The 43,031-nt window shown below is 46.6% G+C and carries 31 protein-coding genes and 2 pseudogenes; 18 read left to right on the forward strand and 15 right to left on the reverse strand.

The features are described 5' to 3' along the window. Positions 1-101 precede the first annotated feature (101 nt). Both J7E26_RS17140 and J7E26_RS17145 read right to left on the reverse strand, forming a co-directional pair. The gene (locus J7E26_RS17140) at positions 102-386 is read right to left on the reverse strand and encodes an antimicrobial peptide LCI (RefSeq protein WP_061528088.1); all 285 of its coding nucleotides are present in this window, start codon (positions 384-386) and stop codon (positions 102-104) included. A 146-nt stretch (positions 387-532) separates the two neighbouring features. Then, positions 533-1,321, reverse strand: coding sequence for a sugar phosphate isomerase/epimerase family protein (locus J7E26_RS17145; protein WP_214800612.1), 789 nt, complete (start codon positions 1,319-1,321; stop codon positions 533-535). Positions 1,322-1,697: 376 nt separating this feature from the next. On the opposite strand from J7E26_RS17145, the gene J7E26_RS17150 reads away from it, so the two are divergent. The 9 genes and pseudogenes from J7E26_RS17150 (at position 1,698) to putR (ending at position 11,565) form a co-directional block, all read left to right on the forward strand. Next, complete coding sequence (locus J7E26_RS17150; protein ID WP_214800613.1) at positions 1,698-3,008, forward strand: MFS transporter; 1,311 nt, start codon at positions 1,698-1,700, stop codon at positions 3,006-3,008. A gap of 124 nt (positions 3,009-3,132) precedes the next feature. Further along, entirely contained in the window at positions 3,133-3,693 is a 561-nt protein-coding gene (locus J7E26_RS17155; protein WP_214800614.1) for a shikimate kinase, read from the forward strand. A 211-nt stretch (positions 3,694-3,904) separates the two neighbouring features. After that, positions 3,905-4,054 (forward strand): annotated as a pseudogene (locus J7E26_RS18395) (LysR family transcriptional regulator); the annotation flags it as partial. 102 nt (positions 4,055-4,156) lie between these two features. Continuing rightward, the gene (gene cah / locus J7E26_RS17165; RefSeq protein ID WP_214814428.1) at positions 4,157-5,113 is read left to right on the forward strand and encodes an acetylxylan esterase; all 957 of its coding nucleotides are present in this window, start codon (positions 4,157-4,159) and stop codon (positions 5,111-5,113) included. Positions 5,114-5,182: 69 nt separating this feature from the next. Further along, the gene (locus J7E26_RS17170) at positions 5,183-5,953 is read left to right on the forward strand and encodes a nucleotidyltransferase domain-containing protein (protein ID WP_214814430.1); all 771 of its coding nucleotides are present in this window, start codon (positions 5,183-5,185) and stop codon (positions 5,951-5,953) included. 199 nt (positions 5,954-6,152) lie between these two features. After that, on the forward strand, positions 6,153-7,064 hold the full coding sequence (locus tag J7E26_RS17175; protein WP_214800641.1) for a proline dehydrogenase family protein: 912 nt from the start codon (positions 6,153-6,155) through the stop codon (positions 7,062-7,064). A gap of 16 nt (positions 7,065-7,080) precedes the next feature. Then, on the forward strand, positions 7,081-8,628 hold the full coding sequence (gene pruA, locus J7E26_RS17180) for an L-glutamate gamma-semialdehyde dehydrogenase (RefSeq protein WP_214814432.1): 1,548 nt from the start codon (positions 7,081-7,083) through the stop codon (positions 8,626-8,628). Positions 8,629-8,719: 91 nt separating this feature from the next. Continuing rightward, positions 8,720-10,174: a sodium/proline symporter PutP gene (gene putP / locus J7E26_RS17185; protein ID WP_214800642.1), complete on the forward strand. Its 1,455-nt coding sequence runs from the start codon at positions 8,720-8,722 to the stop codon at positions 10,172-10,174. Between the two features lie 155 nt (positions 10,175-10,329). Continuing rightward, on the forward strand, positions 10,330-11,565 hold the full coding sequence (gene putR / locus J7E26_RS17190; protein ID WP_214800619.1) for a proline utilization transcriptional regulator PutR: 1,236 nt from the start codon (positions 10,330-10,332) through the stop codon (positions 11,563-11,565). A gap of 35 nt (positions 11,566-11,600) precedes the next feature. On the opposite strand, the gene J7E26_RS17195 is transcribed toward putR, so the two are convergent. The 3 genes and pseudogenes from J7E26_RS17195 to J7E26_RS18400 form a co-directional block, all read right to left on the reverse strand. Next, positions 11,601-12,458 (reverse strand): TIGR03943 family putative permease subunit, encoded by an 858-nt coding sequence (locus tag J7E26_RS17195; protein ID WP_214800620.1) that lies wholly within the window; start codon positions 12,456-12,458, stop codon positions 11,601-11,603. 4 nt (positions 12,459-12,462) lie between these two features. After that, positions 12,463-13,344 (reverse strand): permease, encoded by an 882-nt coding sequence (locus J7E26_RS17200; protein ID WP_214800621.1) that lies wholly within the window; start codon positions 13,342-13,344, stop codon positions 12,463-12,465. Positions 13,345-13,406: 62 nt separating this feature from the next. Next, positions 13,407-13,604: pseudogene (locus J7E26_RS18400) on the reverse strand (alpha/beta fold hydrolase); the annotation flags it as partial. A 162-nt stretch (positions 13,605-13,766) separates the two neighbouring features. Here J7E26_RS18400 and ffoR point away from each other — a divergent pair. Continuing rightward, on the forward strand, positions 13,767-14,777 hold the full coding sequence (ffoR, locus tag J7E26_RS17205) for an NAD(P)/FAD-dependent oxidoreductase (RefSeq protein ID WP_214800622.1): 1,011 nt from the start codon (positions 13,767-13,769) through the stop codon (positions 14,775-14,777). Between the two features lie 30 nt (positions 14,778-14,807). Here the strand turns inward: ffoR and cobA are convergent, their stop codons facing one another. The 5 genes from cobA to nirB form a co-directional block, all read right to left on the reverse strand. Continuing rightward, positions 14,808-16,253: a uroporphyrinogen-III C-methyltransferase gene (gene cobA, locus J7E26_RS17210; RefSeq protein WP_214800623.1), complete on the reverse strand. Its 1,446-nt coding sequence runs from the start codon at positions 16,251-16,253 to the stop codon at positions 14,808-14,810. A 66-nt stretch (positions 16,254-16,319) separates the two neighbouring features. Next, positions 16,320-16,640 (reverse strand): nitrite reductase small subunit NirD, encoded by a 321-nt coding sequence (gene nirD / locus J7E26_RS17215; protein WP_214800624.1) that lies wholly within the window; start codon positions 16,638-16,640, stop codon positions 16,320-16,322. A gap of 31 nt (positions 16,641-16,671) precedes the next feature. Then, positions 16,672-19,089 (reverse strand): nitrite reductase large subunit NirB, encoded by a 2,418-nt coding sequence (gene nasD / locus J7E26_RS17220; RefSeq protein WP_214800625.1) that lies wholly within the window; start codon positions 19,087-19,089, stop codon positions 16,672-16,674. A gap of 119 nt (positions 19,090-19,208) precedes the next feature. Continuing rightward, positions 19,209-21,341: an assimilatory nitrate reductase catalytic subunit NasC gene (nasC, locus tag J7E26_RS17225; RefSeq protein WP_214800626.1), complete on the reverse strand. Its 2,133-nt coding sequence runs from the start codon at positions 21,339-21,341 to the stop codon at positions 19,209-19,211. A 6-nt stretch (positions 21,342-21,347) separates the two neighbouring features. Continuing rightward, positions 21,348-23,660 carry a nitrite reductase large subunit NirB gene (gene nirB / locus J7E26_RS17230; RefSeq protein WP_214800627.1) on the reverse strand — a complete coding sequence of 771 codons (2,313 nt, stop codon included), beginning with the start codon at positions 23,658-23,660 and terminating at the stop codon, positions 21,348-21,350. 182 nt (positions 23,661-23,842) lie between these two features. On the opposite strand from nirB, the gene J7E26_RS17235 reads away from it, so the two are divergent. From J7E26_RS17235 to J7E26_RS17260, 6 genes are all read left to right on the forward strand, one after another. Continuing rightward, positions 23,843-25,042 (forward strand): MFS transporter, encoded by a 1,200-nt coding sequence (locus tag J7E26_RS17235; protein WP_214800628.1) that lies wholly within the window; start codon positions 23,843-23,845, stop codon positions 25,040-25,042. Positions 25,043-25,228: 186 nt separating this feature from the next. Beyond that, positions 25,229-26,431, forward strand: coding sequence for a GTP-binding protein (locus tag J7E26_RS17240; protein ID WP_214800629.1), 1,203 nt, complete (start codon positions 25,229-25,231; stop codon positions 26,429-26,431). Positions 26,432-26,493: 62 nt separating this feature from the next. Further along, a complete protein-coding gene (locus J7E26_RS17245) occupies positions 26,494-27,630 on the forward strand; it encodes a zinc-dependent alcohol dehydrogenase (protein ID WP_214814434.1) in 1,137 nt (378 codons plus the stop codon). 12 nt (positions 27,631-27,642) lie between these two features. After that, entirely contained in the window at positions 27,643-28,077 is a 435-nt protein-coding gene (locus tag J7E26_RS17250) for an RDD family protein (protein WP_214800631.1), read from the forward strand. A gap of 75 nt (positions 28,078-28,152) precedes the next feature. Then, positions 28,153-28,473 (forward strand): YckD family protein, encoded by a 321-nt coding sequence (locus tag J7E26_RS17255; RefSeq protein WP_214800632.1) that lies wholly within the window; start codon positions 28,153-28,155, stop codon positions 28,471-28,473. A 140-nt stretch (positions 28,474-28,613) separates the two neighbouring features. Then, the gene (locus tag J7E26_RS17260; RefSeq protein WP_214800633.1) at positions 28,614-30,050 is read left to right on the forward strand and encodes a glycoside hydrolase family 1 protein; all 1,437 of its coding nucleotides are present in this window, start codon (positions 28,614-28,616) and stop codon (positions 30,048-30,050) included. Between the two features lie 39 nt (positions 30,051-30,089). Here J7E26_RS17260 and J7E26_RS17265 read toward each other — a convergent pair whose 3' ends face one another. The 5 genes from J7E26_RS17265 to hxlA form a co-directional block, all read right to left on the reverse strand. Further along, a complete protein-coding gene (locus tag J7E26_RS17265) occupies positions 30,090-30,488 on the reverse strand; it encodes a competence protein ComJ (protein WP_214800634.1) in 399 nt (132 codons plus the stop codon). Between the two features lie 19 nt (positions 30,489-30,507). Then, on the reverse strand, positions 30,508-30,945 hold the full coding sequence (locus tag J7E26_RS17270) for a NucA/NucB deoxyribonuclease domain-containing protein (RefSeq protein ID WP_214800635.1): 438 nt from the start codon (positions 30,943-30,945) through the stop codon (positions 30,508-30,510). A gap of 207 nt (positions 30,946-31,152) precedes the next feature. Further along, a complete protein-coding gene (locus J7E26_RS17275) occupies positions 31,153-32,847 on the reverse strand; it encodes a methyl-accepting chemotaxis protein (protein ID WP_214800636.1) in 1,695 nt (564 codons plus the stop codon). A gap of 119 nt (positions 32,848-32,966) precedes the next feature. Beyond that, positions 32,967-33,524, reverse strand: coding sequence for a 6-phospho-3-hexuloisomerase (gene hxlB, locus J7E26_RS17280; protein WP_214800637.1), 558 nt, complete (start codon positions 33,522-33,524; stop codon positions 32,967-32,969). Continuing rightward, on the reverse strand, positions 33,524-34,156 hold the full coding sequence (gene hxlA, locus J7E26_RS17285; protein ID WP_214800638.1) for a 3-hexulose-6-phosphate synthase: 633 nt from the start codon (positions 34,154-34,156) through the stop codon (positions 33,524-33,526). Before hxlA ends, hxlB begins: the two co-directional genes overlap by 1 nt. 231 nt (positions 34,157-34,387) lie before the next feature. Between hxlA and hxlR the strand changes: the two genes are divergently transcribed. Further along, positions 34,388-34,750: a transcriptional activator HxlR gene (hxlR, locus tag J7E26_RS17290; RefSeq protein WP_214800639.1), complete on the forward strand. Its 363-nt coding sequence runs from the start codon at positions 34,388-34,390 to the stop codon at positions 34,748-34,750. 589 nt (positions 34,751-35,339) lie between these two features. Further along, positions 35,340-43,031 (forward strand): amino acid adenylation domain-containing protein (gene srfAA, locus J7E26_RS17295; RefSeq protein ID WP_214800640.1); only part of this gene is annotated, 7,692 nt, incomplete at its 3' end.

The raw sequence follows: 43,031 nt of genomic DNA on the forward strand, positions 1-43,031 counted from the left end.
TTCTAGGGGGTCAGTCCCTTTGAAAGGGAGGTTTTTGATTTTCCTCTGCAAGACCCGGGCGAGCTTTTCCGGGCAGCCTGTAGGAGTTTAATTTCTTTTAATTACTTATCTACACTTTCATAGATCCCTACCCAGTAGCCTTTACTGCTATCATAATATTTGCTTTTAAAAATCCATGTTGTTCCATCTAACACGAAAGAGGCAGCGAAATTGCCATTAGGGCTTTGAACAAGTTTAATGGCGTTAATGCTGACATCGTCTTTGGATGAGATTGTACTTTTTTCAACAGAAGCTGATTCTGTTGGCGATGCGGCAAAGGCAGGAGCAGCAGACAAAAGTAAACCAAGAGACAAGGCAGAACCGGTTAGTACTTTTTTCAATTTCATTTCGAACACTCCTTTTTCCAATTAATTTGTTACACTTCTAATATTTAGATTATAATCCATTAAATCCCTTTATTTTAGAAAAAGTTTTTTATTAAAAGTGTGTTTTCTTAACATAGGCCATTCCTTCCGAAAGGGATGCTTTTTGTTTACCTGTCAAAATAGTGCTCAAGCTCTTGGAGTGATTCCTTAATATGCGCCGCAGCCTGATCGCCGAAGTATTCAAGCGACACAAACCTTTCATATTGCCTGTTCCTTAATTCTTTCAAGAAATGTTCCTGATCTAAATCCCCCTGGCAGACAGGTGTCGGCTTGCTTACATACCAGTTGTCAAAATTCCAGTGATAGCTTTTTAAATGAACATGGCTGACGGTATGAAACAGCTTTTCTAAAGCCGTCATTTGGTCAATGTGATTGACGTGGAGATTGGAGCCGTCAAAAATGGTGCGGAGCCGCGGATGCCCGACATCCTTTAAAAAGGCTAGTGCTGTCTCCGGCGTATCTGCGTACGTATCGTAATGAATCTCAAGCCCGATATTGATCTCATAATCATCCGCCAGCCGGGCAGCCTTCTGAAATTGCTCGACGGCGCTCTGCCATTTTTCCGGTGACGTCCGGTGCGAAGGAAGGCTGCCCGCAAATACTCTGATCAGGGGGCTGTGCAGCTGTCTCGCGGCGCTTAATGCTCTTTGGACGTCCTGTTCAGTCTGCCGTTCATCCGAAGAGACGAAGTCAGTGTACAAGCTGACGGCCGGCACCTCTAATCCTTTGTCCTGCAGCTGCTCGTGAAGCCTGTCGAGGGGTCCGATATGCTGTACATATTGCTCAGCATGCCCGTACCACAATTCAATACCGTCAAATGAATGCTCTCTTGCGAAGGAGATGACATCAAGAATATGCTGTTTTTTAAACCCTGTCGTGCAAAAGCTCAGTTTCATCGGTGATCCTCCCGTTAACTCAATGTAGTGTGTTAACTATTTCCCTAGTGAAATTATGGATAAACAGACGTAAACGCATGTCCGCCAGACGAAATCATTCAGGGTTACACTCGATAAGCATGGGTGTTCCGGTCAGCCGATATAGGAAGGATCCCTTCTCCCAGTCGAGGCGGCCATAATAAAATGTATAGTCGATTTTCTTGTGTGTCCTAAGGATGAAGTGGCTTCGTTTGGCTGCGGCATTGAGGCGTGTATAATTTATGAAAATTGATAAAAACACAGACAAAGTTGTTTAACGCTTTTTTGCGTCAAAGTATTAAATAATCGCCTGAAGTGTTGTACAATTAATTTCATTCGAGTAAGGGGGTAGAAACTATTGAAAAATGAAACGGAACTTACCGACTTCAGCCCTGTCCGGAATAAACCGACTCGTGCTCGTTACGTGATACTGGTTCTATTGTTTTTTATCACTGCGATTAATTATATAGACCGTGCCAGTGTTTCCATCGTCGCCCCGTCGATTCAGACTTCGCTGAATATAAGTCCTGCACTGCTGGGCGTCGTGTTCTCCGCCTTTAGCTGGACTTATACGGGGATGCAGATTCCCGGCGGTTTGCTTTTGGATAAATTCGGTTCGAAGCGGACGTACGGATTTTCTTTATTGATCTGGTCTGTTTTTACGGGAATTCAAGCCTTTGCGACAAGCTTCGGATTTTTATTCGGCTGCCGTCTGATCATCGGTTTAGCAGAATCACCGGCATTTCCTTCCAACAATCGGATTGTCACGACGTGGTTTCCAAGGCGGGAACGCGCCTTTGCGACAGGGGTGTATACGGCCGGGGAATATGTTGGCCTGGCGTTTGCCACGCCGGTTTTATTCTGGATTTTAACGGCATTTGACTGGCGCGCCGTGTTTATTACGGCGGGGCTGCTCGGGCTTGTCTTCTCGGTTTTCTGGTTTAAGATGTATCAGGAGCCGAACCGATATCGAAAGGTCAATCAGGAAGAGCTTGATTATATTAAAGAAGGCGGCGGGCTGACAGAGGTGTCTAAGTCATCCGGCAAGATTACGCGGGCTGATTTCATTCAGCTTCTCAAGTACCGTAAGCTTATCGGCCTGTATATCGGCCAATTCGCCGTGGCTTCCACGCTGTTCTTCTTTTTGACTTGGTTCCCGACTTACTTGGCGGAGGCGAAACACATGGCCTTCTTAAAAATCGGTATTGCCGCATCCGTTCCGTATATCGCCGCCTTTTTCGGCGTGTTATTCGGAGGGTTCTGGTCTGACGGAATGATCAAACGCGGGATTTCAGTAAATGTCGCCCGGAAAACGCCTGTCATCCTCGGTCTTTTGCTGACGAGTTCCATCGTGTTCGCGAATTTTACGGATTCCGCTCCGCTCGTTTTGACGATATTATCCATTGCTTCTTTTGCACAGGGGATGTCCAATATTTCGTGGACGATGCTGAGTGAGGTGGCGCCAAGCGAAACAATCGGGCTGGCAGGAGGCGTATTTAACTTTTTCGCCAATATGGCTGGTATTATCACGCCGCTCATTGTCGGTTTTATTGTCGCTGCGACAAGCTCATATAACGGAGCGATTCTTTTTGTCGGCGCCGTGGCCTTTATCGGGGCATTTTCTTATATTTTCATTGTCGGAAAGGTTGAACGCATTACACTGCGATAGAAAGAAAAACTCATCCCTTTTGGAAAAGGATGAGTTTTCTTCATTGCATTATCTATATATTTCAATATTGAATTATCATATAATAAACATAACTTTTTCATTCCTTAGGAGGATTTCGCCGAAGATGAACGCAAAACGTGCCATTCCCGTAAGAGAAAGAAATATCGTATTAATCGGATTCATGGGTGTCGGAAAAACAACAATCGGCCAATTGGTCGCTAAAAAATTATATAGAGACTTTATTGATATTGATTTGCAGATTGAAAAGGATCATAAAATGACGATTCCCGAAATGTTTGAGAAAAAGGGCGAAGCTTTTTTCCGCCAAACAGAGAAGGAATACATTTTGGATATTTGCCACAATACGAAGTTCAAAATCGTTTCACTTGGCGGGGGCTCCTTTAAACAGGAGGAAATCAGGCAGTGCTGCCTGGAAAACTGTGTTGTGCTCCACCTTGATTTATCATGGGAGAACTGGAAACAGCGGGCTGCCCTGCTGATTGAAAGCCGTCCCGTCCTGCATAACCGCTCCATGGATGAAATGGAACAGCTCTTTAACGAACGCCAAAGCATCTACGATAAACATAATTCAAAAGTGGCAACTGATAATCTTGAACCCGAAGAAATTGCCGATTACATTGTTGAAACATTAAAAATCGGCTGGGACCTGTATCAGCCGATGTAAAAAGAGCCGTAGCGCTGTGAGCGCACGGCATTTTTTTATTGTTTTATCCCTTGACCAAAATGATACAGGCTGCCTGTCAGAGGAGAGGATGATGCTGAACGTGCCGCGGGATTGATCCGATGCTTCAAGAAGTTGAGTGCGTACCAGCTTTTCCTCCTCCTTCGGTGTCCCGCCTCGTGAAATCAATCGGCAAATCCACTTCTTCATAGCCGATCTGAATGTGATGTATCTCTCGCTTCAATCTGCATCGTCGCGAACGCTCGTCTTTACATTTCTCAAAGACCGTTATGTCAGCATGACGGCGCAGGCCTTTATGGACGGGGGAAGGAAGGCGATTAAACTAACGTTTGATAAAAAATGATTTCGGAAATAAATTTATAAAAATTTTTAGAAAACCGGAGATGATCCGTGCTAATATAGAGTCAGGAAATTAAATCTTACAAAACAAAGGAGTTTACTTGGGATGCAATTATACGATATGCCGCTCGACCAACTGCAAACCTATAAACCAAATAAAACGGCTCCTGATGACTTTACGGATTTTTGGGCATCATCATTAGAAGAGCTTGCAAAGATAGAGGCGAATCCTGAATTAACGCCTGCAAACTATCCTGCCGACGGCGTCAAGGTGTACCGCCTGACATATCAAAGCTTCGGCAGCGCGGTGATCGAAGGCTGGTATGCCGTTCCCGACCGCAAAGGGCCGCATCCGGCAATCGTTAAATATCACGGCTACAATGCCAGCTATGACGGAGACATTCATGATATCGCCAATTGGGCGCTTCACGGATATGCCGCATTCGGCATGCTCGTCCGCGGCCAGCACAGCAGCGAAGACACAAGCATCTCACCGCACGGGCACGTACCCGGCTGGATGACGAAAGGGATTTTAAATAAAGACACATACTATTACCGCGGTGTTTACTTAGATGCCGTCCGCGCCCTTGAAGTCATCAGCAGCTTTGAAGAAGTGGATGAAACGAGAATCGGAGTAACCGGAGGAAGCCAGGGAGGCGGACTTTCAATAGCGGCAGCAGCATTATCAGACATTCCGAAGGCGCTGGCTGCGGACTATCCTTACTTAAGCAATTTTGAGCGGGCGATTGATGTGGCTCTTGACCAGCCGTATCTTGAAATTAATTCCTTTTTCAGAAAAAACGGCAGCCCTGATACAGAGAAAGCCGCAATGAATACCCTTTCCTATTTTGACATCATCAATCTCGCAGACCGGGTGAAGGCGCCCGTTCTCATGTCCATCGGCCTGATTGACCGCGTCACGCCGCCGTCGACGGTATTTGCCGCATACAATCATTTAGAAACGGAAAAAGAGCTGAAGGTATACCGCTACTTCGGCCATGAATACATTCCTTCCTTCCACACGGAAAAGCTCGCATTTTTCAAAGCGCATTTGAAAGGCTGACAGCCGGTTAAAGCCCAAGTTTTATTTGGGCTTTTTTTAAGGAATGATCACGGAAAGGGACGGATACAGATGAAACAAAGGATCATTGAAGAATTAAAACGCATTGAAACACAATACGGAGTCAAAGTGCTGTACGCCGTGGAATCAGGCAGCCGCGCGTGGGGATTTTCATCAAGGGACAGCGACTACGATGTCCGGTTTCTCTATGTGCCGAAAAAAGAATGGTATTTCTCCATTGAGACGCAGAGGGATGTCATCGAAGAGCCGATCCATGATCTGCTTGACATCAGCGGCTGGGAGCTGAGAAAAGCGCTGCGGCTGTTTAAAAAATCAAACCCGCCTCTATTGGAATGGCTCTCCTCAGATATCGTCTATTACGAAGCCTATTCGGCTGCCGATCAGCTGCGGAAGCTGAAAAACAGGGCGTTTTCGCCTGAAGCAAGCGTCTATCATTATCTCAATATGGCGAAACGGAATGTAAAGAATGAATTGCAGGGCAGTGAAGTGAAGATTAAAAAGTACTTTTATGTTCTCCGCCCGATTCTCGCCTGCCGATGGATTGAAAAATTCGGCTCCGTTCCGCCAATGGCGTTTTCTGTTTTGGCAGATGCGCTGCTGACAGACGAAAAGCTGATATCAGAAATCAATACGCTGCTGATACGGAAAAAAAGCGGTGATGAACTGGCGGCAGAACAAAGAAATACCGTCATTCATGCGTTTATTGACGAGGAGATTGAGCGTCTCAGCCAATACGCCAAAACGGTAAAAACCGCGAAAACGGATATAACGCAGGAACTGAATCAACTGCTTATGCAAGCCGTTGAAGAGGCTTGGAGGTGAAAACGGGAATTGACGAATGCTGTCATTCCCGCCCGCCTTTTTTCGGCATCTTTCGCTTGCTTTCTAAGAAGCTGATTGTGGGAAAACCACAAAAATAATCAGAATCTTTGTATTTTGAGAATATTGTGATCAGCGGCTTTGTCCATTTACAATATACTCATACAAATACTTCTTAGATTGCGGGGTGTTAAGGTTGGAAGTGATTACAAGAGATTTTTTCTTATTTTTATCTAAGAGCAACTTTCTCAATAAGATGGCGAGAAACTGGGGAAGCCGTGTGGCAGCCGGCAAAATCATCGGAGGAATGGATTTCCGCAGTTCGGTCCCGACGATTCGACATTTGAACAGCAAAGGGCTGTCTGTTACTGTCGATCACTTAGGGGAATTTGTCAACAGCAGTGATGTTGCGAGAGAACGCACCGAGGAGTGCATGCAAACAATCGCGTTAATTGCTCACGAGCAGCTGAATTCCCAAGTGTCACTGAAAATGACATCTTTAGGTCTTGATATAGATCTCGATCTCGTCTATGAAAATATGACGAAAATCCTTCAGACGGCAGAACAATATAAAGTCATGGTGACGATCGACATGGAGGATGAAACGAGATGCCAGAAAACACTGGAAATCTTTAAAGATTTCCGGAGCCGGTATGAATACGTAAGCACCGTGGTGCAGGCCTATTTATACAGAACGGAGAAGGATCTTGATGATCTCGATCCGCTGAATCCGTTTCTGCGCCTTGTCAAAGGGGCTTATAAAGAATCGGAGAAGGTTGCCTACCCTGAAAAAAGCGATGTAGACGAAAATTATAAAAAACTCATCCGCAAACAGCTTTTAAAGGGCCACTATACGGCCATTGCAACGCATGACGACAAGATGCTTGATTTTACAAAGCAGCTGGCCAAAGAGCACGGCATTCCAAACGATCGGTTTGAGTTTCAAATGCTGTACGGCATGCGCTCGCAAACCCAGCTCAGCCTGGTCGAGGAAGGTTACAACATGAGAGTTTACCTGCCTTACGGAGATGATTGGTACGGTTACTTTATGAGACGACTCGCAGAACGCCCCTCAAACATCGCATTCGCCTTTAAAGGCATGACAAAGAAGTAAAAAGGGAGAGATGACAATGACTACACCTTACAAACACGAACCATTCACTAATTTCCAAGATCAATCCAACGTTGAAGAATTCAAGAAAGCGCTTGCAACGGTAAGTGAATATTTAGGAAAAGATTATCCGCTCGTGATCAACGGAGAAAAAGTCGAGACGGAAGCAAAAATCGTATCCATTAACCCTGCAAACAAAGAAGAAGTCGTCGGCAGAGTGTCCAAAGCGTCTCAGGAGCATGCGGAGCAGGCGATCGAAGCTGCGGCAAAAGCGTTTGAGGAATGGAGATATACTTCTCCTGAAGAAAGAGCGGCCGTTCTATTCCGCGCTGCCGCAAAAGTCCGCCGCAGAAAACACGAATTCTCCGCCCTTCTTGTGAAAGAGGCCGGAAAGCCTTGGAATGAAGCTGATGCTGATACGGCGGAAGCCATCGACTTTATGGAATACTACGCCCGCCAAATGGTTGAACTGGCAAAAGGCAAGCCGGTCAACAGCCGCGAAGGCGAGAAAAACCAATACGTTTACACACCGACCGGCGTAACGGTTGTCATTCCGCCGTGGAACTTCCTATTTGCGATTATGGCGGGAACGACAGTGGCACCGATCGTAACAGGGAATACGGTCGTTCTCAAGCCTGCGAGTGCGACGCCTGTCATCGCCGCAAAATTCGTAGAAGTGCTCGAAGAATCCGGCCTTCCGAAAGGCGTTGTGAACTTTGTGCCGGGAAGCGGAGCCGAAGTGGGCGACTATCTCGTCGACCATCCGAAAACAAGCCTCATCACGTTTACGGGATCACGTGAAGTCGGAACAAGAATCTTCGAACGCGCGGCGAAAGTACAGCCTGGACAGCAGCATTTAAAGCGCGTCATCGCTGAAATGGGCGGTAAAGACACTGTTGTCGTTGACGAGGATGCGGATATTGAATTGGCTGCACAATCAATCTTCACATCAGCATTCGGATTTGCGGGCCAAAAATGTTCTGCGGGTTCACGTGCAGTTGTCCATGAAAAAGTGTATGATCAAGTCTTAGAGCGCGTGATTGAAATCACGGAATCAAAGGTAACAGCAAGCCCTGACAGAGCTGATGTGTATATGGGACCTGTTATTGATCAAGGCTCTTATGATAAAATTATGAGCTATATTGAAATCGGTAAAGAGGAAGGCCGTTTAGTGAGCGGCGGAACCGGCGATGATTCAAAAGGCTACTTCATCAAGCCGACAATCTTCGCTGACCTTGATCCGAAAGCGAGATTAATGCAGGAAGAAATCTTCGGGCCTGTCGTCGCTTTCTCGAAAGTCTCTGATTTTGACGAGGCGTTAGAGGTAGCCAACAATACCGAATACGGTCTGACAGGAGCGGTGATCACAAACAACCGTAAGCATATTGAACGTGCGAAACAGGAGTTCCATGTGGGCAACCTGTACTTCAACCGCAACTGTACGGGAGCGATTGTCGGCTACCATCCGTTTGGCGGCTTCAAAATGTCCGGCACGGACTCAAAAGCAGGAGGACCGGATTACTTGGCCCTTCATATGCAGGCGAAAACAATCAGCGAAATGTTTTAAGCGGGACTGAATGGGCATCCTCCTCGCGGGGGTGTCCATTTTATCCATAAACACCAAAAACGGAGGAGGAAATGCCATAGCAAACACACAGTTGATCATTTCGATTTGTATCTATATGGCGGGCATGCTGTTTATCGGGTATTACGCCTATAAACGGACGTCGAATCTGACGGATTACATGCTCGGAGGACGTTCTTTAGGACCTGCCGTCACAGCGCTCAGCGCGGGAGCGGCGGATATGAGCGGATGGCTCTTAATGGGGCTGCCGGGAGCTATGTTCACCACGGGTTTAAGCGGCGCCTGGATTGTAATCGGGCTTGTGCTCGGCGCTTGGGCGAATTGGCTATACGTGGCTCCGCGGTTAAGGACGTATACCGAAAAAGCGGGAAATTCCATTACAATTCCGGGATTCCTTGAGAATCGTTTCGGGGATCATACGAAGCTTCTCAGACTGTTTTCGGGTCTTGTGATTCTCATCTTTTTCACATTTTATGTGTCATCCGGCATGGTATCCGGAGGCGTCCTATTTAACAGCATTTTAGGGATGCAATACCATACGGGATTATGGGTGGTAACGGGCGTGGTTGTCGCGTACACCTTGTTTGGAGGCTTTCTGGCGGTAAGCTGGACGGACTTTGTCCAAGGCATTATTATGTTTGCGGCACTTATTCTCGTACCTATTGTGACAATTTTTCACACGGGCGGTCCGGCAGAAACCGCGACTGACATCCGTTCAGTTAATCCGGAGCTGTTTAATATGTTCAAAGGAACAAGCGTATTAGGCATTATTTCTTTATTTGCGTGGGGACTTGGCTACTTTGGGCAGCCGCATATCATTGTGCGATTTATGGCGATCACGTCTGTTAAAGAAATCAAACGTGCCAGACGAATCGGAATGGGATGGATGATTCTGTCTGCAATCGGCGCGGTGCTTACAGGACTTGCGGGACTCGCGTATTATCACCAGCGCGGCATGAAGCTGGATGACCCGGAAACAATTTTTATTCAGCTCGGCAATATTTTGTTCCACCCAATCATTACGGGATTTCTCATTTCCGCGATTTTAGCGGCTATTATGAGTACGATTTCATCCCAGCTGCTCGTCACATCCAGCTCTTTAGTAGAGGACTTGTATAAATCGATGTTCAGACGTTCAGCATCTGATAAGGAACTGGTATTTCTGGGGCGTATGGGAGTGCTTGCGGTGTCAATCATCGCCTTAGTGCTCGCTTGGGAGAAAAACAATACGATACTCGGGCTTGTCAGCTATGCTTGGGCAGGTTTCGGCGCTTCATTCGGGCCGGTTGTACTGCTCAGTTTATTTTGGAAACGGATGACTAAATGGGGGGCACTCGCCGGCATGATTGTGGGAGCGATTACCGTAATCATTTGGGCGAATGCCGGTCTTTCGGACTTTCTGTATGAAATCATTCCGGGCTTTGCTGCAAGTCTCGCCGCTGTATTTGTCGTCAGCTTATTGACACAGGCTCCGTCAAAAGATGTCACAGATCAGTTTCATGAGTACCGTGATACACTTTCACAATAAAAGTAAGTAACGAGAGGAAGAAGGGACAGCCCCTTTTTCCTCTTTTCACAATGGAGGCGGCCCGATTTTTTTGTTTTGGTAATACATGAATTTTTTTCTATACAAAAAGTCGCCGCGCAGAGTATGATTAAAGAAAAAGCATAGGAGAAATAAGCATGGAAGAGCTTTTAGAGAGAGTTTTTTCATTTACGGACATTGATAAATTAATTGATTTCATCAGTTATGAATTGCAGAAGCCGGTAATTCTGGAAAGTGCGGATTTCTTTTTGCTTGCCTATAATTCTTATTATATTAATCATTTTGACTCCGCTAACCAGCAAACTATTTTTTCGAAAAAATGTCCGGTGCAGATTTTTGAGAGGTTTCTGAAGGACGGAATTATTGAAAAACTGAAAACAGAACCTGAGCCTTTTCGCGTCAATAAAATTGAAAGCATTGGGTTAAACCAGAGGGTGGTTGTAAGCGCCAAGCACAAAGGGGAAGTCATGGGCTACATCTGGATTCAGGAGCTTGACCGCAATCTGACTGATGAAGAGCTCGACTTTTTATATGAGACTTCTTTCCATGTCGGAAAAATCATTTATAAAACGAAACGGCTGAAACAGGAAAAGGAAGAAAAAGCAGAGGATCTGGTAAAACGGGCAATCTTTCAGCAATTCTCCTCTGAAAAGGAACTCAGACGGGAAGCTGAAATGATCAATACCGTGCTGCCTTCGGTTTTTTCAATTGTCGTCCTGCATGCCGCCAATGGGGATGGGGAAGCAGTCGAAGATTTAAAGGAAAATATCAGATCGTACTTGAATTTGCGTGATAAAGTCAGCCACGTATTAACGATCGAATCAAATATTGTCATTGTCGTTGCAAGCTTTTCACAAAAAAGCTCCGACGCCTCGGCAGCATCTGAATTCATTCACAAGCTGTTAACTCACTTTCATTTTCAGAAGATTCCCACCCCCATCTATATCGGAATCGGCAACGAGTACAACAGCATCCTGAAGCTCGGTAAAAGCTATATAGAAGCGCTTGAAGTGATAAAAGCCGCTGAGATTACCGGAAACCAGGAAAATATCCCGTACGAATACAGCAAACTCGGTATTTATCGCTATCTTGAAAGCATCGAAGAAAAAAACGCCTCCCTTGAATATGTAAACCTTGATTTGGCTTTATTAAAAGCAAAGGACAGAGAAAGCAGTACTGAACTGCTGAAAACATTGGAAATCTATCTCCTCAATAACTGCAAAACAAAACCAGCCGCAGAACAGCTTTTTATTCATCAAAATACACTGAACTACCGAATCAAACAGATTCTTGACATGACATCGATTAATTTAAGCGACTTCAGAACAAGGTGCCAGCTGTACCTTGATATCATGCTTATGAAAAAGCAATAAAAAGAAACCAGTACTCGTACTGGTTTCGTCTTCAATTAAAATCCTCTGTAAACATACGGATCATCAGGTTTTTTAATAGTGTTCCAGTCCGTTACTTTCACAACAGGCAGGGTTGATTTGAATGGCTGGTAATATTCTGAGGCCAAAGTGCCCTTAATATGAATCCATTCATCATCCTTGATGTTCATGTTCTTCGGAAACTCCACAAGCATCCCGTAAACGCCGGAATCAGCGATACAGTGAATGATGCCAAACCTCAACACGAAGAGCTGCTTTTTATTAATCGCGTTTCCTTTGTAAGCAAATCCATGAAATTCAATTGTCCGTCCGAGAAATTCACCCGGAAAATTATAAATGGTTTCCATTCCTTTTAGGAAATCATCATCGGTTAGAGAAATCTCTTTTTTGCCGGAATATTTCCTATACAGCTGTTTCATCTGTTGATCATAGCTGTCTTGCGCATAATAAAGGCTGGCATCAGGCCGCAAATACTGGGTTTGGGAGTAATGATCTCCGCTCTCCATCGCCTTAAACGAGAACCCTTTTGTTTTGACAATGGATGAGTCAAGCGTCGCAATCGGGAGGAAGATGCCTGACACCAAAGGAAAAAGAAAAACAACATAAATCAAATAACGCTGATAAAATGGTTTGTTTTGTTCATGGTCATGCTCGTGATCATGGCCGCACCCGCAATCATGGTCATGGTGATGCCCGCCTTTTTCAGGCGACTTGATAAATATATATGCTTGAACGGCTGTCAGAATGGCCAGCAGGAAGATCGCAATAAAGGAAAGATAGGAATATTTCATATTGATATATTTTGTCAGATTTCCCGAGGTATGCAGATGATAGAAGAAAAACGTAAATCCCATCAGCACCAATAGACGAAACATCCAATCACCCCTTTACCAGTAGTGATCCCGCTAAGACAATCACGACAATGTATGTAATCAGCAGGAAAACAAATCGTTTTTTGAAGGCCGCAAGCATCATCAACAGGTTTTTAATATCGACCATCGCACCGAAGACGAGAAAGGCGATTAACGATCCTAATGAAAATGTGCTGCTGAAAGAAGACGCGATAAACGCATCGACTTCTGAGCATAGTGACAAAACAAACGCCAGACCCATCATCACAAGGGAAGAGGATACATCATTCTGCCCGATCGCAAGCAGAGTGGATGTTTTGACATACGTCTGCATCGCAGCCGCGATAAAGGCGCCGATAATTAAATATTTCCCCACGGAGAAAAATTCATCAATGGCGTGACGCAAGGTCCCTCCCAGCTTTTGAAGCAGGGTGTGGTGATGGTGGTGATGCCCCGGTTCATCAGGCTGTAAAAGCTGGTTATCCTTAAACTGGTAGGATAATATAATCCCAATGATCACCGAAACGGCCAGCGCCAGTCCGCCCCGGTACAAGACAACGCTCCATCTGTTCCCGAACGCAATATAAGTAGAAAATAAAACGATAGGATTAATAATAGGTGCAGTCAGCATGAAAGCAACGCCCGCATGCAGGGGAACCCCTTTTAACAGAAGCCGCCTTGTAATCGGGATAATGCCGCACTCGCAGGCGGGAAATAAAATGCCGGCCAGCGCACCGAACAAAACGGCGAGAAAGCGGTTTTTCGGCATGATCCCCGCTATCATTTCTTCAGAAACAAACATTTGAATGATTCCGGAAAGAATGACGCCAATCAGAATAAACGGAATGGCTTCTATTAAAATGCTGATAAAAATAGAATTCAGCTGAAGAAAAGATGATTGTGCTGTCACAATAAAACCTCCGCTTATGTTAAGCTGCCTCTTATAATAACAGAAAAAAGGCACTGCTTGTTTCCAATCTCTTTTGACGTTTGTCCGTAACCGGACATTGAAGGCGTGATGATGGAATACCCTTGCTCAATCCGCGCCTTGTACCCGAATTCCTCGTAACAATTTGAATGACCGCCATGCATGACAAGATAGGGGCGCCCTTGCCTGTAACATTCTAGTATATGTCGTTCGAGAGTGATCGTTTCGACTCGTCTATTCATCTGTTTCTCCCATTTGTTTTTCTGCCTATTATAGGGTTTTCAACCATTTACCACAAGGGGAAGAAATGATAAACACAGGCTTCTCAAATATGATATACTTTGTATTGATATTCATTCTCAATTAAAGTGTTTTTATATAGATGGGAACGGGAGGCAGTACGGATGGCTGAGAATCAAGAGGTTTATGACGTCACGATTATAGGCGGGGGGCCGATCGGTCTGTTTACGGCTTTTTACTGCGGGATGCGGGAGCTGAAAACAAAAGTGATCGAATTTTTGCCGCGGCTCGGAGGGAAGGTATCTTTATTCTTTCCTGAGAAAATCATTCGCGATATCGGCGGAATACCGGGAATTGCGGGAAAGCAGCTGATCGAGCAGCTGAAGGAGCAGGCGGTGACGTTTGATCCTGACATCGTGCTGAATCAGCGCGTGACCGGATTTGAACGCCTGGACGATGGAACTATTAAGCTGACAGGCTCTGAAGGAGAAAAGCATTATACACGAACCGTGATTTTAGCTGTCGGTATGGGAACGTTAGAAGTCAATGAGTTTGACAGTGAGGATGCGGCCCGGTATGCGGGCAAAAATCTTCATTATGGAGTGGAGAAGCCCGATGCATTTAAAGGCAAGCGGGTTGTGATATCAGGCGGCGGAGATACTGCGGTTGATTGGGCCAATGAACTGGAACCGATTGCGGCGTCTGTGACTGTCGTTCACCGGCGCGAGGAATTCGGCGGAATGGAAAGCAGTGTGACGAAAATGAAGCAGTCATCGGTGCGGGTCCTCACGCCTTATCATCTGGAGCACCTGAGCGGCGATGAGGAGCGCATCCAAAGTGTGACCGTTCGCCATACTGCGTCTGGCCAGAGGGAAGAAATAGACGTTGATGAGCTGATCATTAATCACGGGTTCAAAATTGATCTCGGCCCGATGAAGGAGTGGGGCCTTGAGATTGAAGAAGGCAGGGTGAAAGCTGACAGACATATGCGGACGAATCTTCCGGGTGTGTTTGTGGCGGGTGACGCGGCTTTTTATGAAAGCAAGCTGAGATTGATCGCCGGCGGCTTTACGGAAGGCCCGACAGCGGTCAACAGTGCGAAGACTTATTTAGACCCTAAGGCCGAGAATATGGCGATGTATTCAACCCATCACAAAAAATTGGTGCATAAATAAAACAGCCCTTTGGGAAAGGGCTGCTTGCCATCAGCTGTGAAGAAGCTTTTTTTCCGCCTGTCGATTCTGAATGAAAGCAAACAATTCATCCTGCTCTTGGACCGCTGTAAATCCATAAGCACCGGCAGCTGAGTCATCACCTATGCAGACGATAGGAGGGCGGCTTTCTGTCGGTTCCGGCGAAATGCCAATTTGTTCGCCTGCGCTGATCAATTGCTGAACGGACGGTTTGCTCGGGCAAATGATCATGTGCAGCGGAGATTCACTGATGGTTCGCTGGATCATGTGGGTGAACCGGTCATCTATGACGTTTTCATGGGTGATATAAAACGAACAGGTCTCATACTTCTGCATGTTTTCCACTGAATAGCGGCTCCCGACAACAAGACGTTTTTCTGAATCGGGCTGAATGGCTGAGACGAGAAAGCCTCGTTTTTTAAGCTCCGTCTCTGCATGTTCAGATGCCGCACTCAGTCGGGCTGTCAGCTGGCGGATGTCGATTTTCTTGGAAGCCAGGGCTTGGAAAAATTCACAAACCGCACGTCGCGATGTGAAAAAAATGTCTTCAAAGATGCCGATCTTTCGAAGGATCTCTTCATTGACAGGCAAGATTTCGGTCCGCCATTTCGGCCATTCGATGACATCGGCACCGGAATCGCGCAGCTTGTCAGCCAGCGGGTCTTCATCTTCGCCATGAGTGACAACCATCATGTGGCGGCCGGTGAGTGGTTTGCTTTCAAACCAGCTGTGTGTTTGAAAGTTGACGATATCTCCAATGACGATAATCGCAGGGTTTGTGATTTGCTGTTTCTGCACTTTTCGATGGATATCCTGAAGTGTTCCTTTCACGCTCCGCTGCCGGCCCCACGTTCCCCACTGAATCACGATGACAGGGATGGAAGGGGATTTTCCGTACGCGATAAGCTGCTGGCAAATAAATGACAGGTTTTTAATGCCCATGTAAAATACAAGCGTTTGAACGCTTCGGGCAAGCCCTTCCCAGTCAAGATTCGGCTTGCCTTTTAATGATTTATCATGGGCGGTAATCATGGCGAAGGACGAAGCGAAATCCCTGTGCGTGACGGGGGTTCCCGCGTATAGCGGCGCTGCGATTCCTGAAGTGATGCCAGGCACCATTTCATAGCGAATGCCGTGCTGATGAAGAGCGTCTGCTTCTTCGCCAACTCTGCCGAACACACTTGGATCCCCGCCCTTCAAACGGACAACGGTTAATCCTTCCACCGCTTTTTCAATCAGCAGGGCATTAATCTCTGCTTGTTTCATAAAATGGCGGTCCGGCAGCTTTCCGCAATAAATGAACCGGCAGTCGGGTGATGCGTATTCGAGAAGCTTTGGGTTTGCGAGCCGGTCATACAAAATGACATCCGCTTTCTCCAGAGCCTGTTTTCCTTTTACGGTGATCAGTCCTGGATCTCCAGGCCCGGCACCGACAAAATATACGATTCCGTTTTTCATGACCGCGTCATCCTTCCGTCACTTTGAAAAATGAAGGACCACTTGAAAAAGTGATCCGGTTTTTGATCAATATATGAGATAAACATATTCTCCTTCGATCAGCGTTTCGTATGTTTTGACACAGCCATGATCCGGTTCTTGAACGATTCCGTCTTCCAAGGAGATTTTCCAGTCGTGCATCGGGCAGAAGACGTATTCTCCGCTGACGATACCTTCTGCCAGGACGCCCCCTTTATGGGGACAGCGGTTTTCGATAGCGCGGATGCTTCCATTAGAAAGCTTAAAAACCGCAAGCTCTTTATCTTCAATATACACTGTTTTTCCTAATTTTTCAGGTAATTCATTTATGTTACCTACGCATACCTTTGTGACGTCTTTATTGACCATGTCCATTCCCTCCTAATGTTTGTTCCTGTCCTTATGAAGTGGTCACGACATTTTCAAATAAATCTTTTGAGGCTTGTTTATTCTTGAGGAAGTAGTTCCACGGATCTTTGTGGACAGACAATGTTTCATTTATTCTGTTGTTCAGTTCCTGCCGCTTTTCCGGGTCGTTTAATACGGATTGGACATGGGATAAACCGACGCGCTCCAGCCATGCGGACGTGCGTTCTAAGTAGTTTGCGGTTTCCCGGTAGTATTGAAGATAAGCGCCTGCGTATTCTAAGACTTCTTCATTAGTTTTCACCTTCATCAGCAAGTCGCCGGCACGTAAATGGGTTCCGCCATTTCCGCCGACGTAAAGCTCCCAGCCTCCGTCGATGCCGACAACGCCAAGGTCTTTAATGCCGGACTCTGCACAATTTCGCGGGCAGGCAGAAACGGCCATTTTCACTTTATGAGGCGTATTGAGTCCTTCGAATTTTTTCTCAAGAGCAATGCCTAAAGCCATAGAGTCTTGAGTGCCGAAGCGGCAGAATTGTTCGCCTACACAGGTTTTTACCGTGCGCAGTGTTTTTCCGTACGCGTAGCCTGACGGCATATCAAGCTCGGCCCATACCTTTGGAAGGTCTTCTTTTTTTACGCCGATCAAGTCAATTCTCTGGCCTCCTGTCATTTTAACAAGCGGGATCTCATATTTATCGACGACATCGGCGATCTTACGGAGATCTTGAGAGTTGGTCACACCGCCGTACATCCGCGGTACGACAGAGTAGGTTCCGTCTTTTTGGATATTGGCGTGCATTCGTTCATTAACAAACCGGGATGTTCTGTCATCCTCATATTTAACCGGATTGATCATGCCTAAGTAGTAGTTCAGTGCCGGCCGGCATTTGGAACAGCCTTCTGGCGTCTTCCAGCCGAGCACGTTCATCACTTCTCTTGTATGTGACAGCCCTTTGGCTTTGATTTCTTCTACAACTTCGTCTCTCGTCAATGAAGTACAGCCGCAAATCGCTTCTTTTTGCGCTGACGCGTCAAAGTCTGATCCAAGCGTATGCTGGAGGATATCTTCTACGAGCGGCTTACAGCCTCCGCATGAGCGGGAGGCGCCGGTGCACGCTTTGATCTCGTCCGTTGACGAACAGCCCTGCTCCTGGATGGCTTGAATAATTGCTCCTTTTGACACACCGTTGCAGCCGCAGATAATTTCATCATTGCTCATGGCAGCGGTCAAACTTGTACCAGCTTCTTTGTTGAGCGGCTGTAAAATAGAGATTTTAGAAGTTTCAGAGATATCTGCTTCTTTTTGAATCATAGAAAACAAGCGATTGCCCTCGCTGCTGTCACCGAATAAAACAGCACCGACAATTTGATTGCCTCTCAGAACGATTTTTTTATAAATGCCGTCCTGCTCATCAAAGACCTTAATCGCTTTTTTCTCGTCTGATTCGTTGAAGTCACCGGCAGAAAAGACCTCGACTCCTGATACTTTCAGTTGAGTGGAGAGAACGGAGCCTTCATACGGCTTTGTGTCGATGCCGCAAATATGCTTTGCCAGCACTTTTGCCTGTTCATAGAGCGGCGCCACGAGCCCGTATGCGATTCCTCGGTGCTCTGCGCATTCGCCGACCGCGTAAATGTGCGGGATTTCAGTTTGCATATAGTCGTTGACAATGATTCCGCGGTTGACTGGAATGCCGCTTTCGGCTCCGAGCGCTGTATTCGGGCGGATGCCGACGGCCATGACGACTAAATCAGCTTCGATGCTTGTTCCGTCTTTGAAGCGGACGCCTTCGACACGGCCATCGCCTGCAATCTCTTCGGTTTGCTTTTCAAGTAAAAAGGTCATTCCTTGTTTTTCTAATTCGTTTTGCAGCAGGCGTCCTGCCGTTGCATCTAGCTGGCGTTCCATCAGGAATGGAGCGAGGTGGATGACGGACACGTCCATGCCGAGATTCAGCAATCCCCGGGCGGCTTCCAAACCGAGGAGTCCTCCGCCGATGACGGCTGCTTTTTTATATTGTTTTGACGCAGCGAGCATCGTATCTGTATCTTTTATATCCCGGAAAGCCGTAACGCCTTTTTTGTCTGCGCCCGGAATCGGGAGGATAAAAGGGACTGAGCCTGTAGCCAGAATCAATTCATCATAAGGCTGGATTCTGTCTTTATCCGTGATAACAGTTTTGTTTACTGTATCTATTTTGACCGCTGTTTCGTTTGTATACAATTGAATATTGTTTTCTTCGTACCAGTTCCAATCATTTAAGGTAATGTCTTTAATATTTGTGTCGCCTTGCAGCACTTTTGACAGAAGGATTCGGTTATAGTTGGGATGAGGTTCTGAACCAAATATCGTGATCTGGAATTCGTCTTTTGAAACACGCAGTATTTCTTCAATTGCCCTTACCCCGGCCATTCCATTCCCAACAAGGACTAGCTGTTTTTTCCCCATCAGATGATCCGCTCCTTATCAATGTTTTTTTTAGCGTAGCACAGCAAAAAAAGATATTTAAGATGCATGTTATAAAATGTAACAAAAAATACATAAAATTTTAAAAAATTTATGAAAAATTAAACAGGACTGATTCGGACGGCGCACACCTTAAAACCGGGCATTTTACAGGCCGGATCTAACGCTTCACCAATTAAATCATTGACGTTTTGAGCGTCAGCCCAGTGGATGGGAACAAACACTGTATCTCTTCTTATTTGCTCCGACCATTTGCTCCGAACCGTGATGCTTCCGCGGGGGGATTCTACTTTCACGAGAACACGGTCATCAATATTATAGGCAGCGGCTGTTTTTGGATGGATTTCTACAAACGATTCAAAATGTCTTGCGGCCAGGGCCGCGCTTTTTCTCGTTTGGACACCCGTTAAGTAATGAGACATAACCCTGCCCGTCGTTAAATACAGCGGATATTCAGCGCTCGGCTTCTCTTTTGGGACAGCCGGTTCGTTTGGAATCACGCTTAATTTAGCTTTTTGATCCAAATGGGCAAAAGATGCCTCAAACAGGCGGCCGGTTCCGGGATGCTTTAGTTCCGGACACGGCCAGTAAATGCCGCCTTCTCGTCTGAGCCTGTCATAAGTGATCCCGGAATAATCGGCGATTCCGCCGCGGCTGGCTTCTCTCAGTTCGTTAAAGATTTCCTCCGCTGACGTATAGGAAAAATATTGTCCTTTTCCAATAGCCGAGGCAATTTCACAAATGATCCGCCAATCATGTTTTGCTTCTCCGGGACAGGTCCGGCTCGCTTCTCTTAATGTTACGCGGCCTTCAACGTTTGTCATGGTGCCTTCGTCTTCTAAATAAGAGGAGGCGGGTAAAATCACATCTGCGAATTTCGCAGTCTCCGAAATAAATAAGTCGATTGCGACAAAGAATGTCAGTTTTTCCAGAGCCTGCTTAACGAAATTCGCATTTGGGCTGGAGACAACAGGGTTGGAGCACATGAGGAACAGTCCTTTGATGCCGCCGCCGTTGATTTTTTCCACCATTTCATAGGCTGAGACGCCTTTTCGCGGCAGTTCATCCTGATGAATTCCCCAGACTTTCGCAATATGCGCCCGGTGTTCTTCGTTTTCGATAGAACGGTAGCCCGGAAGCTGATCGGCTTTTTGGCCATGCTCTCTGGCGCCTTGTCCGTTGCCTTGTCCGGTGATCGCCCCATATCCCGAGAAAGGCTTGCCGATTTTCCCCGTGATCAGAACCATATTTAAGAAACCTTTCACTGCATCTGTCCCGTCGGTTTGCTGTTCAATGCCCCGGGCTGTAAACAGCATGCCGGACGTTTCCTTGGCAAACTTCACGGCGGTCTTTCGCAAGTGCTCCAGAGGAACACTTGTCTGCTCGGCGATTTCTTCCAGATTCAAAGCGTCGGTATGCTGTTTGAGCTTATCAAATCCGTTTGTGCGGGTGCGAATGAAGTCTTTATCTATAAGCTGTTCGTCTATGCAAATTTTGACTAAACCGTTTGCAAGGGCGGCGTCTGTGCCGGGCCTGATTTTAAGGTGGAGGTCGGCTATTTTCGTCGTCGCTGTTTCACGGGGGTCAATGGCAATGATGTAAGCCCCGTTTTCTTTCGCTTTATCAAAATACGGCATAATTGTCGGCTGGCATTCCGCGATATTGGTGCCTGCCAGGATGATGACACGGGTATGGGGAATGTCCGATAACGGGTTCGTCAAACCTCTGTCTGCGCCGAATGTTTGGTTGGCGGCGGTTGCTGCAGCGGACATACAGAGCCGTCCGTTGTAATCGATGTGTTTTGTCTGTAAGCCGACTCGTGCAAACTTTCCTAACAGATATGCCTCTTCATTGGTAACTGAGGCGCTTCCGTAGACAGCCATCGCGTCTCTGCCGTGTTTGTTTTGGATCAGAATGACTTGTTCCCTAATATGGTTCAGCGCTTCAGCCCAGGAAACAGGCACAAACTCGCCGTTTTTTTTGAGCAGCGGCCGGGTGATGCGGGAGGAGTGCAGGGCATGCTGATGGGCGTTCATGCCTTTCATGCATAAACGGCCTTGTGTCACAGGGTTGTCGATGCCGATTGCCGTGTACTTTTTCCGTGTGACGATAGTTTGTTCCGTAAGCTGCATTTTGCATTGCATGCTGCAAAACGGGCATTGGGTGCCGTATGTTTTTTCTGATTGGACGTCTTGCTGTTTTTCGCGAAAATATCTAAGCAGTCGTTCAGTCAAAAAGCCTCATCCTTTCTTATGTGTGTTTATAGGCAGGTTTTGAATCAGGGATAGGTCTGATTGGAGATTTTCCAGCAGCTGTGTCCGCATATCCTCTTCAAATAGTACCTCTCTGATATGAATGATGCCGAGGCGGTCAATCCACTGATGAACCGCTTCGGCATAATGAGCCGTTTCACGATAATATTGAATAAGGCCTTTCATCATAGCGCCAGTACTGTCTTCGTTATCCGTAACACAAAAAAGACTGCCGGCACGGGGGTGACTTCCCCGGACGCCGCCGATGTAAATGTCCCAGCAAGTTTGTGTCTGAATGGCGCCGATATCCTGAATAAAAGCATCAGTGCAGTCTTTTTTACAGGACAAGCTGATGGATACGTGATCGGGCATGGCAAGCATGTCAGTATGTCTTTCAATATGGCTTGCCAGCTCTTGAAAGGAGAGATTTTGCCCGCACGTACATGCTTTGACACTTTGTATTGTGCGCCGGTGCTGATGGGAAAAAGCCGGCATGTGCAGTTCTTTTTTGATGTTCGCAAGGTCACTTGGTTGGATTCCGGAAAGCTTCAGTCTGTGGTTGTGAGTAATTGAAACCACGGGGATGCCGTATGTCTCGATGATGTCTGCGATGTTTCTGAGCTCCTGTGCATTTGTCATTCCGCCGTAAATTTGAGGAATAAGGGTGCATGTATCTTCTGCCGATGTTTCACGGGATTGAATAAAGCCGGGCTGCAGCATTTCCAGATAATATTGAAGCGCCGGAATACAAACTTGGCAGCCATTTTTTGTTTTCCAGCCAGTTACTTTCATCACCTCGGCCGAATCAGTGAACGGACGGCGCCGCAGTTCAGCGATGACTTCTTTTTCGGTCAAATCAGTGCAGCCGCAAAATGAAGGCTGGCGGGAGGTTTTTGTATATTCGCTGCCGGCGATGTACTTTAGAAGGTCTTCGACGAGCGGCTTGCATCCTCCGCAAGAGCCGGACGCTTTTGTGCAGTGCTTCACTTCCTCCGCAGTTTTTAAGTCTTTTGTGTGCACCGCTTCTTCAATGAAACCCTTTGTCACTGAGTTGCATTGGCAAATGGTTTCATTGGAAGGCATAGATTCAAATGAAATACCGGTTTGATGCGGTTCAATGAGCTGCTTTTTCACAATGGAAATGTCTTTTTGTTTGAAAAGGCTGTCGAGAAGCCGCTGTTTATCACGCGTGTCTCCGAATAAAATAACGCCGGCCAGTTTATCATCCTCAAAGAGCGCTTTTTTGTAAATGCCGGCATGTTCATCATGGAACTTAATGCTTGTTGTGTGTTCTTCTTCGTGTACCTTTCCTGCCGACCACACATCAATACCCGCTATTTTTAAGGCCGCAGATGGTGCAGAGCCTTGAAATCCTTCACATGGAACGCCGCATATGTGTTGTGCGAGGACTTTTCCTTGTTCATAAAGAGGCGCCACCAATCCGTAAACGATTTCGTTATGCTCGGCGCATTCCCCGACGGCATACACATTCGGTTTGTTCGTCTGCATAAATTGATTTACGACGATTCCGCGGTTCGTGGAGAGTCCGGCTGATGCAGCCAAATGGATATTGGGTCTCACACCAGCCGCCATCACAATCAAGTCTGATTTTATTGAAGATCCGTCTTCGAAACGGATACCGTCTGCCCGTGAGCTTCCCGTAATGGATGCTGTTTCTGTCTCTAAAAGAAAGGTTAAGCCTTTTCGTTCCAGCTCCGTTTGCAGCAGACGAGACGCTGTTTGATCGAGCTGTTTCTGCATAATGGCGGAGGAGTGGTGAACGACGCTGACGTCCATTCCGAGATGCCGTAAGCCGACAGCCGCCTCTAGACCTAATAAACCGGCGCCGATGACCGCTGCCTTTTGATAACGTTCGGCCACGCTGATAAGAGCTCGGCAGTCTTCTATTGTCCGAAAGCCGTATACACCTTCTTTGTCTGCCCCGGGTATGGGGAGGATATGAGGGGAGGACCCTGTTGCCACGATCAATTTATCGTAAGACAGGCTGCGTTTTTGATCTGTGATGACGTGCTGCTGATCTGTATCGATGTGAACGACCGTTTCTCCTGTGTAAAGTATAATTCCATGATTAGCGTACCATTCGCTGCAGTTCAGCGTAATGTCATCGAGCGAAACCTCACCCTGTAAAACGGAGGATAAGAGAATGCGATTGTAATTGGGGTGCGGTTCGCTGCCGAAAATGACAATCTCAAACATATCGCGATTAAGCTTTAAAATGTTTTCAATACAGCGAATTCCGGCCATTCCGTTTCCTGCTACAATTAATCTTTGTTTCTTCATTTACAAACCTCCTTTGCTGCAGCTTATAAGTTTTTCTTCTTCTATCAAAAATTATGGCACAATGCATTGCTAACGCATTAAACGTGTCACATTAGCTTACACATCTCTTTTCCGACAAAAATCAGTCATATATTCTTGGTTCAGAAGATTGAAAATTTTAGAAGCTGGGAAAGGGGAATGTTATGAAGCTGTCGGAACTGAAAACAAGCGGCCACCCGTTCACTTTGTTCTGCTCCTTTTTATACTTTGATGTGAGTTTTATGATTTGGGTTATGCTTGGGGCGCTCGGTGTTTATATTTCTCAGGATTTCGGCCTGTCTCCCTTTGAAAAAGGGTTTGTCGTGGCTGTGCCGATCTTATCGGGATCTGTGTTTCGGATCATTTTAGGCGTGTTAACGGACAGGATCGGTCCGAAAAAAACAGCTGTAATCGGTATGCTGGTAACGACGATCCCGCTGCTTTGGGGAACATTCGGCGGCCGTTCGCTAACTGAGCTTTATGCGATCGGCATTCTGCTTGGCGTGGCGGGCGCGAGTTTTGCCGTTGCGCTCCCGATGGCAAGCCGGTGGTACCCGCCTCATTTGCAGGGGCTTGCGATGGGGATAGCGGGCGCGGGTAACAGCGGCACCTTGTTTGCGACATTGTTTGGCCCCCGTCTTGCAGAGCAATTCGGGTGGCACAGTGTGATGGGAATCGCACTTCTTCCTCTGATCATCGTCTTTATTTTGTTTGTTGCCATGGCTAAGGACTCTCCTGCACAGCCCGCGCCGCAGCCGCTTAAAAACTATCTGCGTGTGTTTAGACAAAAGGAGACATGGTATTTCTGTCTTTTGTACAGTGTCACATTCGGAGGATTTGTAGGGTTATCCAGTTTTTTAGCGATTTTTTTCGTCGATCAATACCAGCTGTCAAAAATTCACGCAGGTGATTTCGTTACCGTATGCGTAGCAGCGGGGAGTTTTTTTCGCCCTGCCGGGGGCTGGATTTCGGATCGAGTTGGAGGTGCTAAAGTTCTCGCTGTACTATTTGTCATCGTGGCCCTATGTATGGCGGGGGTCAGCAGCCTGCCGCCGCTTTCAATGGTCATCATTCTTTTGTTTTTCGGAATGATGGGGCTCGGAATGGGCAACGGAGCGGTGTTTCAGCTTGTCCCGCAGCGCTTCAGAAAAGAAATTGGAATGGTGACGGGAATCGTCGGGTCTGCCGGAGGAATAGGAGGTTTTTTCCTGCCGAATATTTTAGGATCATTGAAACAGATGACAGGTACGTATGCTATCGGTTTTATCTCTTTTTCCTGTATCGCATTGCTTGCGTTTGCGCTTGTCCTGACCGTCGGCTATTACTGGAGAGATAGCGCTGAAAGCAGCCCTGCGGATGTTTAGTTTTGAACGGAAGACACGTTTTTCACCGTGTCTTTTTTTTATGATTTATAATTTTTTCTTGATTTTAGACGGATGATACAGCAAAATAAACAGTAATGATTACGATTTATTATGTCGTGGATATTTTTTGGGATGAGACATGAAAATTAAATCGTAATGATTCTATTTTATAAGGAGGATACATTCATGAAAAAAATTCCGGTTACGGTATTGAGCGGCTATCTAGGTGCTGGAAAGACCACCATTTTGAATCATATATTACAAAATCGCGACGGCTTAAAAATTGCCGTCATTGTCAATGACATGAGCGAGGTGAACATAGACGCCGGCTTGGTAAAGCAGGGAGGCGGCTTATCCCGAACGGATGAAAAACTCGTAGAATTATCCAACGGCTGCATCTGCTGCACGCTGCGTGAGGATTTACTGGTAGAAGTTGAAAAACTGGCAAAGGACGGACGATTTGATTATATCGTGATTGAATCCACGGGAATCAGCGAACCGATCCCTGTCGCCCAAACATTTTCTTACATAGATGAAGAAATGGGCATTGATCTTACGAAATTTTGTGAATTAGACACAATGGTGACGGTGGTTGATGCCAATCGTTTCTGGCATGATTTCCAATCTGGTGACAGCCTCTTAGACCGTAAAGAAGCAGCCGGGGATGAGGATGAACGGGAGATTGCGGACTTATTGATTGACCAAATAGAGTTTTGCGATGTGCTCATTTTAAATAAATGCGACATGGTGGGCGAAAAAGAGCTTGATCAGCTTGAAACCGTTCTCCGTGCATTGCAGCCCCGGGCAAAGCTGATCCGCTCCGTCCGCGGGGAGATTGCAGCTGATGACATTTTGAATACCGGTTTATTTCAGTTTGAGGAAGCGAGCTCATCAGCGGGATGGATCAAGGAGCTGACGGCAGGCCATGCAGAACATACCCCTGAAACCGAAGAGTACGGCATCACTTCGTATGTGTATTCACGGCGGCTGCCATTTCATACCGTGCGTTTTGACAACTGGATTCACCAATCGATGCCTGAAAACATAGTGCGGGCCAAGGGAATTGCCTGGTGCGCGACGCACAACAGCCTGGCACTGCTTATGTCTCAAGCGGGTCCGGCGGTCTCAATAGAACCTGTTTCCTATTGGGTGGCCGCTATGCCGAGGCTTGAGCAGGAGCAGATCAAACAGCACGAACCGCAGATCATGGATGACTGGGACCCTCAATTTGGCGATCGCCATACCAATCTGGTCTTTATCGGAACGGATTTAGATCAAGAAGCCATCACAAAGGAATTGGATCAATGTCTGCTTACGGCATCTGAGTTTGATTCAGACTGGTCACAGCTCGAAGATCCGTTTCAATGGGAAATCCAGCGGGCGGAATGACATACTGGCCGTGTTTAAATGAAAGTGAAGAGGGAAGGAGTGATAAAAAAGGAGCTGACCAAATGAAAGCACTGGCATATCAAGGGAAAGAGCACATGGAAGTGAAAGAAGTGGCTGCACCTAAAATTCAAGATGAAAGAGATGTCATCGTCCGCATCACCGCAACGGGAATCTGCGGATCAGACCTTCACTTGTATAAAAACGGAATACCTGCCGATCCGGGGTATATCGTCGGTCACGAACCGATGGGAATTGTGGAAGAAACGGGAAGTCAGGTGCAAAAACTGAAAAAAGGTGACCGCGTCGTGATTCCTTTTAACATAGGCTGCGGGGAATGCTTTTATTGCAAGCATCAAATGGAAAGCCAATGTGATGAGTCAAACCCCAATCCCCACACGGATGCCGGCGGCTTATTCGGCTTCTCTGAGTTTAACGGGAATTTCCCCGGCGGTCAGGCTGAATATTTACGTGTGCCTTATGCCGATTTTTCTTCCTTTCTTGTACCGGCAGAAAGCGAACTTGAAGATGAACAGGTGCTGTTTTTGTCAGATGTTATGCCGACAGCCTTTTGGAGCGTTCAGCATGGCGGGGTGAAAAAAGGGGACACGGTGATTATTCTTGGCTCCGGGCCGATCGGTTTAATGGCGCAAAAATTCGCCTGGAAAAAGGGAGCAAAGCGGGTAATCGCTGTCGACCAAGTCCCGCATCGCCTTGAACATGCGAAACGCACAAACGGAGTGGAGACATACAATTTCGCAGAACATGATGAAATCGGAAAGCTGCTTCATGAACAAACTTCAGGCGGCGCCGATGTCGTTATTGACTGTGTCGGTATGGACGGCACGCCGCTTGCAACGGAAAATGCAGACCAAAAACCGAATCAGTTCGGAACCATCAGCCCGATTCTGACAGCGTCAGAAGCCGTAAAGAAGTTTGGCACCGTCCAGCTCACCGGCGCTTACATTTCTGAAGCGGACGGCTTTCCGATCGGTGATTTTTTCACACGAAACGTCTCATTAAAAATGGGACAGGCACCTGTCATACATCTGATGCCGCTGCTGTATCAAATGGTTGAACAAAAAGAAATTGATCCGACAGATATCATTACACACAAAATGAGTCTTGCCGAAGCCCCTGCTGCATATGATATATTTGACAAAAAGAAAGATGGCAATATTAAAGTGATTTTGGAGCCATAGTGAGGAGAAACAATGAATATTTACAAACCGGCAGGGTTTTGGATCAGATTGGGAGCGGTATTGCTCGATTATTTAATTATTACTGTGCCTTTGGCGATTATTTTTATGCTGATAACAGGAAAAGATCCGAATGACAGCACATTCATCAGTGTTATTTTGACAGTCTACTCTATTGTGCTGCCTGTATACTGGAATGGATATGTCATCGGTAAAAAGATTTGCGGAATCCGCATTGTCAAAAAAGACGGTACTCAAGCGAGCTTTCTCACCATGATTTTAAGAGTGATTGTCGGCGGCATTATATATGGTATTACATTTGGCATAGCAGCAATCGTGAGCGCATTCATGGTCGGCATGAGAGAAGACAAACGGTCAATTCACGATTTCGTGGCCGGAACATATGTCACTTACGCACGGCCTGAAGAAGGGATGGAAAAGAGCGAATAAATTTTCGCTCTTTTTTTGTATAAATAATGGTTGAAGGCACAACATATGACAAACAGCTAAAGGAGGAAACGGATAATGAAAAAAGCTGCGTTACAATTGATCGCGGTATTCATTGCCGCAATGTTTTTTTCAATACCTGCGCACGCCGCTGAAACGAAAATGCCTTCAACCATGTCACTCACAGAACAGCAGAAAAAAGAAATAGAAGTGCTGGAAAAAGAAATATTGGAAAAACGCAAACATGTGATTTCCAAGTATGTAGAGTATGGTGTATTGCCGAAAGAAAAAGCAGAGCATATAAAACAGCATATGGACAGACACTTTAACATGAAGAAACAAAATGGCTTTATACCGAAACCTCCCCCACATAAGCTTGAAAAACGCCACCATTCTTGAGCATCCAATTTTCGTTGGATGTTTTTGTTTTTCTCTTGTTAGATAGAAGAGACGATGACAGACCTCTAATTGAGGATTGCTCTGAAACGCGTTTCATAACGTATGATATGGGTATCAAACGCATCGGGAGGATGAAACATATGATTCACGAAAAACCAGGCTCTTTCCCTGATACATTTTTATGGGGCTCAGCTTCCGCGGCCTATCAAGTTGAGGGGGCATGGAATTCAGATGGAAAAGGCCCTTCGGTATGGGATCTTTTCACAAAAATACCGGGTAAAACGTTTAAAGGCTCAAACGGAGATACAGCAGTCGGCCATTATGACCGTTATAAAGAAGATGTCGCATTAATGGCAGAAATGGGTCTGAAAGCTTATCGGTTTTCTGTCAGCTGGCCACGAATCTTTCCAAACGGAAGAGGTGAAATTAACGAGGCCGGAATAGCATTTTACGAGAACCTGATAGATGAATTGATTTCTAAAAATATTGAACCGGTCTTGACGCTTTATCATTGGGACTTGCCTCAGGCGCTTATGGATGAATACGGCGGATTTGAATCGAGAAACATAATTGACGATTTTAATGAATACTGCGTTACTTTATACAAAAGATTTGCCGGCAAAGTGAAGTACTGGGTCACGTTAAACGAGCAGAATTACAATTTTCATAACGGGTTTATCACCGCAACGCATCCGCCGGGAGTAAAAGACAGAAAGCGATTTTACGAAGCGAACCATATTGCGTTTTTAGCTAATGCTAAAGCTATTGAATCATTTAGAACATATGTGCCCGTCGGCAAAATCGGACCGAGCTTTGCTTATTCACCGGCTTATCCGCTTACCAGCCGCCCGGAGGATATAACTGCTTTTGAAAACGCCGAAGAATTTATGAATCATTGGTGGCTCGATATGTACTCTTGGGGAACATATCCTCAAATTCCTTTCCGTTATTTAGAGGAAAAAGGCTGGGCGCCGACGGTGGAGACTGGTGATATGGAACTCTTGGCAAAAGGCAAGCCGGATTTTATCGGAGTTAATTATTATCAGACGATTACGTATGAAAGAAATTCACTTGACGGTGTATCAGAAGGAAAAATAAACACAACGGGTCAAAAAGGCACGAACCAGGATACTGGAATACCGGGGCTGTTTAAAACGAAGAAGAACCCAAATCTTGTGACAAGCAATTGGGATTGGACCATTGACCCGATAGGCCTGCGAATCGGCCTGCGGCGAATTACGAGCCGTTATCAGCTGCCTGTTTTTATAACAGAAAACGGTTTGGGTGAATTTGATAAAATAGAAGAAGACGGTTCAATTCAGGATGATTACAGAATTGACTACTTACGTTCGCATCTTGAACAGTGCAAACAGGCCATAAGTGACGGGGTGGATCTGATCGGTTATTGCAGCTGGTCATTTACCGATTTATTAAGCTGGCTGAACGGCTATCAAAAACGGTACGGTTTTGTATATATTAACCGTGATGAGGAAAATGAGAAGGATTTGAAACGCATTAAGAAAAAGAGCTTTTCTTGGTACCAGCATGTGATCGAAACAAACGGCGAAAGTTTATAAAGAGTGCCCTGAGAGAAGAGGTCTTCTCTCAGGGGTTTTTTACTTTGAGGCTGCATCAATAATATACGTATCTGCATGAAGGTCTGATGATTCAGCCGGAACCGAATAACAGGTAAGGAGGTATTGCCCTTTGGGAAGATCAAAGAAAAGCCGTTTTGACATGATACTCTCAATCTCAATTCCTTCTTTTACGGCCTCAAATGGAACAGTCACTTTTTTCTCATAGGAATGAACCGGCTCACTGCAATTAAGCCGCAGCACAATAAACACTTTTGTGTTTCTCTGGGCTTCAAACGAGACAGCTCCGTCAGCTTCCGCATATCCTTTTTCAATTGCTTCATCAGTCCAATCAATAACAGGCGGTTCTGAATCTCTTTGGAAGATTGTAAATTGATGATAAGAAATGGTAAGTTCTTGCGGTTTCCATGATTTAATCAATGGCTGTTCCTCCTGCCTTTTATTTAATCTTAAACAAAACTCTCGTTCCGTCGGGATCATTGGTAAGCTGGTGCCCCACCCAAGAGCCGGCCCCCCGGTTGTCTGCCGGAGAAATATATTCCACGGAAGCGTTTGTTCCGCCTTGCTTACAAACCGCCATCGGCCACTCATCTCGATCATATCCCGTTTTAACCGGTATATCTTTAAGAGATTGCTCGCGCCGCTTATGTACGCCGTCTCTGTCAATGGTGCATATGCTGGAATACCCTTCTTTTATCGCGTCCTTAATATGCTTTGCTGTTTCCGGATATCGTTCGGACGGAAAATTGATCACTTTATCGTAATCTGCTTGCTGAACGGCCTGCTCGTTATCTGAGAAAATATCGCCTTTTATCAGGGCCGTGACTGCTCCGGCAATGATGATGAGAACAAACAGCAGTGCTTTCAATGTTTTCAAGAGAATGAATCACCTCCAAACTTCAGTTGCTGTAAAGCTGGTCCAAGAATAAATCAGAATCGGCCGGCTGTAAAGCAGTGAAAAAAATATTTTTCGGCTGTAAATTCATTTGATATCTCCTAATTTGGCCGGGGAAATCATTTTTTTCTATGAAAAAACCGATTCAAAAATGATTTTTGCCCGGCTGTGTGCGGACATTACTGATTGCTACCGAATGTTAAATTGACTTATTATAGCGTTAAGCTCACCCGCAAGATGAGAAAGGGTATCTGACGCAGCCGTGATTTCTTCCATAGCAGCAAATTGTTCTTCGGCCAATGAAGCCGCTTGCTTCGTATTCGAATTAGATTCTTTAATGTCGGCTGTATTAGCCGTAAAGGAGGCCGTTATTTCCTGGGCGCTTGCCGAGATATTTAGTACAGAAGCTGAAAGGCTGTTGACCCCAAGGCTGATCTCTTCCATGGCGTTTACGATGTCGCTGAACACGAGTCCGATGCGCTGCATCATATTGACTCCTTCTGCTGCCTCTGTTTTTACGGATTCAATAGAAAGAGAGGATTGTTTCATATCAGACTGAATTTCTGCAATTACTTCAGAAATTTGGCCGGTTGATTTTTGAGATTCCTCCGCGAGCTTCCTGACCTCATCTGCGACAACCGCAAAGCCCATTCCGTGTTCTCCGGCTCTTGCAGCCTCAATTGACGCATTTAGTGCAAGCAGATTTGTTTGATCTGCAATCTGCGTAATGGCCGAGACAATTTGGTCGATTTGTTTCGAGCGGCCATCAAGGAGCCGGAGCATTTCCTCGCTTTTTTGGATGGATTGATGAATTGTATTCATTTGCTGCTGAGCGTTTGCCATCTCTTTACCGCCAATTTTTGCTTTCTGCTCAGCATAATGGCCTTTATCAGCTATATCTGATGCATATACCGACATTTGTTGAATATCGCCTGCTGTTTGCTCCATTGCCTCTTCATTTCTTGAAATTCTTGTCATTTGCTGATCAGAACGGTTTGCAATTTGCTGTACGGCTTCCGTAATTTTTTCTGAGGCCTGATTTGTTTCTTCTGCGCCTGCCGATAATTGCTCCGATGACGAGGCAAGCTGTTCCGCCGAGCGCTGGACAGTTTGAATGGTGCTGCTTAACTTCAATCTCATTTTATTGTAGGAGACACTCAAATCAGCCAATTCATCGCTGGACTCATCTGATATATCTTTTGTCATGTCGCCGTTTCCGGCACTTTCAAATGCGAGATTTAAACGGTTCAGACGTTTATTGATTCTTCTGGTGAAAAGTGTGACCAAAACGACAGACAGTATAATAACTGCAGCTAAAACGGCAGCAACTTGCGTAAGTATAGATTTAGTGAGCGATGTTAATACACTTTGGCTTGCACCTGTGTACAGCATTCCGATAATGGTGCCGTTTTTATCTTTTAAAGGCAGGTATGCCGTTTGATAGGAAGACCCTGCGACGTCAGCTTCGCCGTAAAATGTTTCTCCGTTTTTGAGTACGGTTTCGGTGACATCGGCAGCTGCTTCTGTACCAACAGCCCTTTGTCCGTCTTTCATGACGTTAGTTGCGACGCGGGTGCTGCCCTGAAAGATGGTAACGGTGTCGCCTGTTTCTTTACCGAGCAAATCAACGAGTTCTTCATTTTGATTAATTAACGTGTCCCCTTTGTATAGCTTATCTTGCTTAATGACCCAATCGCCTTTGATTGTATCGCCTATATAGCGGCTGCTTAGAGAAAGATCCCCCTTTGCCTTTTCGGTGGCCATTTTTTTCAGGCCGTCCGTCATATCCTTGAAAAAAACAATTCCTGCCGCTATTGCGAATAACAGTATGATGGAAAGAACCATGCATAATATTTTGGTTCCCAGTTTAAATCTGATTTTCATCGTAATTCCCCTTGCTTCATTAATTTGTCATCTTATTTGATATCGGTTTTCTTTATAAAAAGTTAATGAGGAAGGGAATTGGACGAAAAAACGGCCACCTGAGGATGGCCGTCAAAACATTATTCAAGATTCGCATGCTTTGTAAACATGGTTTTCGAGTTCAGTCTTTTTTTCTCCATGATATTTAAGATAACTGCATCATAAAACAGCAGGAGGGTTTGTTCGAATAAAGATCCCATCGGCTGTATTGTTTTACTGCTTCCGTCGGCTTTGTCTTTAGTAGAACCGGGCATTGTAATCGTGACATCAGCAAGTCTGCCGAGACTTGAATCAGGGTTTATGGTTAAAGCGGTGACAATGCCATTTAGGCTTTTCGCTTTTTCCGCTGTATGAACAAGGCTTTTCGTTTCGCCGGATCCGGAACCGATAATGACGAGGCCGTCTTCCTGGAGTGGCGGGGTGAGCGCCTCACCGACGATGTAAGCGTTCAGCCCTATGTGCATCATTCTCATGGCGAAAGATTTGGCCATAAAACCGGAGCGCCCTGCTCCCGCCGTGAAGATCTGGCCGGCTGACAATATCTGCTCCGCAAGCTTGTCCGCTTCGCCGTCCGCAATGAATGCCGCAGAACGGGATAATTCATTCAGGATTTCAGTTAAATAATCGGTCGTTTTCATCATCCTTGTGTGATCAGCTGTTTCATTTTTGAAGCGGTATCCGCTTTATTGTCAGCACCCGTTATTCCCCCGCCGACAATGATAAGATCGGGATTTTGTTTCACGGCTTCAGAGAGCGTCTCAAGTTTAATGCCCCCGGCAATTGCGGTTTTTGCGTTTTTAACTGCCTTTTTAATTGTTGTCAATTCCTCGAAAGAATTTTTTCCTTCCGCCTGATGATCATAACCTGTGTGTACACAAATATAATCAACACCCAGTGCGTCAACTTCTTTCGCCCGTGTTTCAAGGTTTTTAACGTTAATCATGTCGACGAGAATTTTCTTTTGCTGTTTTTTTGCTTCCTCCACAGCGCCTTTGATTGTTGAGTCGCCGGTTGCGCCGAGAACCGTGATGATGTCGGCTCCGGCTTCTGCCGCTTTCATGATTTCGTATCCGCCCGCATCCATGATTTTAAGATCGGCAAGCACTTTCAGATGAGGGAAGGCTGCTTTCATTTCTTTTACGGCTTTTAATCCTTCATTGATCACAACCGGAGTTCCGATTTCGACGATGTCCACATATTGCTCTACTTCTTTTACAAGTTCGATTGCCTCCGGGATATTCACTAAGTCTAACGCCAGCTGTAATTCCATTACATATCCACTCCTCTTTGTGATGTAGTTTACATTCTAATGAGTGCCCTGCGCGTTGGGAAGTACGCACTTTCAAGTCAAATAGTTACTTTGAGGATACCGTCTCCCGCAGGCCAGCCGCTTTCTTTCGGGTAAAATCACGTGTTAGTATAAGTAAAGAGGATTTTGAGAAAAAGTAAGTGATGTCTATAGGTGATGAACATACAAAAAGTATGGGAAGGGAGATTAACTATGAGCCGTATGGATGAGAAAACGTTTAATTGTGAAAAGGAATTAACGCTTGCCGTGATTGGCGGGAAGTGGAAGATGCTTATTATGTGGCATCTGGGGAAAGAAGGCACAAAGCGGTTTAATGAGTTAAAAGCATTAATCCCGGATATTACGCATAAAATTCTTGTGAATCAGCTTAGGGAACTGGAACAGGATCTGATTGTTCACCGGGAAGTATACCCGGTCGTCCCCCCGAAAGTGGAATATTCCTTAACGGCCCAAGGGGAGAGTCTTATGCCGATTCTGGACGCGATGTATGAGTGGGGAAAAGAATATATGGAATTAATCAATATTGATAAAAAAGTGATGAAAGAATCTTTTTAAAGCGCTCTGTTTAATATAATAGAGGGCTTTTTTTGCGGTCTTTTGAGATCATATTGCGAACGGCTGTATGTGCTTTTTCGGTTCTTGCGCTGTCATGCAGACAATCAATAAAGTTTGTAAAGATTGTGAGTTCTGGAATAGCTGGAGATCCATCTGAAAAACATTATATTCTAAAAATTTTTAATTTTATGTAAATAATATTTTTGGAAATATGTTGCGGGATGCCGCAAAAAACCCTCTGTTTTTGTCGGAATTTTTTTCGGTGTGCCGCATGAAACTTTTCACCCATTTTTCGGTGATAAAAACAATTTTTTCATATAAAGTGAACTTAAGTAGATATATAGAAATACATGAAGAAATAGGTAAACCTTTCATGCTTACAATCAATGGCTTTTGTCTTGATTTCTCATATTTTTCCGCCGAAATGCGGACTGGCAGGCCTGCGGACGCGGCATTTCGGCGGACCATGGAACGGGATCTTTTTTGCGGAAGTGGTTCTTTTGGCTTGAGAATGTGTTAGGGACATAGTGGGAGGCTGTTTTTACGGGAGAATTGACAACTTAGTCACAAAAAAGGGAGGCGCAAACATATGGAAATAACTTTTTATCCTTTAACAAATGCTCAGAAGCGTATTTGGTATACAGAGAAATTCTATCCGAATACGAGTATTTCAAATCTTGCCGGTTTCGGAAAACTTATCTCAGAGGACGGGGTCCATGCGGCGCTTGTCGAGAGTGCCATTCAGGAATTTGTCCGGCGGCATGAGTCGATGAGAATCAAGCTTCGTCTTGATGAGGACGGTGAGCCTGTTCAATATGTGAGCGGATATCGTCCTTTGTCTATTGAACATGTGGACATCAGGCAAGCCGGTTTAACAGCGGACGAGCTGTCAAAGCTGGGACGTGAGGAGGCAAACCGCCCTCTGCCGTTATATGACCATGATTTGTTTCGTTTTTCCTTGTATACGATTAGTGAAAACGAGGTCTGGTTTTATGCAAATGTTCATCATATCATTTCAGACGGGATTTCAATGACGATTTTAGGTAATACGATTACCGATATTTATTTAGAACTGGCCGGCGGCATGGGTGAAGATAAAGGCGAATCACATTCCTTTATTGAGCATGTCCTGTCAGAGCAGGAGTATGTTAAATCCAAACGATTCAAAAAGGATCGTGATTTTTGGAATGCACAGTTTGAGAGCATTCCGGAACTTGTGTCTCTTAAAAGAAGCCGAGCTGACGCCGGCCTTGGCGCCAAAAGGTTTTCTCAAGAAATTCCTCACGGGCTGTACACGCATATTCAGACATTTTGCGAAGATCATAAGGTCAGTGTTCTCTCGCTTTTCCAGTCAGCTCTTATCGCATATCTGTACAGAGTGACCGGGAGGGACGATGTCGTTACGGGTACGTTTATGGGAAACCGGACGAATGCGAAAGAGAAGCGGATGCTCGGGATGTTTGTTTCTACAGTGCCTGTGCGGACAAGCGTCGACGGGGGCCAAGCGTTTCTGGAGTTTGTAAAAGGGCGGATGAAGGACCTTATGAAAATTCTCCGTCATCAAAAGTATCCGTATAACCTGCTAGTGAACGATTTGCGCGAGTCGAAAAGCACGCTGAGCAAATTGTTTACGGTGTCTCTGGAGTACCAGGTGATGCAGTGGCAGAAAAAGGAGAATCTTTCATTTTTAACTGATCCTATTTTCAGCGGGAGCGGGACAAATGATATTTCGATTCATGTAAAGGAACGATGGGACACTGGAAAACTGACGATTGATTTTGACTATCGCAGTGATGTATTCACTGAAGAAGAGATTACATCCGTTTCTGAACGCCTGATTACATTGCTTGAAGATGCGCTCTTGTCTCCTGATCGTGCGATTGATGAGCTTGCTCTTATTTCTGATTCGGAAAAAGAGCGCCTTCTGAAACGGGCCGGCGGCAATCCGACGGCATACCGCAAGGAGATGACGATACCGGCTCTTTTTCAAGAGAAAGCGGAGGCTCTTGCCGATAAACCAGCGGTTGTATATGAAGGCCGCACATTGTCCTATAGCACATTACATGAACAGTCCGGCCGCATTGCGGGACGCCTTCTGCAGCATGGTATATCCGCCGATTCTCCTGTTGCGGTGCTGCTCGGCCGTTCGGAGCGGGTCATTGCGGCGATTATGGGGATTTTGAAAGCCGGAGGGGCTTATGTGCCGATAGATCCTGATTTTCCGGCTGAGCGGATTCAGTACATTTTGGATGACAGCGGAGCGAAAGCGGTTCTGACGGAAGATGGAATTAAAGCGCCCGAAACGGAAGCTGAACTGATTGATTTTGATGAAGCGGTTCACTATGAGATTCCGGCGGCCGGCGTGAACTTAGCATCCGACAGATTGGCCTACATCATCTATACATCGGGTACGACGGGGCGGCCGAAAGGCGTCATGATTGAGCATCGCCAAGTTCACCATCTGGTTCAGTCTCTTCAGCAGGAAATTTATCAATGCGGTGAACAGACGTTAAGGATGGCGCTTTTGGCTCCGTTCCATTTTGATGCTTCGGTTAAACAGATTTTTGCATCACTTCTCTTGGGGCAGACTCTTTATATCGTGCCGAAAACAACCGTAACGAACGGTTCGGCTTTGCTAGATTATTACCGTGAAAACCGGATTGAAGCCACTGACGGAACGCCTGCCCATCTGCAAATGATCACAGCGGCCGGGGACGTCGGCGGAATTGAACTGCGCCACCTGCTGATCGGGGGAGAAGGTTTGTCTGCCGCAGTGGCCGATCAGCTCATGACACTCTTTAAAGAAGCAGGCGCAGCACCGCGTCTGACAAATGTATACGGGCCGACGGAGACGTGTGTGGATGCTTCTGTGCACCTTGTCTTACCTGACGGAATCGGCAATCAAGCTGCATACGTTCCGATCGGAAAAGCGCTCGGAAATGCCCGGCTGTATGTATTGGATAAACATAAACAGCTTCAGCCCGACGGCACGGTCGGGGAGCTTTATATCGCGGGAGACGGCGTGGGACGCGGTTATTTAAACATGCCGGATATGACCGCTGAGAAGTTTTTGCCTGACCCGTTTGCAAAAAGCGGAAACATGTACCGCACCGGTGATATGGCGCGCTGGCTGCCTGATGGCACGATGGAATACATCGGCCGGGAAGATGATCAGGTGAAAGTCCGAGGCTACCGCATCGAGCTTGGAGAAATTGAAACGGTGCTCAGAAAGGCGCCGGGCGCAGCTGAAGCCGTCGTACTGGCCAGACCGGATCAGCAGGGGAATTTAGACGTATGCGCATATATCGTGCAGGAGGATGGAACGGATTTTCAGCCTGCCGAGTACAGGGAGTATGTGTCAAAACACCTCCCTGACTACATGGTGCCGGCTTACTTTACAAAAATAGAAGAAATTCCGCTCACGCCGAGCGGGAAGGCAGACCGAAGCAAGCTGTTTGCGCTTGATGTGCAAGCTGTCAGCTCAACAGTGTATACCGCACCGAGAAATGAAACGGAAGAAGCCCTCGCCGCCATTTGGCAGGAAGTCCTCGGGATGGACAAGGCGGGAATTTATGATCATTTCTTCGAGGCGGGCGGACATTCGTTAAAAGCGATGACGTTATTGACGAAAATCCATAAAAAAATGGGTGTTGAGATCCCGCTGCAATACTTGTTCGAGCATCCGACAATCGCCGCTCTGGCTGATTATGCGGCCGGCTGTGACCAAGGAAAGGCTTTCCGTACGATTGAGCCTGCCGAAAAACAAGCGCATTATCCGCTTTCGCTCGCCCAGCAGCGGACGTATATCGCCAGCCAGTTTGAGGATGCGGGTGTCGGCTATAACATGCCTGCCGCTGCTATTGTTGAGGGGCCATTAAATATTGAGAAGCTGGAACATGCATTTTCTGACTTAATCAGAAGACATGAAGCACTGAGAACGTCATTTCGATTAGAGGACAGCACGCCGAGGCAAGTGATTCACGAAGATGTTCCGTTTCACATTCAAATGATAGAGGCAGACGGCAGAACGAATGAACAGGTAATGAAGGATTTTGTGCGCCGTTTTGATTTGTCAGAAGCGCCGCTGTTCAGAATCGGTTTGCAAAAGCTTGATGAACGCCGCCATATGCTGATGTTTGACATGCATCACCTCATTTCTGACGGAGTGTCCATCGCCATCATCCTGAAGGAGCTTGCCGCTATTTACAGCGGGGCGCAGCTTCCTGAATTGCGCATTCAATATAAGGATTATGCCGTATGGCAAACGGAACGGGCCGAAGAAGGCTATCAGAAGGAGCGGGCATACTGGAAGGATGTCTTTGCGGGTGAATTGCCTGTGCTTCAGCTGCTCCCTGATTATCCGAGGCCGCAGGTGCAGAGCTTTGAGGGAGACCGTGTATCTGTCAAGCTGAGCAAAACGCTGCAAGAACGGCTGCACAAGATAGCCGAGAACAACGGAGCCACTCTTTATATGGTGCTCTTATCTGCATACTATACACTGCTTTCTAAATATTCCGGACAGGAAGATATTATCGTGGGAACGCCGTCAGCGGGAAGAAATCATTCTGACACCGAGGGGCTTGTCGGCATGTTTGTCAACACGCTTGCGCTGCGAAGCTCCGTTAAGCAGGATCAATCCTTTGTCAGTCTGTTGGCTCATGTCCGGCAGCAGGTGCTGAACGCATTTTCTCATCAGGATTATCCGTTTGAATGGCTGACCGAAGAGCTGAATGTTCCCCGTGATATGAGCAGGCATCCGATATTCGATACGATGTTCAGTCTGCAAAATGCAGCGGACGGCATTCCGAAAATCGGTGATCTCACCCTATCCCTTCATGAAACAAATTTCAACATCGCCAAATTTGATTTGACGATGCAGGCGCGGGAATCGGCGGAAGGCATGATGCTCGATCTGGATTATTGCACGAAGCTTTATAAACAGTCGACCGCAGACCGTATGCTGGCACATTATGTGCACCTGCTGGAAAGCGCAGCCGCTGCGCCGGAAGCGAAGATCGGTGACTATCATCTGCTTTCTGAACAGGAGGCAATGAATCAATTACAGCAATTCAATCCGAAACGAACGGCTTATCCGAAAGAAAAAACAATCGTACAGATTTTTGAGGAGCAGGCTGAAAAGACGCCAAACCGTACAGCGCTTCAGTTTGAAAGAGAAGAACTGACTTATAAGGAGCTGAATGAGCGCGCCAACAGGCTTGCACGGTATATTCTTTCTGTCGGAGGCGGCGGAAAAACGGCGGCTGTGTTATGTGAACGGTCAACGGACATGATTGTTTCGATCATGGCTGTATTAAAAGCGGGCTCCGCTTATGTGCCGATTGATCCCGAACATCCGGTACAGCGAATTCAGCATTTCTTCCGTGACAGCGGGGCGAATGTGCTGATGACGCAGGAAAGCTTAAAGCCGATCGCAGAAAAGGCCGGATTTCAAGGAGTGATTGTGCTTGCTGACGACAAGATGAGCTATGACAAGGAATCTCATAATCTCGCAATGCCGTTTGACTCAAAAGCGATTGCCAACCTCACCTATACATCCGGTACGACGGGGACGCCGAAAGGGAACATCGTCACACATGCCAACATTCTGCGGACGGTGAAAGACACGAACTATTTGACTGTGTCTGAGGAAGACACCGTGCTTGGGCTTTCCAACTACGTGTTTGACGCTTTTATGTTTGATTTGTTCGGTTCTCTTTTAAACGGTGCGAAGCTTGTGATCGTTCCGAAAGAAACCGTGCTGGATATGTCCCGCTTATCCCGCGTGATCGAACGGGAAAATATCAGCATTCTGATGATTACGACGGCGCTGTTCCATCTGCTTGTTGACATGGAGCCCGCCTGCCTGTCAACTCTTCGGAAAATCATGTTCGGTGGAGAGCGTGCCTCGGTGGAGCATGTCAAAAAGGCGCTTGCAACAGTCGGCAAAGGCAAGCTGCTTCATATGTACGGACCGTCAGAAAGCACGGTGTTTGCGACGTATCATCCGGTGGATGTTATTGAAGAGGACACGCTTTCTATTCCGATTGGGAAACCGGTCAGCAACACGGAAGTCTTCATCCTGAATCCGGACGGACGCGTGCAGCCGGCAGGCGTCGCAGGCGAGCTGTGCGTCAGCGGAGAAGGGCTTGTTCAAGGTTACTACAACCGTCCTGAGCTGACGGAAGAAAAGTTTGTGCCTCATCCGTTCAAAGACGGTGATCGCATGTATAAAACAGGCGACTTGGCAAGATGGCTGCCGAATGGCGATATCGAATTTATCGGCCGTATCGACCATCAAGTGAAAATCCGCGGACAGCGGATTGAGCTTGGAGAAATCGAGCATCAGCTGCAAAGCCATGACCGTGTTCAAGAAAGTGTTGTTCTTGCAGTTGATCAAGGCGCGGGTGACAAGCTCCTTTGTGCTTATTTTGTCGGCCTTGGAGAAATTTCTTCCCAGGAGCTGAGGGAGCATACGGCGAAGGACTTGCCGGCATATATGATTCCGGCCGTCTTTATCCAAATGGATGAGCTGCCGCTTACAGGGAACGGGAAAATCGACCGCCGGGCACTGCCGCTTCCTGATGTAACCGCAGCGAACGCCGTGTCGTATACAGCTCCGCGCAATGAAACAGAACAGAAACTGGCAGATATCTGGGCTGAGGTACTGCAAGCGGAGCAAGTCGGCATTCATGACCAGTTCTTTGAAATCGGAGGCCATTCTTTAGCGGGAATGAAGCTTCTCGCTTTGATTCATCAGGCGTTCGGCGTACAGCTTACATTAAAGGAGCTTTTCACTTCTCCGACGGTGGCCGGACTGGCACGGCTTATTGCCGGCGCTGATCAGCAGGGGGCTGAAAGCATTACGCCGGCGGCAGTGCAGGAAACATATCCGGTTTCCTCTCCGCAAAAGAGAATGTTTGTGCTTCAGCAGATGGAAGGCGCTGAAACAAGCTATAACATGCCGTCCGTTCTGCGATTGAAAGGAAAGCTTGACGCTGAAAAGCTGAAAGGTGTCATGAAACAGCTGACCGAACGCCACGAAGCATTCAGAACGACCTTTGAAATCAAGGATGGAGAAACGGTTCAGCGGATATGGGCAGAAGCTGATTTGGATGTTGAATATCATGAGTCCTCTGCGGATGAGGCTGAACGGATTATTCACGACTTTATCCGGCCTTTCCGCTTGGACCAGCTTCCTCTCGTCAGAATGGGGTTGGTTAAGATTGCTGAAGATGACCATCTCATGCTGTTTGATATGCACCATATTATTTCAGACGGAGCCTCGGTCGGCGTGCTGATAGATGAACTGTCGCGTCTGTATGGCGGAGAAATGCTTGAGCCGCTTCGGATTCAATATAAAGACTACGCTGTGTGGCAGCGGGAGTTTATCCAGTCAGAGCAATACCGGAAGCAGGAGGAACATTGGCTGCAGGAGCTTGATGGCGAATTGCCGGTATTGACGCTGCCGACGGATTACAGCCGTCCGGCCGTTCAAACCTTCGAAGGTGACCGGATGATCTTTTCCCTGACGGAGAAGCAGACGTCGGCCCTCCGCAGTCTGGCTAAAGAAACGGACTCCACCATGTACATGGTGCTGCTGGCTTCGTACAGCGCGTTTTTATCAAAACTGAGCGGCCAGCACGATATCATTGTCGGTTCTCCGGTTGCGGGGCGGTCACATGCCGATCTCGCACATGTCATCGGTGTATTTGTGAATACACTCGCGATGCGTACGTATCCGGAAGCAGACAAGGCCTTCACGGACTATCTTAATGAAGTGAAACAAACCGCCTTGGGCGCGTTTGATGCGCAGGATTATCCGCTGGAAGACCTTTTGCAAAAGGTCGAAGTGCAGCGTGACACGAGCAGAAATCCATTGTTTGATGCCGTATTTTCGATGCAAAACGCAAATGCGGAAGATTTAATGATGGAAGGAATTGAGCTTAAACACCATCCGTTTGAAAGAAAAACGGCCAAGTTTGATCTGACGCTGACGGCTGATGAAACAAACGGAGGCTTAACGTTTGTGCTTGAATATAACACCGCGCTGTTTAAACCGGAAACGGCAGAAACATGGAAGCGTTATTGGCTTCATCTGTTAGATGCCGTGACGGAAAACCCGAATGCGAAGCTTTCACAGCTTTCACTTGTGAATGATACAGAAAAACAAGCCCTCCTTGACGCATGGAAAGGCAAAACCCTTCCCGTACCGCGGGACAAAACGGTTCACCGCCTCTTTGAAGAAACGGCGGCGCGCTACGCAAGCCGCCCTGCCGTGACA

It is taken from the genome of Bacillus sp. ISL-51 (assembly GCF_018613535.1).
Taxonomy (GTDB): domain Bacteria; phylum Bacillota; class Bacilli; order Bacillales; family Bacillaceae; genus Bacillus.

Bases quoted from the DNA above. Each gene is read 5' to 3' on its own strand.
- J7E26_RS17140 (WP_061528088.1), bottom strand. From the start codon at position 386: ATGAAATTGAAAAAAGTACTAACCGGTTCTGCCTTGTCTCTTGGTTTA.
- J7E26_RS17145 (WP_214800612.1), bottom strand. From the start codon at position 1,321: ATGAAACTGAGCTTTTGCACGACAGGGTTTAAAAAACAGCATATTCTT.
- J7E26_RS17155 (WP_214800614.1), top strand. From the start codon at position 3,133: ATGAACGCAAAACGTGCCATTCCCGTAAGAGAAAGAAATATCGTATTA.
- cah (WP_214814428.1), top strand. From the start codon at position 4,157: ATGCAATTATACGATATGCCGCTCGACCAACTGCAAACCTATAAACCA.
- J7E26_RS17170 (WP_214814430.1), top strand. From the start codon at position 5,183: ATGAAACAAAGGATCATTGAAGAATTAAAACGCATTGAAACACAATAC.
- pruA (WP_214814432.1), top strand. From the start codon at position 7,081: ATGACTACACCTTACAAACACGAACCATTCACTAATTTCCAAGATCAA.
- putR (WP_214800619.1), top strand. From the start codon at position 10,330: ATGGAAGAGCTTTTAGAGAGAGTTTTTTCATTTACGGACATTGATAAA.
- J7E26_RS17195 (WP_214800620.1), bottom strand. From the start codon at position 12,458: ATGTTTCGTCTATTGGTGCTGATGGGATTTACGTTTTTCTTCTATCAT.
- ffoR (WP_214800622.1), top strand. From the start codon at position 13,767: ATGGCTGAGAATCAAGAGGTTTATGACGTCACGATTATAGGCGGGGGG.
- cobA (WP_214800623.1), bottom strand. From the start codon at position 16,253: ATGAAAAACGGAATCGTATATTTTGTCGGTGCCGGGCCTGGAGATCCA.
- nirD (WP_214800624.1), bottom strand. From the start codon at position 16,640: ATGGTCAATAAAGACGTCACAAAGGTATGCGTAGGTAACATAAATGAA.
- nasD (WP_214800625.1), bottom strand. From the start codon at position 19,089: ATGGGGAAAAAACAGCTAGTCCTTGTTGGGAATGGAATGGCCGGGGTA.
- nirB (WP_214800627.1), bottom strand. From the start codon at position 23,660: ATGAAGAAACAAAGATTAATTGTAGCAGGAAACGGAATGGCCGGAATT.
- J7E26_RS17235 (WP_214800628.1), top strand. From the start codon at position 23,843: ATGAAGCTGTCGGAACTGAAAACAAGCGGCCACCCGTTCACTTTGTTC.
- J7E26_RS17240 (WP_214800629.1), top strand. From the start codon at position 25,229: ATGAAAAAAATTCCGGTTACGGTATTGAGCGGCTATCTAGGTGCTGGA.
- J7E26_RS17245 (WP_214814434.1), top strand. From the start codon at position 26,494: ATGAAAGCACTGGCATATCAAGGGAAAGAGCACATGGAAGTGAAAGAA.
- J7E26_RS17250 (WP_214800631.1), top strand. From the start codon at position 27,643: ATGAATATTTACAAACCGGCAGGGTTTTGGATCAGATTGGGAGCGGTA.
- J7E26_RS17255 (WP_214800632.1), top strand. From the start codon at position 28,153: ATGAAAAAAGCTGCGTTACAATTGATCGCGGTATTCATTGCCGCAATG.
- J7E26_RS17260 (WP_214800633.1), top strand. From the start codon at position 28,614: ATGATTCACGAAAAACCAGGCTCTTTCCCTGATACATTTTTATGGGGC.
- J7E26_RS17275 (WP_214800636.1), bottom strand. From the start codon at position 32,847: ATGAAAATCAGATTTAAACTGGGAACCAAAATATTATGCATGGTTCTT.
- hxlB (WP_214800637.1), bottom strand. From the start codon at position 33,524: ATGAAAACGACCGATTATTTAACTGAAATCCTGAATGAATTATCCCGT.
- hxlA (WP_214800638.1), bottom strand. From the start codon at position 34,156: ATGGAATTACAGCTGGCGTTAGACTTAGTGAATATCCCGGAGGCAATC.
- hxlR (WP_214800639.1), top strand. From the start codon at position 34,388: ATGAGCCGTATGGATGAGAAAACGTTTAATTGTGAAAAGGAATTAACG.